The following is a 57,671-nucleotide window of genomic DNA, read 5'->3' as shown; positions in this document are numbered from 1 at the left end:
TCGACTCACCCATTACTGACCTTGAAAAATCGACATCAAAAGGAACGCGCCATGTCTATTCGTGAACTGCTCAACCCAACCAACTCCGCCCTGATCCTGATCGACCACCAGCCACAAATGGCTTTTGGCGTGCAGTCAATCGACCGTCAAACGCTGAAGAACAACACGGTAGGCCTGGCCAAGGCCGCCAAGATTTTCAACGTGCCGACCATCTACACCTCGGTTGAAACTGAAAGCTTCAGCGGTTACATCTGGCCCGAGTTGCTGGCGGTTCACCCGGAGCAAAAGCCGATCGAGCGCACCTCGATGAACTCGTGGGAAGACAAGGCACTGGTTGACGCAGTGAAAGCCACCGGCCGCAAGAAGCTGATCATTGCCGCGCTGTGGACCGAGGTCTGCCTGACCTTCCCGGCACTCGAAGCATTGGCGGAAGGCTACGAGGTGTACATCGTCACTGACGCCTCTGGCGGTACCAGCAAAGAAGCGCACGACATGTCGGTGCAGCGGATGATTCAGGCCGGTGCCGTACCGGTAACCTGGCAACAGGTCCTGCTTGAGTATCAGCGTGATTGGGCACACAAGGACACTTATGAAGCGGTAATGGAATTGGTACTGGAACACAGCGGCGCGTATGGCATGGGCGTGGATTACGCTTACACCATGGTGCACAAGGCACCTCAGCGTCAGATCAAGTAACCCGCCAACCTCGCAAAACAATGCAAGTCCATGTAGGAGCGGGCTTGCTCGCGAAGGCGAAGTGTCAGTCGACATCTGCTTTGACTGACACACCGCTTTCGCGAGCAAGCCCGCTCCCACATTGGGTTCTGCGGGGGTTACATGATGTGTTTTTCAGGCTCGGGAATGTGGCTTGCGCCCAACATGGCCGGCAGTAACCCCGCTCGCAAATCCCCACCACTCGGTTGCTGATACAGGCTCAAGCCAAACTCCGGCAGCACCGCCAGCAGGTAATCGAAAATATCCCCCTGAATCCGCTCGTAATCGGCCCACGCCGTGGTGCGGGTGAAGCAGTAGATTTCCAGCGGGATGCCTTGGGCGGTGGTCTGCATCTGGCGGACCATGCACGTCATGTTCGGCTGGACCTCCGGGTGACTCTTCAAATACGCCAGCGCATAGGCGCGGAAGGTGCCGATGTTGGTCATTCGCCGACGGTTGGCGGACATCGCCGCCACATTGCCCTGAGCCTCGTTCCAGGCCTTGAGTTCGGCCTGTTTGCGGCTGATGTAGTCGGTCAGCAGATGAACCTGAGACAACTTCAACTCTTCGTCATCGCGGATGAAGCGCACGCCACTGGCGTCGATGAACAGGCTGCGCTTGATCCGTCGGCCGCCGGACTGTTGCATGCCGCGCCAGTTCTTGAACGACTCGGACATCAGGCGCCAGGTCGGAATGGAGACGATGGTCTTGTCAAAGTTTTGCACTTTCACCGTGTGCAGCGTGATGTCCACCACGTCACCGTCGGCACCGACTTGCGGCATCTCGATCCAGTCGCCGACCCGCAGCATGTCGTTGCTGGTCAGTTGCACGCTGGCAACGAACGACAGCAGGGTGTCCTTGTAGACCAACAGAATCACCGCCGACATGGCACCCAGGCCAGACAGCAGCAACAGCGGCGAACGGTCGATCAGCGTGGCGACGATGATGATCGCGCCAAACACATACAGCACCATTTTCGTCAGTTGCACGTAGCCTTTGATCGAGCGGGTGCGGGCATGCTCGGTGCGCGCGTAGATGTCCAGAAGGGCGCTGAGCAGGGCACTGACCGCCAGCAACAGGAACAGAATGGTGAACGACAGCGCGACATTGCCGAGGAAAATCAGGCTGGTCTTGCTCAATTCCGGCACCAGATGCAGGCCGAACTGGATCACCAGCGAGGGCGTCATCTGCGCCAGCCGATGAAACACTTTGTTGTGACGAAAGTCGTTGATCCAGTGCAACGCTGGCTGGCGACCGAGAATTTTGGTCGCATGCAGAATGAGGTAGCGCGCCACTCGTCCGAGGACCAGCGCAATCATCAGCAGCAGGATCAGCGCCAGGCTGGAATGCAGGAGCGGGTGCTGATCGAGGGCACCCCAAAGGTCTTGGGCGTTGAGCCAGAGCTGTTTGATATCCATGGGCGAAAACGGTTCTTCTATGGGACGCGATGGGGCGATTAGAGCATTTAAGACGCAATGCACGACGTTTGGAGACAAATCAGGCAACAAAAAAGCCACTGTTTACCGTCGTTTGTATAAAGACACTCGGCCTTCGCGCTCGAAACCGTTACCCTATGCAGCTGTTTTTTTGTATTTCTTCGAGGTAGCACCCGTGTTTTCCCAATTCGCCCTGCACGAACGCCTGCTCAAAGCCGTGGCCGAGCTTAAATTTGTCGAGCCAACGCCAGTGCAAGCAGCGGCTATTCCGCTGGCGCTCCAAGGGCGTGACCTGCGGGTGACAGCGCAAACCGGTAGCGGCAAGACCGCTGCATTCGTTTTGCCAATCCTCAACCGTCTGATCGGCCCGGCGAAAGTCCGCGTCAGCATCAAGACCCTGATCCTGCTGCCGACCCGCGAACTGGCGCAGCAGACCATCAAGGAAGTCGAGCGCTTTGCGCAGTTCACTTTCATCAAATCCGGCCTGATCACCGGCGGTGAAGACTTCAAGGTCCAGGCCGCTATGCTGCGCAAGGTGCCGGACATCCTGATCGGTACGCCGGGCCGGATGATCGAGCAACTGAACGCCGGCAACCTCGACCTCAAGGAAGTCGAAGTGCTGGTCCTCGACGAAGCCGACCGCATGCTCGACATGGGCTTTGCCGAAGACGTCCAGCGCCTGGTGGAAGAGTGCACCAACCGCCAGCAGACCATGCTCTTCTCCGCTACCACCGGCGGTTCGGGTCTGCGCGAGATGGTCGCCAAGGTCCTGAACAATCCAGAACACTTGCAGCTGAACAACGTCAGCGATCTGAACGCGACTACTCGTCAGCAGATCATTACCGCTGACCACAACCAGCACAAAGAACAGATCGTCAACTGGCTGCTGGCCAACGAGACCTATCAGAAGGCCATCGTGTTCACCAACACCCGGGCCATGGCCGACCGTATCTACGGCCGCCTGGTGGCGCAGGACTACAAAGCGTTCGTCCTGCACGGTGACAAGGACCAGAAGGACCGCAAGCTGGCCATCGACCGCCTGAAGCAAGGCGGCGTGAAGATCCTCGTCGCCACAGACGTCGCCGCTCGCGGCCTTGACGTGGAAGGCCTGGACCTGGTGATCAACTTCGACATGCCCCGCAGCGGCGACGAATACGTTCACCGCATCGGTCGAACCGGTCGCGCCGGCAACGATGGCCTGGCCATCTCGCTGATCTGCCACGGCGACTGGAACCTGATGTCGAGCGTCGAGCGCTACCTCAAGCAGAGCTTCGAGCGCCGCACCATCAAGGAAGTCAAAGGCACCTACGGCGGACCGAAAAAGGTCAAGGCCTCGGGCAAAGCCGTTGGCGTGAAGAAGAAAAAGGTCGACGCCAAGGGCGACAAGAAGAAAACCGGCGCCAAGGCACCGACCAAGCGCAAGATCGCTAACCGCCCGAAGACCGACGCACTGTCGCTGGTCAGCAAGGACGGCATGGCGCCGCTCAAGCGCCGCAAGCCGGAAGCGCCAGCAGCTGAATAAGCCGTTGTAGCGATCCACAAAAAACCGGACTGATGTCCGGTTTTTTTATGCCCAGGATTTAACGGCTGATCAGCTTTCGACTTTTTTGTCTGCCGTTTGCAACTCCTTCAACCGTTGATCAATCAACTGGCACTTGTCCGGCAAATCCTTGCTGGCCGTGCCCAGATCCATCTTCTGCAACTCGGCGTTGATCTCTTTGGCCTTGGTCGGATTCTGCTCGGTGAGCCTGGACACTTCCTTGGCCAGCTGTTCGCGCTTGGCGGTGGCTTCCTCTGGCGTGCAGGCCCAAGAGGGGAGGGCACAGGCAAGCGTGGCGGCGAGGGTGAGCGTTATCAGGGTTTTCATGGCAGGCCTCGAATTCCGTGTTGGGCGGTTAAACGGTTGAGGTTGCAGGTAGCTGAAAGTTCATCTGGCTGTAGGACGCATGTCCTGCAGCCCTTCGGGAAGCATCTGATTTAACCACGACCGTTCGTCAGCTGATCTACTCGAATGGATCCATTATTTGACGTCAGAATGATGGCTCTCTAATATCGCGCCACTATTTTGATATCAGTTTCCATTTCGAGGGATCGAACATGTACCCACCCGCCCTCGTGGCGAGGTTGTGCCTGGCTTTGCTGTGCCTTTCTCCGCTGAGCCCTGCTTATGCCGCCCCCACCCCCGGTGAAACCGATCTGATCCGCGAACGCCAGGATCGCTTGCTCGAGGAGCAGCGTCGGCGTCTCGAAGAGCTCAAGGAATTACCCGGCAAGGAAGCCAAGCCCGCCGCACCCACGGCACCTGCCGACACGCGTTGCTTCCCGATCAAGGACATCGAACTCAAAGGTGCCTACAGCCTTTCCGATCGCGAAAAAACACGTCTGCTCAAGCCGTACATCGGCCAATGCCTGGGCGTCACCCAGCTCAACGAATTGCTGAAAGTCATCACCGATCACTACATCGAAAAAGGCCTGGTCACCAGCCGCGCCTACTTGCCACAGCAGGATTTGTCCGGCGGGCATTTGAAGGTGCTGGTGGTCGAAGGCAAGCTCGAAGGGTTGAAGGGCGCGCAAGACAGCCAGCTGTCCGACCGCGAACTGGCCATGGCTTTTCCGGGCAAGACCGGCGAGCTGGTCAACCTGCGTGAAATCGAGCAACTGGTCGACCAACTCAATCGCTTGCCATCCAACCAGGCACAAATGGAATTGGCGCCGGGCAAGAACGTCGGCGGCAGCGAAGTGCTGGTCAAGAACACTCCACAGAAGCCGTGGCGTGCCGGTTTGTCGCGCAGCAACGACGGCCAGCGCAGCACCGGCGAGCAGCAGTGGGGCACGACGTTCGATTGGGACAGCCCGCTGGGGCTGGCGGACCAGTTGAATCTACGCGGCGGTCACGATGCGGTGAGCGATCACCAGCACACCTCCAGCAACGCGATGCTCAATTACAACCTGCCGTGGGGTTGGTGGAACTTCAATTACACCTACAGCCAGAGTGACTATCGCTCATTGGCCCAAGCCAACGGCTTCAACTTCAAACAGACCGGCGACAGCGAAAACCATCAGCTACACGCCGAGCGTGTGATCCATCGCGACGCTGTGAGCAAGACGTCCCTCAGCACCGGCCTGTCTTACCTGCGCACCAACAACTTCATTGAAGACAGCAAGCTCAAGCTGAGCAGTAACCGCATCAGCGAAGCGCAGTTCGGCATCAACCACGGTCGGCGGATCGGCAGTGCCTTCGTCAACCTCGACCTCGGCATGCAGCAAGGCATCGGCGCGTTCGATGCGCAGGGCAACGGTCATCCGGGGCCCGGCGAACCCGACGCGCGCTATCGCAAATACACCGGCACCTTGAGCTACCTGCAACCGTTCAAGGTGTGGGGCGAGTCGTTCAGTTTCAGCAGCCTGATGACAGGCCAGCACAGTGAAGACGTGCTGTTCAGCCCGCAGCGCACCAGCCTCGGCGGGCTGTCTTCGATCCGCGGTTACAAGGATCAGTCCTTGTCCGGCGACAGCGGCGGCTACTGGCGCAACGACCTGCGCTGGAGCCGTCCGGTCACGCTGGAATGGCTACGCCCGGTGTTCGCCGAATATGGCACCAGCCTCGGCTACGACCAAGGCGTGATCACCCATGACCGCTACAACGGCGATCAGCACGGGCGCATGTCCAGCAACTCGGTCGAGTTGTTCGCGCGTGGTCAGCACCTGGCCGCCAGCGTGACCTTTGCCCATTCACTGGAACGTCCGGACACCCTGGCCGAGCGCGAAGCGCCGATCTATTTCCGCCTGGATCTCTTCCTCTAATTTCGCAGCATCGGGACCTTTCACATGGACGTTCGCCACTACGTTTTTCTCGCTCGCCAACCTTCTGCCGCCGTGAAAACCCGCGAGCACTTCCTGGGCATGCCCAAGCGCGGACTGGCGTTCCTGTTGGCCAACGTGATGTTTTGGCAACCGATGTGGGCTCAGGCCGATGGCATCGTCGTGGCTACGCCGGGCACCAGCCTCGGTCAGGCGGGCAATGGCGTACCCATCGTCAATATCGCCACCCCCAACGGCACCGGCCTGTCGCATAACCAGTTTCAGGATTACAACGTCGGCACCCAAGGCGTCATCCTCAACAACGTCGCCGCGCAGACCGGCGCGACGCAACTGGGCGGCATCATCGTCGGCAACCCGAACCTGACCAACCGGGCCGCGGCGCAAACCATCCTCAACGAAGTCGTCGGTGGCAGCCCAAGCCAGTTGCGCGGCTACACCGAAGTGGCGGGGCAATCGGCGCGGGTCATCGTCGCCAACCCGTACGGCATCAGCTGCAACGGTTGCGGTTTCATCAACACGCCACGCGTGACGTTGACCACCGGCAAACCGGTGCTCGACAGCGGACGTCTCGATCGCTTTCAGGTCGATCAGGGCAGCGTCACTATCGATGGCGCCGGGCTTAACGCCAACAACGTCGACAGCTTCGAAATCATCACCCGCAGCGCGAAGATCAACGCCGAGATTCAGGCGAAGAACCTGACGATTGTGGCCGGTCGCAACGACGTCAATGCCGACAACCTCAACGCCACGGCCCGCGCCGATGACGGCAGCGCCAAGCCGCAACTGGCCATCGACTCATCGGCCTTGGGCGGGATGTACGCCGGGGCGATCAAACTGGTCGGCACCGAGGCCGGGGTCGGGGTGAAACTCGATGGCAACCTGGCGGCCAGTGGTGGCGATATTCAGATCGATGCCAATGGCCATCTGAGTCTGGCGCAAACTTCTGCCGCTGGCGCGGTGAATGTCAAAGCCGCCAGCCTTGATGCCCAGGGCCCGGTTTATGCCGGCACCTCCGTCAACGTACAAACCCAAGGCAACCTGACCAACCAGCAAACCCTTGCGGCGCGGGACAGCATTGTTCTGAGTGCCGGTGGTGTGCTGACCAACAACGGCATCATCGAAGCCGGGGTCAATGCTGACACCAGCCGTAACGCCACGGGTGATGTGAGCCTGAGCGCGCAGAATCTCAACAACAGCGGCAAAAGCGTGGTTGCCAGTCGCAATCTGACCGTGAATACCGCGCAGACCCTGACTAACCAGGGCGGTACGCTGAGCGCCGGGCAAACCGCCAACATCACCGCCGGGACCCTGGATAACCAGAACTCGGGTCGGGTGCTGGGCAGCGGTGCTGTGTATTTGAGCGCGACTGATGTCCTCAACGCCCAAGGCGTGATCACCAGCAACGGCAACCTCACGGCCACCCTTGGGCAGTTGAACAACCGCAATGGCGAAGTTTCCAGCGCGGGCAATACCAGCGTTACCGCCACCACGCTGGACAACAGTGATGGCCAGGTAACGGGTGACATTGCGCTGAACATCGGCCTGATCGGGGCCCTGAACAACCAGAACGGGGTGCTGGGTTCTGGTCAGAGCGTGAGCATCAACGCCGCCAGCCTGGACAACAGCCATGACGGCAGCCTGGTCAGCGATGGCAGCCTAACTGCGCGGATCAATGGCCTGTTCGACAACCAGAACGGCGACCTGAGCGCAAAAGGTGTGGTCGATCTTCAGGCCGCCAGCCTCAACAACCGCACCGGCAAAATACGCGCCGGCAAAGACCTGCAACTGACCGTCGGGCAACTCGATAACCGCCAGCAAGGTCTGCTCAACAGCCAGGCGGCCCTCAACTTTAACGGCACTCATCTGGATAACCGCGGCGGTTTGCTCAGCGCAGTTGGTCCGGTGCGCCTGGAGGCTGCCAGCGTCGACAACAGCAGCGGCCGTATCTCCAGCAAAACCGATCTGACGGCCAAGGTTGCGCAATTCACCAACCAGAGCGGCGAACTGGTCGCCCAAGGGATGTTGACCCTCAATGGCAAGGGGCTCGATAACCGCAACGGTGGCCTGGTAGGCGCGACAAAAGCGCTGAAACTCAACGTCGATGAGATGGACAATCGCGGCGGCGAAATCTCCAGCGCCGTTGATGTGGCCATCGAAGGCCAAAGCCTGAACAACAGTGACAACGGCAAGATCCTGGCCGGCACCGAGCTGGGCCTGAAAGTGGCGCAGATCATCAACCAGACCCAGGGGCTGTTGTTCGGCAAGGGCGCCACGACGGTTACAGGGCAGAGCCTGGACAACAGTGGTGGCAGCCTTGTCACTCAGCTCGGGTTGGATATTCGTCTCGATAATGCCTTGAGCAACATTGAAGGCCTGATCAGCAGTGAAGGGATGCTGACGGTCAACGCGGCCAGCCTCGATAGCACCCGCGGCAGCTTGTCGAGTGCTGGCGTGCTGGCGGTGACGACGACGGGAGTGCTGAACAATCAGGGCGGTTCGATTACCACCGATAGCGGCCTGACCCTCAAAAGCGCAAGCCTGAACAACAGCCAGAACGGCCTGATCAGTGGCAAGAACGCGACCACCGTTACGACCGGTACGTTCGACAACACTCAGGGCGGGCAGTTGATCAGCGGCAATACGCTCGACCTGACCGCGACCCAAGTCAGCAACGGTGTTGCCAGTCGAATCGCCAGCGATAAGGCCCTGACCGCCAGTGTCACCGGTTTCGATCAGCAGGGCGGACAGCTGTTCAGCAAAACGTCCCTGAGCCTGGACTTGAACCAGGGCCAACTGAACAACCAGAACGGGCTGATCAACGCACCGTTGCTGATGTTGAAAAACCTCAAGGACGTCAACAACCAGAACGGTGAAATCTCTAGCGCCCAGGCCTTCACACTGGCCGCGCAGAACCTGGATAACAGCAACGGCAAGTTGATCAGCAATCAGGGTTTGACCCTGCACATCGATCAACTGCTCGCCAGCATCAAGGGCCTGATTGCCGCACAGACACTGGAGGTGCACAGCGCTCGTCTGGATAACACCGGCGGCTTGATCAGCAGTCGTGGCACCCTCAGGGTGACGGTGGACAGTCAGATCGTCAATCAGGACGGCACGTTCATCGCTGACGGTGACGTGCACCTCAGCGCCGACAACCTGGACAACACCCGCGGCCAGATCGCCGGTAGAACCGATGTCACGGCCAGCGTCGGGACCTTGAACAACCAGGGCGGTCAGTTGATCGCAACCGGTGGGCTCACCCTGACGGGCATCAGCCTCGATAACCAGTTTGGCGGCCTGGTCGGTGCGACCAACGCCCTGCAACTGAACGTCGAATCGGTCGACAACCGCGGTGGCGAATTGTCGAGCAAGTCAGATGTGACCCTGGTGGGCAATCGTCTGGACAACAGCGATGGCGGCCAGGTATTCGCCGAAGGCGCACTGGCGCTGACGGTTGATCAGGTGCTCAACCGCGCCAAAGGCCTGCTCTCGGGCACGGCCAACCTGACATTGACGGGGGGCGATCTCGACAACAGTGGCGGCTCGCTGTTGAGTCAGAAAAACCTGACGCTCGATCTCACGGGGGACCTGAACAACAGCCAGGGCCTGCTCAGCGCCGAAGGTGCACTCGGGGTCACGGCTGCCAGCCTGACCAACACCCTGGGCAGCGTTTCCGCGGCAGGGCCGCTGACGTTGACCACCACCGGCGCCGTGCTCAATCAGGGCGGCGAGATCGTCACGGATGCTGGCATCACACTCAACAGTGCCAGCCTCGACAACCGCAATAACGGCAGCATCAGCGGCAAAGGCGCGGTGATCATCAACACCGGCGCGCTGGATAACAGCCACACAGGTCGCTTGAACAGCGGCGCCAGTCTGGACCTGACCACCACTCAACTGACCAACCAGGACGGCGGCCGTATCGCCAGTGTCGGTGCCCTGACTGCCAGCGTCACCGGCCTGGATCAGCAAGGCGGGCAACTGTTCAGCAACACCTCCCTGACGCTGGATCTGAACCAGGGCCAGTTGAACAATCAGAATGGCCTGATCAGCGCGCCGTTGCTGATGCTCAAAAACCTCACCGACGTTAATAACAACGGCGGCGAAATCTCCAGCGCCGAGGCTTTCACCATCGCTGCTCGCAGCCTGGACAACAGCAACGGCAAACTGCTGAGCAATCAGAGCCTGACCCTGCGTATCGATCAGGCGCTGACCAACCTTAAAGGCCTGATCGCCGCCGCGGCACTCGACGTCAAAGCCGCCAGCCTGGACAACAGCGGCGGCACGCTGACCAGCCGCGCCAACCTCGACCTCAACCTCGATGGGCTGCTGACGAACCAGAACCAGGGGCTGATCAACGCCACCACGGGGTTGACGATCAACAGCAGCGGCCTGAATAACCAGAACGGTTCTTTGCTGGGCAGCGCCATTGCCATTGATTTCGGAGCGGCCACCGGGGACCTGAACAACAGCGCCGGCCTGATCACCACCGCCGGCTTGCTGAGCCTCCAGCACCTGCGCGACCTGAACAACCGGAACGGCGAAATCTCCAGCAGCCAAAGCCTCGGCCTGAGTGCTCATGCCCTGGATAACAGCGACGGCAAACTGATCAGCAACAACCTGCTGACGGTAAACGCTGACACGGTACTCAACCAGGGTGGTCTGTTCTCCGGCTGGCAAGGCCTGAGCCTCACCAGCAACAGCCTGGACAACCGCAACAAAGGCACATTGTCGAGTCACGACAGCGATGTAGCCGTCACCGTCAGCGGTGCCATTCTCAACAGCGGTGAAGGTGCGCTGGTCAGCCAGAAAACCCTGAGCGTCAACGCGTCGAGCCTGGACAACAGCAACGGCGGCATTCTCTCCAGCAGCGGCAACCAGACCCTGACCCTCAGTGGTCTGCTGAACAACGCCCAGGGCGGCTTGATCGACAGTGGCGCGACCCTGACTATGCAGGCGATGACCCTGGGTAATGCCGGCGGCACCGTCAACGCAAACCAGGACCTCAGTTTCACCGGTACCACACTGGATAACACCGGCGGCAATCTGATCGGCAGCGGTGCCGTGACCCTCGACCTGCTCGGCGCCCTGACCAACACCAACGGCAAACTGGCCAGCGCCGGCCCACTGCTGGTGCAACGCGCCACGCAAATCAATAACCAGGGTGGTCAACTCGCCAGCCAAGGTTTGATGACACTGCTCACCGGAGGCCTGGACAACCGCAATCGCGGTACTGTCGCGGCCAATGATCTGCTGACCATCACCACACCTGGCGCCGTGCAGAACAGCGCCGATGGCCTGATCTACAGCCAGAACGGAGACCTGCAAGTCCAGGCCGCGAGCCTCGCCAACGCCAAGGGCACTCTGCAAAGTCTGGGCGCGCTGACCCTCACCACGGGCGGTGATATCGATAACCAAAGCGGCCGGATCATCGCCCAGACCGGCGACCTAACTGTCACCGCTGACAACGTCGACAACCGCGGCGGCGTGCTCGCCAGCCTGCAAGCGGCGTTCACGGCGCAATTGACCGGCGTGCTGAAAAACGGCTACGACCTGAACAACAACCGCCAGGGCGGCATCACCCAGGCCCAGCGCCTGACCTTAAGCGCTCTGGGTGGTATCGACAACTACGGCGGGCGCATTTCGGCGCAAAGCGGCGATGCGATCATCAACACCGGCAACTTTGACAACCGCAACGGCGGCCTGTACGCCAAAGGCAAGATCAACGTCACCGGCAACAACTTTGACAACAGCGGCGACAATGACGGCCAGATCGCCGGCCAACAGATCGACCTCAACCTCAGCGGCGCCCTGAACAACCAACTGGGCATCATCGAGAGCGACAGTACCCTGGCCATCAAGGCTGCCAGCCTCGACAACCAGACCGGTCAACTGCGCGCCCTTGGCGACAAAGGCAAAACCAGCTTCCAGATCGGTGGCCTGTTCGACAACCGCAACGGCACGCTGGAAAGCGCCAACACTGACCTGACTCTGGGCGCTGGCAGCTTCCTCAACAGCGGCGGCAGCCTGCTGCACGTGGGCAACGGCACCTTCGACATTTCCACTGCCAACGTCATCAACGCCGGTGGCACGATCGTCACCCGTGGTGGCCTGACCATCAGTACCGACACCTGGACCAACAGCAACGTCATCCAGGCCGGGCGCCTGACCGTCAACGTCAACAACTTCACCCAAACCGCCAGTGGCCAACTGTTGGCTTCCGACAGTTTCATCGGTAGTGGCGGCAACTGGTTCAACGAAGGCTTGATCGCCAGTGACGGCAGCCTGAACGTCGGCTTGAGCGCGGCTTACTGGGGCGCCGGTCGTCTCAGCAGTCAGGGCAACCTGGGCCTGAGCGCCGCGCAAGTAAGCCTTAACAGTGTCAACTCCAGCATTGCCGGCGGTGGCGGCACCACGCTCAATGTCAGCGGCCAACTGGACAATACCGGTCGGCTCACTTCCGGGGCCAGGATGACGATCACGGCGGGCGGGGTGAGAAACTTCGGGACATTGGGGGCCGGGGACGACCTGACGCTCACAACCGGGACCTTGATCAACAGCGGTGGTTTGATTTTCAGCGGCGGCAACATGTCGTTGCGCGTTGCTGACTTCAACAACAGCTACGCCAATGTTTACAGCCTCGCCAATCTGAGTATCGATCGAGACGGTCACGGCGGGTTCGCCAACAGCATCATCAACAGCTCATCGTCGATTCAAAGCGACGGCAGCATGAGCCTGGCGGCGAGCACGATCCAGAACATCCGCGCGGTGCTGACCACCAACAATCAGGGCATCTACACCGCCAAAATTGACGAAATCGAGTGTATCGAAGGGGTCAATGCCGGTGATTGCAGCGGCAAGCAAAACCATGTCTGGGAGATCGTGCAGCGCGACAAATTCGAGGTCACCGAGGCCAGTGCCGCCTCCAGCATCACCGCCGGCGGGGACCTGAGCCTGACCGGTGGTGACCTGCTGAACCAGAGCAGCACCATCGCCACCGGCGGCAATCTGAACGCCTCGCTGGTCAACCTGACCAACAGCGGTATCGAGACCGGCGAAACCGAGACCACCCGGGTATTTCGCTCCGAACGAACCCGCAACGCAGGCGGGTTGTACAACGCGGCCAGCGACTTCACCGACAAGTACTGGTTCGAAAGCGCGGGCTATACCCCCAACGACTTGGGCGGTCTTGAGGCCGGGATGGCCAACTTTATTGGCATGACCGAAGCTGAACTGCCTCAGTTCGGTACGACCACAAAAATCTCATCCAGCGACCAAAGTTACGCCGCCGTGATCCAGGCTGCTGGCGCGGTCAACATCAACGCCCAGAACAATATCGATAACAGTGTCGTGCGCCCTGGCTACACCTACGTGGGCAGCGGTCCGCGCACGGGCACCGGTGCTGCGGGCAGCCAGTTCTCCACGCGCATCACCCTCAATCAGCAATTGCCACCCAACCTGGCCCAGCAGCAAGTCAACCCGCTGGCCTTGCCCGGCTTCACTCTGCCCACCGGGCAAAACGGCCTGTTCCGCCTGAGCGGCCAAGACAGCAGCACTCCAGTGGCCAGCGGTCCGCAAAGCTGGACCATGGGCGGCGGCAGCGTCAGCACGACCCAGCGTCAGCAACCGCTGCAAAGCGTCCAGCCACGGAACATTCTACCGGTCAGCAACACTCAGGCCTCCGCCGGCAGCGTTGACCTGAAGCCTGCTGATTATGTGGCGTCGAACGTGGGTGTCGGTGCCAGCGCGATCGACGTCAGCGCACCGGCTGCCAATTCAACCGGCTCGGCACTGCCTGGTCGTTCCACGGCCTTTACCATCAATCGTGTCCAAGGATTGCCGGCCAGCAGCGGCCAGTCCAAACCCCAGAAATACCTGATCGAAACCAACCCGGTACTCACCGACCTCAAGCAATTCATGAGCTCGGACTACCTGTTGTCGAACCTGGGCTACGACCCCGACCAAAGTGCCAAGCGCCTGGGCGATGGCCTCTATGAACAACGCCTGATCCAGCAAGCGGTGGTGGCTCGTACCGGTCAGCGCTTTATCGATGGCCAGACCAGCGATGAAGGCTTGTTCAAGTACCTGATGAACAACGCCGTCGCCAGCAAAACGGAGCTCAACCTGTCGCTGGGCGTCAGCCTGACTTCCGAACAAGTCGCGGCCCTGACCCACGACATTGTCTGGATGGAAAACGCCGAGGTGAACGGCGAGCAAGTGCTGGTGCCGGTACTGTACCTGGCTAACGCCAACAACCGCCTGGCCGCCAATGGTGCCCTGATCCAGGGCAGCGACGTGACCCTGATCGCCGGTAAGGACCTGAGCAACGCCGGCACCTTGAAGGCCAGCAACAACCTGTCGGCCACCGCCAGCAACGACCTGGTCAACAGCGGCCTGGTGGAGGCGGGTAATCGCCTCGACCTGTTGGCCGGCAATGATCTGACCAACAAGGCGGGCGGCATCATCGCCGGCCGCGACGTCTCGCTGACTGCCACCCACGGCGATGTAGTCAACGAACGCACCGTCACCACCCACGAAAGCAGCAGCGGCTATCGCGACGAGCGGACCGACTTCGTTGACAGTGCCGCCCGTATCGAAGCCGCCAACAGCCTGACCATCAAGGCCGGGCAAGACTTCAACAACACCGGCGGCGTACTGAAAAGCGGCGCGGACACCACGATCAATGCCGGACGTGACGTCAATCTCACCTCCGTAGAGCAGGTCGATAGCAACGAACGTGGTTCGAACCACCGCAATCAAACCATCACCCAATACGGCTCCAGTATTGATGCGGGTCGCGATCTGACCCTTAACGCCGGCCGGGACCTCACCGCCATCGCCAGCCAGATCGACGCCAAACGCGACATCGCCATGGCAGCCAAAGACGACTTGACCTTGGCATCAGCCGCGGATGAGCAGCACTCGTACAGCAAGACCAAGAAAATCACGAGCCAGGAAGACCATGTCAGTCAGGTGTCCACGACGGTCACTGCGGGTGGCAGCGTTGCGCTGAGTGCGGGTCAGGATTTGACGCTGATCTCCAGCAAGGTCAACGCTGGAGATGAAGCTTATCTGGTGGCGGGTGACAAGCTTGAGCTGCTGGCGGCGCAAGACAGCGACTATTCGCTGTACGACATGAAGAAAAAAGGCAGTTGGGGGAGCAAGAAAACCCAGCGTGATGAAGTGACGCAGGTCACTAACGTGGGAAGTGAAGTCAAGGCTGGTGGGGATATCGGCCTGATCAGCAGCGGCGATCAACGCTATCAGGTTGCCAATCTGGAGAGCGGCAAAGACCTGACGTTGCAAAGTGGTGGTGCCATCACCTTTGAAGGGGTGAAGGATCTGCATCAAGAGAGCCACGAGAAGAGCAGCAATAGCCTGGCCTGGACTTCCATGAAGGGCGAAGGCACGACCGACGAAACCCTGCGCCAGAGCACTATGGCCGCCCAAGGAAAATTGACCATCAATGCGGTCAATGGCCTGCACATTGACGTCAAACAGATCAACGAGAAAACCGTTAGCCAGACCATCGACACCATGGTCCAGGCTGATCCTCAACTGGCTTGGTTGAAGGACGCCGAGCAACGCGGCGACGTGGACTGGCGGCAAGTCAAAGAACTGCACGATTCCTTCAAGTACAGCCATTCCGGGTTGGGCGAAGGGGCAATGCTGGCGATCATCATCGTCGTGACGGTTCTGACTGCAGGGGCAGCGAGTGCGGCAGTGGGGACGGCGGCAGGTGCAACGGCGGGCTCCGGCACTGCAATGGCGGCCGCAACTACATCAGAGGCCCTTGCGGCGGGAGCGGAGTTCACGGCGGCAGGTTGGGGGAACGTCATGGCTTCGGCGGCGTTGACCTCGATGGCCAGCACCGGTGCCGTGAGCGTCATCAACAACAAGGGCAACCTGGCCCTGGCACTCAAGGACACCTTCAGCAGCGACAGTTTGAAAAACGCCGCCATCGGGAGTTTGACCGCTGGTGCGATGAGCTATGCGGACAGCAACTGGTTCCAGAGCCCAAGTGGCGCCACTAACGGTGGATCGCAAGTCACGGGTTCGGGCCCTATCCAGAATCCGGGCTATTCCAGCGATATGCTCAGCTGGAGTAATGCTGAGCAAACCGTATTGCGCAGCGGTACACATGCGTTGATCAACAGTGGCATCTCAACAGCCATCAATGGTGGCAGCTTTGGTCAAAATCTGGGTGGGGCGCTGTTGGGTGAGGGGCTGGATCTCGCCGCCGCGGCCGGTAACAAGGGCATTGGTGATCTTGCTCAGAATCTGGGCGTTGACCCTGGAAGCGCGCAGACCATCTTCCTTCACGCCGTGTTGGGCGGGTTGATATCAGCCGCCAAGGGTGAGGGTTTTGCCAGTGGCGCTATTGCAGGCGGCGCTGCTGAAGGGCTGACACCCAAGGCCAACGAGTTTTTAGCACAGTACGTTAGTGAGAACTTCAACGCCGATAACTTGAGCGTGCAAGGCAGTCAGAGCAAGATCGCGACCGCTCAAATGATCGGGCTGCTCTCGGCCGCACTGGCGGGCGGCAATCCCAATACTGGCAGTTTGATTGGTGGGGCTGGGGAGAAGTACAACGACGAACTGCACCATAACCAGGTTGAGGAAGCAGACTATGAGCTGAGGAAAATGATGGGTGAGCCCATCCCTCAGCAGGAGCAAGATGACCTTGGTAAGGTCGAACCTATTGACATCATGCAAGGACCGCATGGTGGTGCGAGCCCTCTGGGTGGTGGGGTTGCAAAAGCTGCGGCAAATGGCAGTGGGCCAGCTAAGGGCTTCTTAGAAGTCAGTGATGCATATTCATCCTCCAAAGCTGTACAAGGGTTGAGTAATTCAAAACCTATTGACTTTATTTACGATCCGGCTAGTCAACGATTCATCATGGGGCAGAATCAATTTGGGCATGATGGGATATTGGATGCTGGAAAAATCCCTTCATCTGACGCTATCGTCGGCGGCGGGATCTGGAAGGAAAATGGAGTTCTTCGAACCTATGAATGGAGCGGACATTACGGGATGAACTGGACTCCCGAGCTTCGTGAGCAGTTCAAGTCCTTTATGAGCAGCCATGGCGTGGATGTTACCCATACTCCCGGGATATCTAGATGATAGATGAACTGAAAAAAAAGCTATTGATGGAGCTCGGTAAGCTAGATGCTCCATGGATAAAAAAAATTGAGTACAACTCTGAAGGGGCTAATTTGAGTTGGCTTCCTGTAGCAAAATTGTGTGGGGGGCGTTTTCTTTTGGGGCTTACTTCCAAGGGGCTTTGGGCTAGATCGACAGAGTCTGTTGTTCAGACAGTCAGCGACGAAACTGCGTGTGTATTTTTTCTGCCAGTATTAGAGGATCTTCCAGAAGTGGTTCGTTGCAAGATGATCGATGGGCTTAAAGGTTATGGGCTTTCCGAGGGGTTCATAGACTTATTTCCATTTGAGCAAATTGTTATGGCAGGTCTTAGAAGTCAGAGTGAGTACTGGTCTGGCTTGGCATTGAAGTGGGCTTTATTCGTCCCGAGATCTAATAGTTTAGAAACAGAGTTGGAGGCGTTGAGTAAAGCTGGAGAGACTCAACAAATACGTCACTCGGCCAGAAAAATAGCTAAGCAGCTAAAAGTTTTGTGACATAGGTGCAAAAGAGCCAAGCCGGTGTTACACCGTCACCAAGCGAGGCCCAGATTGACCACATCGTGCCGAGGAACCCCGCTGACCCTAATGTTGCATCAGGAACGAACAGCTATAACGAAAGCGGGGACAGACCACATTTATCGAGGGGGTGGATAATGCTCCTTCAATTTAATCGTGGTCTGTCCCCGTTTTCCCCTCAGATTTTAACTAATCAGCAGGTTAGGGATGAGTTGCAATTGAAGCTTGATCAAGCGCAGGAGAGATATACTGCTAATTCAAGCGATAAGAATTTACGTAGCTTGGAAGGTGCGAAAAAAGATTTGAGAAATGCTGTAAGGGATGGTGAATGTTTGATTAAGGGTTGTGTTCCAGCTAAATATATTAATCCTTCTGAATAATAGGTGGTAGGAATGGAGTCGCGAATTTATGATTTGCTCTACAGCGTGCCGGACAATGCTGATTATGCTGTTGATGCAGCAGATTTGGATGCGGAGGATATTCCGCAAAACAGAATTGATGGTTTAATGGGCTTGTTGTTGAATGGCGATGACTGTATGGAGTGTTTTTTGGCTGCTAAATTGCTTGCTAGTTGGGGGGTTCGAGAAGGTTTAGTTGCTTTAGATAAATATATTGATAATCTGGGGGCTGTGAGTGGGCTTATGACTCATAGGTTGCATGGGTATGATGATACCTATAGGTGTATACTGCTTGCTTTGACTAGTTATTTTGCAAATATGTCTGATAAGGGTGAGTCGGTAAAAGCAAGAGAAGAAATTTATAATCCAATATCGAAAATTATCGAGCTTTCAAATACTGCCCCTTTTGAAATTTCGGATTTTTTTTGGTTGGTGGAAGCTAAAGGTTTTTTCGAGTATATTCCTTTGCTTAGAGAACATTTAGTGATGATTTTTGATCGGCCGGACGTTCATTACTGGAAAATAAATGATGTTGTTAAATTGTTGTTAAAGGTTGACTTGGATTTTGTCAGCGCTTTTCTGAAGGGTAAAGGGAGAGCGATTGAAGATTTTAAATGAGGGTGTATGTGAAGATGGTGCTGGAGGGCTGTTTTATATATTGATGAAGAACTGAGTTTTCGAAATAAACCGTCCCTGAGAGGGGGGCTAAAAACTCGGCATCTTTTGGCGTATATTCTGACGCTGCGCGTACTACGGTCTCTAACCGATGAGGCTCTATAAACAGGGGTAAAATATATCAGCTCCCAATATAGAGGCATGTTTTTTAGTAAAGTATTTATAGTTCATGGTCCGTCCACAATTCACTGAAAAGTACGGTGCGATGCGTTTTTATTATTCCTGGTTTATCTTGAGCTTGACGGTGCTGCTGTCAGGCTGCAACACGACTCCCTACGACAAGGCGACGATTTACTACGATCGAGCGCAGTTCCCCGCGCAGATCATCAGGGACCATCCGACGTTAACTGATCCTATTCTTCAACATGGACGGTGCTCCCTGATTATCGCAACTCCCGGTTCAAACACTGGTACTTATTATTTTTGCACTTATGCGCTGACGACGAATGGGCTTTTTGTTCAAGGTTGGGACGCTAAAACACTGAAGTATGTGGAGATTGTGCACGTTGAACTTTCGATGCTTAAAACGATTTCCATTTGTTCATTCTTGCGTACGAACCAACTCCAATTGACAGAGGAGCGGCGTCAGATGGCACTGAGTGCCTCCATTGATGAGGGCGGGTATGTCGATACTGCGGCCACTGAGCGTTTGTTCGAAGCGATCAAGAGTAAGGGGGTATTTGTGGTGAAAAGCGAAGGCATGATGCGCCCGCCCGCACCTCCTGCGCAGATGTTCATTCCAATCATTATTTCGAAGTAAGTGGGACAACTTAAAAACGGGCGACCTAAAGTCGCCCGTTTTCATTCACTCCGCAGCCTGCGCCCGCAACCGCCGACCAATCACATCCATCAAATCACAACCGTCGCGCAACGGAATGGCCAGCAGTTTGGAAAAGTCTGAAAGCACTACCGTGTCGCAACCAATCTCGGCACGAAAGGCGATGTTCTCCAGCACCTGAGTGACCGTGCGAATACGGTAATCCGCCATTGCTTGCAGGACATCCAATGGCGCTTGGGTGTCGATGAGGAGTGATGCCGGGATCAGGTCGATTCCGGTGAGGGGCATGTATCGATTCATTTGAAAATCTCTATTTTGATGAGCCAATGCCGTCACTCGGTCGTCGCCAAACGATTAGGTGGCAGCTGTGCGCAGGTTGGCGAACCGGCATAGAGAAAACCGGCAGATCCGAAGATCTCCCGCGCACAGCCGCCATAAATAGCGGCTTTGCGGGTGCGTCGGAACCTGCAATTAAGCCGATAGCCTTCGCATTCTCTATGATCAGGTCGCCAAACCTGAATCGCCATTGGGACGACGGGCGGACTATAAGCTTCATCGTTCCAGCGGTGCAAGGTGCCTGATTCCGAGGTTGGTGTAGGACCTTTACGATCAACCGCGTCCAGGGTCTGCCAAGCAACGCCGGCAAATCCCAACCGCACAAATACCTGATCGAAACCAACCCTGTACTCACCGACCTCAAGCAATTCATGAGCTCGGACTACCTGCTCCAAGGCTTGGGTTACAACCCTGATCAAAGCGCCAAGCGCCTTGGCGACGGCCTCTTCGAACAGAAACTGATCCAGCAAGCCGTGGTCGCCCGCACCGGCCAGCGCTTCATCGACGGTCAGACCTCGGACGAGGCGGTTTTCAAGTACCTGATGAACAACGCCATCGCCAGCAAGGACACGTTGAACCTCAGCCTCGGCGTCACCCTCACCGCACAGCAAGTCGCGGCCCTGACCCACGACATCGTCTGGCTCGAAGAGCACGAAGTGAATGGCGAAAAAGTCCTGGTGCCGGTGCTGTACCTGGCCAACGCCAACAACCGCCTCGCCGCCAACGGCGCATTGATCCAGGGCAGCGACGTGACCCTGATCGCGGGTAAAGACCTGAACAACGCCGGAACCCTGCGCGCCAGCCAGAACCTGGAGGCAACGGCCAAAAAAGACCTGGTCAGCAGCGGGTTGGTGGAGGCCGGGGAACGGTTGGACTTGCTCGCCACCAATAACCTGACCAACAAGGCGGGGGGCATCATTGCCGGGCGCGACGTAACCCTCAGCGCCACGAACGGCGACGTGGTCAACGAGCGCACGGTGACCTCCCACGACAGCAGCGTCGGCGACTACAGCCACGCGCGCGACTTCGTGGACAGCGCCGCCCGCATCGAGGCCGCCAACAAACTGGTGATCAACGCCGGGCGCGACGTTCTTAACACCGGCGGTGTGTTGAAAAGCGGTGGCGACATGGCCATCGATGCCAAGCGCGACGTCAGCATCACCGCCGTGGAAGAGCGCCACTCCGACAGCCGTACCGACTTCCTCGACTCAACCCTCACCCAGCACGGCGCCAGCGTCAGTGCGGGCGGGGACCTGACCGTCAATTCCGGCCGCGACGTGAGCGTGGTGGCGAGCAAGCTCGACGCCAAAGGCGACGTGACGATAGACGCCAAGGGCGACCTGCTGTTCGCCACCGCCGCCGACGAACAACACAGCTACTTCAAGGACAAAAAGGAAACCCGCCAGGAAGACCACGTCAGCCAGATCGGCACCTCACTGGATGCCGGCGGCAAACTGACCCTCAAGTCCGGCAAGGACATGACCCTGGTTGCCAGCGACATCAGCGCCGGCAAAGAAGCCTACCTGCATGCCGACGGCGACCTGCAACTGCTGGCCGCACAGGACCGCGACTACTCGCTGTATGACATGAAAAAAAGCGGTGGTTGGGGCAGTGAAAAGACCCAGCACGATGAGGTGACGCAGGTCACCCACATCGGTACGCAGATCAAGTCCGGTGGCGACCTGACGTTGTCCAGTGGCGGGGATCAGCGCTATCAGGTGGCGAAGCTGGAGAGTGGCAAGGACATCACGCTGGACAGTGGCGGGGCGATCATCTTTGAAGGGGTGAAAGACCTGCATGACGAGAGCCATACCAAGAGTGATGGCGACGCCTTCTGGACCTCATCGAAAGGCAAGGGCAACACCGACGAGACACTGCGCCAGACCCAGATGATTGCCAAAGGCAACATCGTGATCAAGGCTGTGGATGGCCTGAAAATCGACATCAAACAGGTCGATCAGCAAAGCGTCAGTCAGACCATCGATGCGATGGTCCAGGCTGATCCGCAACTGGCCTGGCTGAAGCAAGCCGAAGCTCGGGGCGATGTGGACTGGAGGCAGGTCAAGGAGATTCATGAGTCGTTCAAGTACAGCAACTCGGGACTCGGGCCGGCATCGCAGTTGATCATTGCGATTGCGTTGGCTGCCGTCATGGGGCCGATGATGGCCGGCATGAACACGATGTTGCAGGCGGTCGCGGTGAGTGCCGCGACCAAGGCCACTGTCAGCACCATCGACAACCGGGGCAATCTTGGCAAGGTCATCAAGGACGTTACCTCAAAGGACAGTATCAAAGGTTATGTGACGGCCGCCGCAACAGCGGGCGTTATGCAAGGACTCAATTACGATCCGGGCGCACTGGGGCTAGATGCCAATAGCGTGAAGATTGTGGCGATCAAGGTAACCGCCGACGCAGTGGTCAAGACGGCTGTCTACGGAGGAAGCTTCAAAGACAATCTGGCCAGTTCGGCTGCCAGCGTAGCCGCAAGTATTGGCGGCGCAGTCGGGGCCGGGAAAATTGGCGATCTGCCCCTGCCAGAGGGCGGTTTGGAAAAAATTCTGCTGCATGCGGGTTTGGGTGGCTTGCTAGCTGAAGCGATGGGCGGAGATTTCCGAACCGGAGCGCTGGCAGGTGGCGCCAACGAAATACTGGTCGGATTGCTGGGCGACAAACTTTTACCTTCGAACCTCGTTCCTGGTTCCACGGACTACAACCAGGCCCAGGCCAACATTCTCGCGCTTTCGCAAATTGTGGGGGTGCTAGGCGCAGCGGCTTCGGGTGGGGATGTCGGGGTTGGTGCTGCGGTGGCGGCGAATGCTACGCAGTACAACTTCTTGGGCGATCACGCTGAAGCCAAACGTGATCAAGCGCGTGAAGAGTTCAAGGAAACAAATGGTATTGGTGCCGCCAGACAACTGGTGGAGCTGGAAGGCGCTGATCAACGAAGCGATAACCTTCTTGCGAAATATCGACTGGGCAACGGCTCGCTCTCGGCTGCGGAACTCGCGGAGCTAAATGCGTATGTGCAGGTTTACACATACGATATGGCGCTCAAATACGGTGAAGATGTAGCGCGTACCCTTACGAATGCTTTGATCCAGAACGGTCCTGATTCCGTTGGCATTTATCCCTATGCCGGGACCACCGAGGCAAAAAACGCCTTCGCCGACGCGTTGCGTACACAACTGGGAGGCTGGGTCGATCAGTTGGCGTGGAACAGGCCAAAAAGTGAAAACGAGCTGGTTTATAAAGACGCCCAAGGCTATTTGCAGATTAACAACGAGCAACAGGGGCTTTCGAACCTCGGTAATCCGGCGTTGTACGGTCTCACTGGCCCATTGGGGACTGGTATACGAATCGCGGCAGCGGCCAACGGTGTGCTCCAGGCGGGTTATGGTGTGGATCAGGCGTTTAATGGTGATCTCTGGAACGCTGCTGGGAACATAGTGGTGGGGGCTCTGGGAGTCGCTAGTGTTAGGGTTCCGAATACGCGTTTGCCGAATGCTTCGGGCATAGGCGAGCTTCCTGTGACGAATCCGAATCCAGGTAGTACGCTTGTAAAAGAGGCGGCAGACGTATTTGATAGGACTACGGTAGGTGCAAAAGGCTCGACTAGCATCAATTCTGTGCCTCGCAACGCAAGTGATCTTGTCGGAGGTCCGCTTGAAAACGCCACTCAGATTAGCGGCCGTTTTAAGCTAGATGGTGGCCCCGCGAATGGAGCTGTGTATCGAGCCGATAATCAAGGAAATATCACCAGCTATGCTGTCTATGATTCAGCTGGGATGATTGTCAAGCGTGTTGACGTGACAGGTGCAGCTCATGCTGATGTGTCAACACCACATGTAATAGAATATGGTAGAAATACGTTGCCGGACGGGACAGTCAGGGTTCAGTCGCCTTCTACGAAATTGGCTCCACGGCCTACCACTCCGGATGAGATTCCGTAATGAAGATTCAGACAATTAGACAGTTTAGCGGTTTGAGCAGATTCGAGTCATGGGCATCAAGCTGGGCTAAAAAAGATGATGTCGATATATTTTCTTATATAAGCGCCATGTGTAATCCTGAAGATTGCCTAGTATTTTGCAGGCTTTTGTTTCCTGATTTTTTTGTTAGTCAAGGTGCGGTTCTTTTAAACGCCAAATACGATCATGATGTTTTTGTTGTATGGTTAACCAAATTTGATGGTGATGCGCGCGCGGTTGAAAAAATAATGAATCACACCCATTTGTACGATGTTTTTTCAGGCTGCACGGATGAGGTTGATGACGTTATTTTTGAACAGCTAGCTGAAATTATTGCTTTATCATGGCGGCTAGCCTTAAAAGACAAATTTCCAGATAGTAAGTTTTCTGTGGATGTTTCTAATTCGGATCAGGATTACGGGCCTACTGTTACTTTTTATCAAGTGTTTGAGTAGGTGCAAAAGGCGCAGGTACCCTTGCTAATGCAGAGAGATGGACGTTAACAGAAGCAAATTTGAAAAACGGGGACAGACCACGTTTATCCTGAGAATGGCAAAGAATGGGGGCAGACTACGTTTTTCTGTGTCGCACTTTAGCGATCTGAAATAGTGTGAAATAGATAGGGAGATTGTTTTTCATAGAATTGACTAAGCTATTGGCATCATTAATTGTGAACGGATTCACCATATGCCACGCAGAGCACGTCTCTTGATGCCAGGTGTCCCCTTGCATCTGATTCAACGAGGAAATAATAGATCAGTTTGCTTTTTTTCAGAGGATGATTACCTTTTTTATTTAGAGCTGCTTGCTGAACAGGCCAACAAAAATTCGTGTGAAATTCACGCATGGTGTCTTATGACTAATCATGTCCATTTGTTGATTAGCCCTCATGAGCACAGCAGTACCAGTTTGCTTATGAAAGGAATAGGGCAACGATATGTGCAATACATAAATCGTACATATGGACGTAGTGGGACTTTATGGGAAGGACGCTTCCGTTCGTGCCTTGTTCAAAGTGATAGTTATGTATTGGCCTGTTATTGCTACATTGAGATGAATCCTGTCAGAGCCAAAATGGTGACGCATCCTGCGGAATATCGTTGGTCGAGTTATCGTGCTAACGCACAATCAGAGTTTTCGCATCTCATTACCCCGCATGCTCAGTACCTATCGCTTGGGGACACAGATGTATCGACTGCTGAAGTCTATCGCGAGCTTTTTAGAAGCGAGTTGGAGATAGGATTGGTTGACCAGATTCGGGCTGCCACAAATGGCAACTATGTACTTGGTGGTTCGCGATTTGCAGCCGAAATTGAAGCTATGATTGGGCGACGAACTCGGCGGGGATGCCCGGGCAGACCGAAAAAGCACTAGATTTTTTAGATGGAAAACGTGGTCTGTCCCCGTTTATATAATTCTGGTGCAGGGTGGACAGCGCAAATAAAAATTGGAAATAAATTACTTGGGCAGGATGGCAAGCTATACAGAAAGCCCTTTAATTTAACTCACATTCCTGTGGATTTTAAAGAATGAAAGATTTTTCGTATTATTGTTCCTTGCCAGACTCCATGGCCGAGGATGAATTATATGTTGAATTTGTCGAGCTTATCGAGAACTGTGCGCTTGCTGAGTGTGGGAACTCTGAGATTGTAAGGAGTTTTCTTGAACTCAGCGATCGTCAATGGCAAACGTATACAGTTTTGGGTAACTATTTAAAAGGCGAAATAGAACGGGTCTTAATCTCGCGCTGGGATGCCGATAACTTGGAGCTTGTTGAGTGTCTTGTTGCTGTTGCTGCAAGGCTAGGCCTTGTTGGGTTATTCGAATTTATATCGAGTCAGAATGTTAATGGACTGCCGTCCAATGTGGCGGCTGAAATAGAAAGTGCGATAAGTGAACTTGGTGATAATATTGCTGATCCATATAGTGGTATGTAATAGAGGACAAAAAGGGACACCCATTAGCCGGTCTCGAGTCAAGGCTAAAAGCCAACTTGCCCTGCAGCTCTTGCTGCAGGGTTTCTCCTATAACTAAACCCGACTGGTTGAACCCGTCGTATCCGTTTCCTCATCGTTGGCTACGACCGAGTCGTGCCTGACACCCATGTGGATCAAACGGTAGCGATACAACCAGCACCGCCCTGGCAGTCAACTGCCCCAGAGAAACGTTGGTGCAGAAAAGGGGACAGAACTATTTGTTTGTCATGTTCCATAAAGATTAGAAGGTGTAAACCTTATTCAGGACGGGACAAGGCCAGAAAATAGATCTGCCCCTTTTTGTTTTTTTTGCCAGTCCCTTTTTTGCCGTGCTAGCTGACGACGTCCAGTCGAATTTTCAGCCCATGCGCCGTTTGAAGGCCTGGAATTCGGAGAACGAAGACCAAGAGGACGTTATATATCTAACAATCATGTGCCTTATACGGAATAGGATGTAGATATGTCTGTAATTCGAGAGGGTGTTGTAGTTGGTGGCCAGTATTCTGGCTGGAAAGTGTTTGTCGATGACGAACGTTGCGGCGATACCGGCGGGTATTATCTGTACTTAAAAAGAAGTGATAGTGAAGGATTCGATTATTGGTTTGAAAGTGAGGCAATTCTTCAAGCCCAACTAGTCGATTGTGACGTTGACTGGATGGATTAATCAATCAGCATTACTGAAGAGATAAGAAACTTAGGTATCCATTTTTTAAGTTTCACTTTGTAGCTCGCGCTCGTAGAAGCCTGATTCACTTCTATCTTGGTTGACTGGGCAGGCCTCTTCGCGAGCAAGCTCACTCCCACAGTTGACTTGTGGTCTATGGACATTGCGTATTCAACACAGATCCAAGTGGGAGCTGGCTTACCTGCGACGGACGCGACTCGGTGCCTACTGCCTATCCCCCATGGCAGCAACTCTGCGATCCCTTTTCTTCGTATTTATCGTGATGCCTCACCCACTCCATGATTTCCTCTTCATTACGGCCCTTGGGCGTCAGATCGAGGTAGTTATAGGCGCCAACCAACAGGTCAAGCCCCCGCGCATAAGTGGAATACGTGTGAAAAATCTCTCCCGCTTCATTGCGATAAAACACGCTGAGACCAGGCAGTTCTTCCTCGGCGCCGTCAGACTTTTCGTAGTTGTACGTAGCTCTACCGGCGACAACATCTTCGGCTCGGGCTGATACGCCGAAGTCGTAGTTGAAATCACTGCCATCTGACGACACCCAATCAAATTTCCAGCCCATACGCCGTTTGAATGCCTGGAATTCGGCGAACGGTGCGTGGGAAACCGCCACCACGGCGACGTCATGATGGGCCAGGTGCTGGTTAGCGCCGTCAATGTGATCGGACAGGAACGAGCAACCGGGGCAGCCTTCGTCCCATCCTGCGGCGAACATGAAGTGGTAGATGACCAGTTGGCTGCGGCCACCGAACAGGTCGGCGAGTTTCAGTTCGCCGTTCGGGCCCTGAAAGCGGTAGTCCTTGTCGATTTTCACCCAAGGCAGGGCGCGACGTTCGGCGCTGAGTTTGTCTCGTTCCTTGGTGAAGGCTTTTTCGTGGGCCAGGTGTTGTTTGCGGGCGACGAGCCATTCTTCGCGGGACACGACGGGATGATTCTGAATGTTCATTGGCTTTCTCCTGCGATGTGCTGGGAGGTGACTGACAAAGCCTAGTCGTTTGACCTACGCCAAATTCGACACGCCGCCGGGCGGTGCTGTTCGAAACCTCAGCTGAACGGCTGCACACCCAGTGGGTCACAACTTAAGAAGGCCATTTCACTCACAGGCTTCGGAGGTTGAATCAGGATGACAACTTACAACTGGGATTTGATTGAACGCTTGCTGCACGAAGTGCAGAACGGTGCTGCCAGCTACACCCCACGGGCTTATGCCGAAGATTACGCAGCCGAGAAAGCTACGGAAGGTGAGCAGACGGAAAACCTGGATCACCTGAAAGCGGTGGCCGGCGAGTACGAAAAGTTGCTACTGCAGCGCGGCTACATTGAGTCTCGGCCTGAAGAGCAGGGCGGTACGGGCTCCAATTACATTTTGACGCCACGGGGCTCGAGTTTGTTGAGCCTGATCGACAGCAGCATTCCGGGTAATGACCATCCGCGTCAGGTATTGGATGAGCAGGAAGATGCGCTGGATGAGGTGACGTTTGATGAGGTGGCGTCGAAGGCGCAGATTGCCTGAAGACGCCGATAATCACTGTGGGAGTGAGCAGGCTCACTCCCACATTTGTTTCGTATTGCGCTTAGCCTTGTTTAGCGGCTTTCAGGCACTTCAGATCGTTGAAGTCCTTCCTCACCCCTTCGATCTTTTTCAACAGCCGCTGGCGTTGCGCCGGCGTGCTCTCGGCCATCAGATCCACAATCAATCCCCGTGCCTGAGCCTCAGTATTGGCGTAGGCCTGACGGTAAGCCGGTGTCCATAAACTCTCGCGATTGACCAGAAGTGTCTCGATTCGCTGTGGGAATTCTGGACTGTGCCGTTGCTCGACCGCTGAACTGAACTGTTTCTGCCAATGGGCGCGGTTGGCGATCCATTGGGTGTTCTGGTCGCCCAAGGCTTTCGACCAGGTCACCACGCGTTGTTGCTGGGTCGGGCTGAGTGGGCCGAGCCAGTCATTCAGGCGTTTTTCCATGCGCTCGCTACGTTCCTTGATCTGCTGATCGAGCGTCGGTTTCAGGTATTCCTCCTGGCGCTTGCGCTGATCCTTGGCGAAGGCGTCGTTCATCTCTGCGACTTGTTTGTCGTCCAGCCCTTGTAACAATTCGATGGCCGACGGGGTGATTTCCCTGGCGGTCTGGGCGATGGCGGCTTTGGCTTCCTCCGTGCGGGTTTGCAGCGCGGCGTCGGTGACCTGATTGGTCTCGACCATGGTCTGCAAGCGATCAAGCCAGTCGAGGTAACCCGGCAGTTGCGTGCTGCAGTGCCAGCTCAAGTGCTCTTTGAGGCGCTCGTTGAACCAGCCTTTCTGCTCGCCGTTCATGTCCAGGTAATCGCTGAGCGTCCATGGAATGATCACATCGAGATTGCGGTAGGCCAGGCCCACGCGGCTGCACGCACCGAGTGCGAGGCTGAGGGTGATGATGACGGCGAGACACTTTAACCAGCGCGGCATGGGCGAATCCTTGCGAAGTTCTGGCTTCTTGAGTGGATTCTTATAAGAGCGCTGCATGAGCGCGGCAGTTCAGCCCATTAATAGAATGCGCGTTCGGCCTTGAGGGTGACCAGTCCGTCGCATTGGCTGTTGTGCCCGGAATAGGCCGAGCAATCGCCGCCGCTGAGGCTGGATCCACTGTAGATCAAGTCCAGGTCGACGCCCATGAAGGGCCGGGAAAGTTGCACCGACCAATCGGTGAAACTGCCGACATACCCGCCGTCGACGGACACCGGGGTGTTGAGCTGGTGGGTGGTGTATTTCATGCTGATCCCGATGCCGAACGGCTGATTGCCGCCCAGGTCGGCGAAGACGGTGCTGTTCTGTTTGTCGGGGTCGTTGCTGAATGCTGCGCCGAAACGGCTGCCCAGAAAAGTCAGGCCACCGAACAGCTCCTGGCTGTCGAGGGTGTCCACTTTCGGATAGCTGTAATGGATCATGCCGACTTCATAGCCGAGGGTATGATCGAAAGACTGTTTGAAGCCCATGTAGGAGTCGACTTCAAGGTTGGCCCCAGGCGTCAAGCCCATGCTGGGTGCCCATTGGCCCACATAGAAACCGCTGTTGTGGCTGAGGTCGAGTCCACCGTGGAACGAGCCAGTGGTGGAAGGCTTGACCAGCCCCTGCGCCATGCTGCGGCTGGCGGTGGTGCCAAGTTGGAGATCGAAATCGCCCAATTCGCGCTGGAACACTTGCGCGTTGGCGAGCGAACAGGTCAACAGGGTGCCGAGTAATAAACAGGAGGGTTTGAGCATGCGTCACTCCATGACCGCGGAGCAGGAACTAAAACCTACTGAAACGCTTGATCTAGACGTGTGCAAGCATACCGGCGAATGCTCGGCATCGAAGGCCGTTCGTCGATTTTTGAAAATTAGATGGGTTTTTCGGGGTGTTGCGGGGAGGGTTCCAGTCCAAGCGCTTCGAAGCTCAAAGCGCTTATGGACCAGTTAACGCGGGGTGTTACTTCTTGCCCAGCGTAATCTGCTTGGACGGGCCGAACGTCTGGCCGCTGACGCCTTTGGCAATTTGCTGGATCTCGCCGCCGGACTTGAGGAACGCAGCGATCTGGTTGTTGATTGATTCGCTGGTTTCAACGGCTGGAGCTGGCTTTGCTTTGCTGTTGGATGCTTTTACACGCATGGCGGCCATTAACCTGTAGAAAATTAACTTGGCCAGGCATCGTACATGAAATACTTGACAATTGCTTGGTAAATATCCCCTCAAAATACACATCGTAGGGCTTACTTATTCGCCGATTATTATTCGAAATAAGCCCCTAAGCCGCTGTTTTAAATAAGAACAAGGGGGTTGAAATTCAGCCGTTTGATCGGTCGAGGAGGGTAGAAATCGTCCGTGCAGTCTGACGAGCGGCCAGGCACAGGCGGCAGAACCCACGGAAATCAAGGCGTTCGGAAGAAAATCCGCTGTCACCGGGCTGGCCACGGAAACGCCGCCCGCAAAACCGGGTAGAATGTCGCCCACGCAATGAGGGTATTGGAAATGGCTTTAGTCGGGCGTTACAACAGTTTGCAAGTGGTTAAACACACTAACTTTGGTTTATATCTGGACGGTGGCGCGGAAGGCGAGATCCTTCTGCCTAATCGTTATATTCCCAAAGATATTCCCAGCGAAGATGAAGATTGGCTCAACGTTTTTATTTATCTGGACAGCGATGACAAACTCATCGCAACTACCGAAAAGCCGAAAGTTCAGGTCGGTGAATTCGCCAGTTTGAAAGTCGTTGAAGTCAACAGCATCGGTGTTTTCCTGGATTGGGGTCTGCCGAAGGATCTGTTGCTGCCGTACTCCGAAGAAAAGCGCCAGATGACGGCCGGCGAGTATGTCGTGGTGCACGTCTACCTCGACAAACACACCCGCCGCATCACCGCGACGGCGCGTCTGGATCGTTATCTGGACAAGACCCCGGCCAATTACACCCCCGGTCAGGAAGTTGATTTGCTGGTGGCTGAAGCGACCGACATGGGCTTCAAGGCGATCATCAACAACAAGCACTGGGGCCTGATTCACAAGAACGAAATCTTCAAGTTCATGCGCGCCGGCAAAGAAGAGAAGGGCTTTATCAAAGAAGTCCGTGCCGACGGCAAGATCAGCCTGAGCCTGCAACCGGTCGGCGAAGAAGCGGCCACCAGCCTCAATTCGAAGATCCTTGCCAAGTTGCGTGAAAACAACGGCACCCTGCCGGTCAGCGACAAGAGCGACCCGACAGTGATCACCAATCTGTTCGGCGTCAGCAAAGGCAACTTCAAGAAGGCCATCGGCGCGCTGTACAAGAATGGCCAGATCGTCATTCATGCCGATCGCATTGAACTAAGCTGACCTCGCATCGGCCCCATGCAGGTCGATGGCATGGGGTTGAGCGGCTATGAAGAAATCATTGTGGGCGTACGCCGGCACCTTGCTGGCGTTTCTCGTGCTCGACGGCCTCTGGCTTGGCGTGTTGATGGCGCCCACTTATCGGGCGCTGCTCGGTTCGCTGATGCTCGATTCACCGCTGCTGGCCCCGGCAGCGGTGTTCTATCTGCTCTATGTATTCGGTTGTGTGGTGTTCGTTGTGTTGCCGGCGAAAACCTGGCGACGTGCCTCGGCGTTGGGCGCGTTGCTGGGGCTGGTGGCTTACGGCACGTATGACTTGAGTAATTGGGCGACGTTGCACGGGTGGTCGGCGCAGTTGGCGTTGATGGATATGGCCTGGGGTGCTTTTGCGACGTGTGTCGCCTGTTCTATTGGATTCTGGGCTGCGCGCAAGGCCTAGCATCTCGGCGGTTTGCAGTGACGCCATCGCGAGCAGGCTCGCTCCCACATTGATCTTCAGTGATTACAAATATTTGGTACGACAACCATCAAATGTGGGAGTGAGCCTGCTCGCGATTAGCTGCGCAGCAGCCACTTACTCGGTTGTATACATAAAATCCTGCACCGTTTGCTGGCGGGGTTGCCCTGTTCATGGGCATTGTCGTGAGCTTCACCCCCTGATTGCTCGGCGCTATCTGGCGCTGAAAGACCGGTTTGTCACAGGTTCTAGTCGTATGGCACGCATTCTGCGTAGCAACTCGTATACAAACCATGCCGGCTCCCGTGTGCAGTGTGGTTGCTGCATCAATTCCGGGGGCTGTTTCGAGGAGCCCCGCGATGACCGAGCAATTGCCCAACGGCTACAGCCCCCGCCTGTATAACGAGGATCTGGGGCCGCTGCCGCAGAAATGGAATTGGTACAACATCTTCGCTTTCTGGATGAGCGATGTGCACAGCGTCGGTGGTTATGTGTTCGCCGCCAGCCTGTTCGCCCTGGGCCTGGCCAGTTGGCAGGTCTTGATCGCGTTGCTTGGCGGGATCTGCATCGTGCAACTGATCGCCAACCTGGTGGCCAAGCCGAGCCAACAAGCGGCGGTGCCATACCCGGTGATCTGCCGGCTGGCCTTCGGCGTGTTCGGGGCGAATATTCCTGCGGTTATCCGCGGACTGATCGCCGTGGCCTGGTACGGAATTCAGACGTACCTGGCGTCCAGCGCCTTGATCATCGTTGTATTGCGATTCTTTCCTTCAATGGCGGCCTACGCCGAACCGCATTTCGCCGGTTTGTCCTACCTCGGCTGGTTTGGCTTCCTTAGCTTGTGGTGTGTCCAGGCGTTTGTGTTCTGGGCCGGCATGGAGTCGATCCGACGTTTCATCGATTGGGCAGGGCCGGTGGTGTATGGCGTGATGTTCATGCTCGCTGGCTGGATCGTCTGGCAGGCCGGCTGGAGCAACATTAGTTTCACCCTCGCGGAAAAATCCTTGTCCGGCTGGGAAGCGTTCGGACAAGTGATTGTCGCCACGGCGCTGGTGGTGTCGTACTTTTCCGGCCCGACCCTGAATTTCGGTGACTTCAGTCGCTACTGCCGCAGCATGAAGGACGTGCGGCGTGGAAATTTCTGGGGCTTGCCGGTGAATTTTCTCGCCTTCTCCCTGGTTACGGTGGTCATTGTTTCCGGGACCTTGCCGGTGTTCGGTGAAATGCTGCACGACCCGATCGCCACTGTGGCGCGCATCGACAACAGCGTGGCCGTACTGCTCGGCGCCTTCGCCTTTGTCACCGCGACCATCGGCATCAACATCGTCGCCAACTTTGTGTCCCCGGCATTCGATTTCGCCAACGTCGCCCCGAGTAAAATCAGCTGGCGTGCCGGCGGGATGATTGCGGCCGTGGCCTCGATCTTCATCACCCCGTGGAACCTGTTCAACAACCCCGAAGTGATTCACTACACCCTCGACGTGTTGGCGGCATTCATCGGCCCGCTGTTCGGGATTCTGCTGGTGGATTACTACCTGATCAAAAAACAGCAGATTGACGTCGATGCGCTGTTCGATGATGGCCCCAGCGGTAAGTATTACTACAACGGCGGGGTCAATTGGACGGCGGTCAAAGCGCTGATTCCTGCAACCCTCACGGGCGTGGCCATTACCTTTACCCCTGTGCTGCAACCGATGGCGAACTTCGCCTGGTTCACTGGCTGTTTCCTCGGAGGCGCGCTGTATTTCGTTCTGGCTTGGCGCCAGCAAGCCCAGCAAATCACTGCCGTGGCCACCGCCGGATGACGCAATCGGGAATTTAAAGGTCCCGTTCAGGCGGCATTTTCTGGCCAACTGGTTAATAATCGACAGCATAATTTTTCGCCCCGGCGATGCTTTTTGAACAAGCACGCCGGGGCTTTGCTTTTTACTGTCGAGTCACTGCCATGGATTGTGTTGTCGAGGTGTTCCGGTGAGCGCCACCCGGCGTAGCGCCGATGGATTTGCCCTGCAAGTGATGATCGGGTTGTGCCTGATCTGGGGCGTGCAACAGGTCATGATCAAGTGGGCGGCGCCCGATATTGCACCCGTGATGCAAGCGGCGGGGCGGTCGGGTATTTCCGCGTTGCTTGTAGGACTGTTGATCTGCTGGAAGGGCGGCTGGGATCAGGTCGGTAGCACTTGGCGTGGCGGGTTGCTGGCGGGGGCATTGTTCGGACTGGAGTTTTTCTTCATCTCCGAAGGTTTGCAACTGACCACCGCCGCACACATGTCGGTGTTCCTTTACACCGCGCCCATCTTCACCGCGTTGGGCGTGCACTGGCTGCTGCCCAGTGAGCGTTTGAGGCCCGTGCAGTGGCTGGGGATATTCCTCGCGTTCGTCGGGATCGCTGTTGCCTTTGCCGGCGGCGTGTCCTGGGACAACCTCGATCACCGCATGTTGATGGGCGATGCGTTGGGCGTTCTGGCGGGTGCCTCGTGGGGCGCGACCACAGTGGTGGTGCGCGCCTCGCGACTGTCGGAAGCGCCCGTCACCCTGACCCTGTTTTATCAACTGATCGTCGGATTCGTCGGCCTGCTGCTGATCGCGGTGCTCAGTGGCCAGGTCACCCATGTCAGCCTGACCACCTTGGCGGTGGCGAGCGTGCTGTTTCAGGGATTGGTGGTGTCGTTCTTCAGCTACCTGACGTGGTTCTGGCTGTTGCGCCGTTACCTGGCGGCGAACCTGGCAGTGTTTTCGTTCATGACGCCGCTGTTCGGCGTCACGTTCGGCGTGGTGCTGCTGGGCGAAGAATTGAGCCTCAACTTCATCATCGGCGCCGTGCTGGTGTTGCTCGGCATCACCTTTGTCAGCGCTGAGCAGTGGGTGCGCCGTCGTTTGCGCAAAGCCCTTGGGCAGCACTGACCGGACGCAGTAACAGCCCGCCGGCGATGAGCAAGCCGCTGCCGGCGAATACCAGCGCTGGCGCTAATCCGCCGCTGAAGTGGCTGCTCAAGGCTGCCAGCAACGGCCCGCTGAGTTGGCCCACGGCAAAGCACGCTGTCAGCAGCCCGGCATTGCGCTGGGCGGCGTGGGGCGCCAGTTCCCGCGAACGTTGCATCACCAGTTGCATGCAGGCGAGGAACGGCGTGCCGCACAGGATCACCCCCAATGCCAGGCCCGGACCGCTGCCCAACAGGCAGGCGAACACCCCGGCCGCTTGAAGCCACAATGTGGTTATCAGCCAGTGACGCGTGCCATTCGCGGTTTGTCGACGCAGGCTGACGAGGACCACGCCGATGGCCGACGCCAGGCCGAAGCATGGCCAGAACAGGTCGGCCTGCCATTGGCCATGAAACTGTGCGCTGGCCATTTGCGAGAGAAATGTGGCCGGGATGATGTAGCCCAGACCGTACAAACCGTAGATCAAGCCCAAGCGGCCGATGCCTCGATTGGCCGAAGTGGTGGCGTGCTGCACGGTGGGCGCACTCGCGCCAGGCTGCGGCAGAAAAGGCAGGATCCCAAGCAGCATCGCCAGCCCGACGCCGGCGTAGACCAGCCACAGGGTCGCAGAGGTCTGCCCCAGCAGGTTCGAGCCCAAAGCCAACAACCCTGTCAGAAAAATCCCCAAACCCGGTCCGGCAAATACCAGGGCGCCCAGGCGTGGACGTCCGCCGGCTACGGCAAGCGGCTGGCTCAACGCCGTAATCATCACCAACACCCACGCACTGGCGACACCGGTGCCGAAGCGCAACACCAGGTGCGACCAGAAACCATTGGCCCAGAACGACGCCAGAGTCAGGAGAACGCACAGCCACAAGCCTCCCAGCAGACGTCGCCGGACCTGCTCGGGGCGACGGGAGAACATCGCATCCACGGCGCCGACGAAGTAGCCGAGGTAGTTGGCCGCGGCAATCAGACCGGCGGCGGTCAGGTCGATCTGGCCTTCGCTGAGCAAGTGCGGCATTTGCGGGGTGAGGGCGAAACGCCCGATGCCCATGGCCATCATCAAGGCGATAAAACTGGCGGACAAGCGAATCAGAGGGGACATGGTCTGAGTTCCAGCAAAGGATCAATGACCGTCAGGCTAGGACTGATTGACTTTCTTTAAAAATGAATAATAGTGAGAAACTTGTTCTGAATTGGAGAAGATCGTGGAGTTCAGCCAATTACGGATCTTTCAGGCTGTCGCGCAGGAAGGCTCGATCACCCGCGCAGCGGAGCGTTTGCATCGGGTGCCGTCAAACCTGTCGACCCGGCTCAAACAGCTTGAAGAGCAACTGGGCGTAGAACTTTTCGTCCGCGAGCGTCAGCGCTTGCAGTTATCGCCTGCGGGAAAAGTCCTTCTGGACTACACCGCCAAACTGTTCGCCCTGCATGATGAAGCCAGTGCGGCCGTGCAGGGCGGGCAACCGGCCGGGGATTTTGTGCTGGGCACCATGTACAGCACGGCTGCGATTCATCTGCCGGAGTTGTTGGCGCGTTATCACCGCACGTATCCGGCGGTGAACTTGCAGGTGCAGTCCGGGCCCAGCGGCGAATTGCTCGAAGGTTTGCTCACCGGTCGTCTCGATGCCGCGTTGGTGGATGGCCCGCTGGAATTGGCCGGCCTGGATGGCTTGCCATTGTGCGACGAACGGCTGGTGCTGATCAGCGAGGCCGACCATCCGCCGGTGCGTAGCGCGAGGGATGTTGAAGGCCGGTCAGTGTTCACCTTTCGGCAGGGCTGTTCGTACCGGATGCGTCTGGAGGCCTGGTTTGCTCATGACCACGCCGCCATGGGCCGGGCGATGGAGATCGAGTCCTACCCGGGGATGCTCGCCTGTGTGATCGCGGGTTCAGGGGTGGCGCTGATGTCGGAGTCGATGCTTGCCAGCCTGCCGGGTCGCGAACGCGTGGCGGTGCACCCGTTGGCCGAACCATTTGCCAGCGCAACCACCTGGCTGATGTGGCGCAAGGGCATGGTCGGGGCCAATCTGAATGCCTGGATCGAACAGCAGCAAGCGGTCTATCCATCGACAGCGTTTGAGGATCAGGCGATTGCTTGAACTAATGGTCAAGTATTTTGTTCAATTCAGTAACAGATCATTGCGGATTTGGACGAGCAATACGTAGGACTTCGGACTATTATCAGTGCGAAGCGGCTACAGAATTCCGGTCGCTCGGCACTACCCTGAAGGGGGCACCATGAAAGAGAAAATCCAAAACTGGCTGCACGATCTGGGTGTTGCACTCGGTTTGATTGAACCGCCTCTGCAACCTGTGCCTATTCGTACTGACGACGAACAACGCCGACGCCAGCAGCGCCGCCGGTAACGCGGCGCAAGTAGTGTTTGTAGCCGCTGCCGAGCCCGCGAGGCCGCGTTCGGCGGCGCAGATGCAAATGCAAAAGAGTGGGGCGGATTTTCAATGCCGCCCGATCTCGATCAAAAACCGGCTCAAGTCATTCGCCGTCCGGGCGGTCTTGAGCATCTGGTCTTCTTCCGCCGTAAATGCCGTCAAGCCCAGCTCATCTTCCAAATGGAAGATCAACTCTTCGATTTCCTCCTTATCCAATCCCAACTGCGCCAGGCTGGCGTTGTCGTCGAAGTCATCCTGACTTTCCAGCAGGCGGCTGATAAAGCGATGCACGGCGGCACGAACGGCGGCTCTTTTCATGGTTGTTCTTCGAGGGCGTTATTCTTGTTTTCCCTGACGTTGAGTACAGCAGGCTTCAGGCATGTGAGCGCTGCCACTCGTCAATCATCGTGCGCAGATGCTCCCCGGAAAAACTGCCGAAATGCCCGCCGTGAACCGTGCGGATCGGCAACTCGCGCAAGCGCTGCAGACTGCGGGCGTAGTCGTCGAGATTGGAGTGGTAGGCGTCTTCGATCAGCGGGCCGTCGTAGATGATGTCGCCGCTGAACAACGTTTCGCTCGCCGCTTCATACAGGCTTATGCCGCCCGGTGAATGCCCCGGTGTGTGCAGCACTTGCAGCACGCGATTACCGAGATCCAGCACGTCGCCTTCTTCAATCATGCCGGTGGCCGGTGCGGCTTTGACCCGGTATTCGGCGTAGCACAACGGACAGTCCGGGTGCGCCTCGAACATGTCGTCACCGACAAACGCCGTGCTCAGGGTGTTCTCGCCATCGGGGGCGGCAAGAATCTGCGCTTCGGCCGGATGCACCAGCCGTTCGGGGAATTCGTGATGCCCGGCAATGTGGTCGAAATGGCAGTGACTGGCCACCGCCACCAACGGCCGCTCGGTGATCCACGGCAGTTGCTCGCGCAGGCTCACCAACCCCGACCCGCTGTCCAGCAACAGGTCTTTGTCGCGGCCCTGAACGTGCCAGAGGTTGCAGCGGTAGAAGGGCCGGATGTAAGGCTCGTGAATCAGCCGAATGCCGTCACTGAGCTGTTTGACTTCGAACCACTGGTCGCGGCTGACGATCTTCATAAGCAGTTTCCTTCAGGCGAAAAAAAACGGGTGTGGCAACCGACGCCACACCCGTCGAAGAAAGCATCAAGTCGTTATATTCAGCTTAGGCTGGGCTGGCCACGGCTGCCGGGCGCGGGGACAGCAAGCTGACCAGCACGAAGCTCACCAGGCCGACGCCGAGGCTGTAGTAGATCGGGGTGTTGGCGTCCAGACCGTCTTTGAACATGAACACCAGCGCGGTAGCGAAGCCCATGCCCATGCTGGCGATAGCGCCGGCGGTGGTGGCGCGCTTCCAGAAGATCGCACCCATCAGCGGGATCAACATGCCACCGACCAACAGGTTGTAAGCCAGGGTCAGCGCGCTGATCACATCGTTGACCACCAACGCGATGCCGAGCACAACGATACCGGTCAGCAGGGTGAACAGGCGGTTGATGCCCAGGCTCGACTGTTTACCGCCACGCAGTTTCGGCAGCAGGTCTTCGGTCAGGGTGGTGGCAGCGGCGAGCAGGCCGGCGCTGGCGGTGGACATCATGGCCGCCAGTGCAGCCGCGATCACCAGGCCACGGATTCCGTCCGGCAGGGACAGTTTGACGATGGCGGCGAAGGCGTTGTTGACGTTGTCCAGGTCCGGGATCAGCACGTGAGCGGCCATGCCGATCAGGGCGCAGGCCAGTCCGTAAAGGATGCAGTAGAAACCGGCGAAGGTACCGGCGTACTGAGCGACTTTGGCCGACTTGACGGTGAACACCCGTTGCCAGATGTCCTGACCGATCAGGATGCCGAAGAAGTAGATCATGAAGTAGGTAATGATGGTGTCCCAACCGATGGTGGTGAAGCTGAAGGCGGTTGCCGGCAGTTTCAGCACCAACTCATCCCAGCCGCCGACGCGATACAGGCAGATCGGCAACAGGATGAACATCAGGCCTACGGTCTTGATCACGAACTGGACGATGTCGGTCAGGGTCAGGGACCACATGCCACCGATCGCCGAATAGATCACCACGACGCCGCCACCGAGCAATACCGAGACCCAGAACGGCAGGCCGAACAGCACTTGCAGAACCGTGCCGATCGCCAGGATCGACGTCACGCCGATCATCAGCGCATACGCCAGCATGATCGCCGCGCTCGCGGAGCGGGCCATCGGGTTGTAGCGTTTTTCCAGCACTTGGGTAACGGTGTAGATCTTCAGTTTCAACAGCGGTTTGGCGAGGAACAGGTTCAGTGCCACGATCCCGCAACCCAGTGCGGCGCAAAGCCAGAAACCGGAAATGCCGTGGACGTAGCCCAGACGTACGGTGCCGACGGTGGACGCGCCGCCCAGCACGGTGGCGGCCATGGTACCCATGTACAGGCTTGGGCCGAGGTTACGGCCGGCGACCAAAAAGTCTTCGTTGGTCTTGGCCTTACGCATCCCGTAGTAGCCAAGTATCAGCATTGCGGCTGCGTAGATGAGTACGACGAATAAATCCAGTGCCATGTTGGCGTGTCTCCGATTGTCTTTTTTATGGTGAAGCGAAAATCAATTCCTGCGGCAACATCAATCCCTGTGGGAGCGTGGCTTGCACGCGATGGGAGTACAGCGATCTGTCAGACAGACCGCGTCATCGTTCATCGCGGGTAATCCCGCTCCCACAGGTCATGCGTTGGCCGAAGGTAATGCGTTTGATCAGGCGGCCTGTCGAGCCGCCGATTTACCGAGCGAATTGGAACCCTTGCTGCGTGCATCCTGCGGGCCGAACACTTCCCGTGACTCCGGGAACAGGCTGAGCAACGTCAGGTACACCAGCGACGCCAGGCCGAGGGTGACCGGCAGGCTGATGTCGATGCCGCCCGCCAGATCACCCAGCACGCCGACGAACTGCCCTGGCAGGTTCACGAAGCACAGACCCACCAGTGCGCTCGGGATCCAGGCACCCAGGCCACGCCAGTTCCAGCCGTGCGTGAACCAGTAGCGACCACCTTTCTCGCCGCGAGTGAACACCTGCAGGTCATCCGGGCAATAGAAGCCACGACGCACGACCAGGCCGATGATCATGATCACCATCCATGGAGTGGTGCAGGTGATGATCAGCACGGCGAAGGTCGACACGCTCTGCACCAGGTTCGCCGCGAAGCGACCGATGAAGATGAACGCAATCGACATCACACCGATCAGCAACGTCGCCTTGACCCGCGACAGTACGCGAGGGAATACGCTGGACATGTCCAGCCCGGTGCCATACAGCGACGTGGTGCCGGTGGACATGCCGCCGATGACCGCAATCAGGCACACCGGCAGGAAGAACCAGCTCGGCGAAACTGCCAGCAGACCGCCGACATAGTTGTTGGCCGCGATGTAGTCCGGCGCCTTGATCGCCACGATGGTGGCGGTCGCCAGGCCGAACAGGAACGGGATGAAGGTCGCAACCTGCGAGATCACCACCGCCGCCATGATCCGGCCTTTGGGCGTCTCACGAGGGATGTAGCGCGACCAGTCACCGAGGAACGCACCGAAGGAAATCGGGTTGCTCATCGCCACCAGCGCAGCGCCGATAAACGCCGCCCAGAAGCCCGGCTGGCCCATGCTCACGGTGCCGGCGTAGTTCAAATCGAAAGGCCCGGCGAAGGCGAAGATGCCCAGCAGGAACAGCAAGCTGGCGCTCCACACGGCGATCTTGTTGACCCACAGCAGGAAGCGGAAGCCATAGATGCAGACAGTCAGCACCAGGATCGCGAACAGACCGTAGGCCAGGCCCAGGGTCAGGTCGGTTTCCGGCAGGCCGATCAAGCGTTTTGCACCACCGATCAGCGCATCACCCGAACTCCACACCGAGAGCGAGAAGAAGGCGATGGCGGTCAACAGCGACAGAAACGAACCGACGATCCGCCCGTGCACGCCGAAGTGCGCACCGGAAGACACGGCGTTGTTGGTGCCATTGATCGGGCCGAACAGGCCCATCGGCGCGAGGATCAGCGAACCCAGCAACACACCCAGCACAATCGCCCAGACACCGGCCTGAAATGACAGGCCGAACAGCACCGGGAAACTGCCGAGCACGGCGGTGGCAAAGGTATTCGAACCACCGAAGATCATCCGGAACAAGTCCGTCGGGCCTGCGGTGCGTTCGTTGTCCGGGATCTGTTCCACCCCATAGGTTTCAATTTGCGTAAGGCTTTGGTCTTTGTTGTTGTTATTCATGATCAGCTCCGATCATAAAGGCGCGCTCATCGTGTGTGAGCGTCACCTGTTTGGCTAAGTGGTTGGCAGCCCTTCCGGCATTGCGGACAAATGTTCGTGGCAGGCCAGCCATAGGCCTTGTTGTTCTTGGCCAGACGCTTGTTTCTTGAAAACAATCGTCTCGCGCTCCTGGCTGAAGTGTTGCTCCCCCTGCATGCGCAGCTCGGTGGCTACGTCATGGATAAAAATCGCTACATCACCCTGCAGGCTGACGAAGGCATTGCTCGAGGTGCATGAGAGCACCTCGAAGCCATCTTCCGAGCGCCAGGTGTCCCACAAAGCCTGATAGGCATCGCGTGACAGCAGAGGCTGTTCGAGGGTGTAAAAGACGAAGCTGGCATCGGCGCTGAAGGCGCCGAAGTAGGCTTCGCGATCGTTGCGGGCAAACGCCGACACCAGGTCGGCGGCGGCTTTCAGAACCTGATCACGTTCGTTCATCAACCATCCCTCAGCGGTGGGTCACGCCAGGCAGTACGCAGAGCATTTCGTACAGCAAGTTGGCGGCCAACAGCGAGGTGTTGCCGGTGGTGTCGTAAGCGGGCGAGACTTCTACCAGATCGCAGCCGATCAGGTCGAGGCCTTGGCAGCCACGAACGATTTCAATCGCCTGAATGGTGGTCAGACCACCGATTTCCGGGGTGCCGGTGCCGGGTGCCCACGCTGGATCGATGCCGTCGATGTCGAAACTCAGGTACACCGGACCGCCGCCGACTTTCTCGCGAACTTCAGCCATCAGTGGAGCCAGGGATTTGTGCCAGCACTCTTCGGCCTGAACCACGCGGAAGCCTTGTTTACGGCTCCAGTTGAAGTCTTCAGAGGTGTAGCCCTGAGCGCGCAGACCGATTTGCACCACACGATCGCAGTCGATCAGGCCTTCTTCGGCCGCGCGACGGAACGTGGTGCCGTGGGCGATTTTCTCGCCGAACATGTGGTCGTTCACATCGGCGTGAGCGTCGATGTGAACCAGGCCGACCTTGCCGTGCTTCTTGTGAATGGCACGCAGGATTGGCAGGGTGATGGTGTGGTCGCCGCCCAGGGTCAGGGGGATCACATTGTGTTCGAGGATGGCGTCGTAGGACTCTTCAATGATCCGTACGGCGTCCAGCAAGTTGAACGTGTTGATTGCCACGTCGCCGATGTCGGCCACCGACAGCGAGTCGAAGGGGGCAGCACCGGTCGCCATGTTGTACGGACGGATCATGACCGATTCAGCGCGGATTTCGCGAGGTCCGAAACGGGTGCCTGGACGCAGGGAGGTGCCGATGTCCAGCGGGACACCAACGAAGGCAGCATCCAGACCGGCAGCGGTTGGCAAATGGGGAAGGCGCATCATGGTGGCGATGCCGCCGAAGCGCGGCATTTCATTGCCGCCCAGTGGTTGGTGAAGAATCTTGTCCACAGGAAAGGCCTCATCGTCGTTGTTTTATTTATGTCGGTTGCGCAGGTCTGGACAGACACAGGCACCGTTGTGGGGCGATTTTGCGAAATGTAGTGCACGGGAAGAATCGCTACGGGCAAATACTTAGTTCAGATTTTTCTAAACTAATGGCAGCTGCGACGATAGACTTGCCGCTGATCGTTCCCATGCTCCGCGTGGGAATGCATCCACGGACGCTCCGCGTCCCGCTCTTTTGTGCATGTGACGCAGAGCGTCACGGGCTACATTCCCACGCAGAGCGTGGGAACGATCGACCGGTGGAGAACCCCATGGCCAACGCTTTACCCGATCTGAAACTATTGCGCATCTTCGTCAGCGTGGTTCGCCATCAGGGGTTTGCCAACGCCCAGCAAGAGCTCAACCTCTCGACCTCGGCCATCAGCACCTACATGAGCCAGCTCGAAGCCGCGCTTGGCCTGGTGCTCTGCCATCGCGGTCGCGGCGGGTTCAGCCTGACCAGCAAGGGCGAATTGTTCCATCAGGAAACCCTGCGCCTGCTCGGCGAGCTCGAAGGTTTCGAGCAATACGCGGCGGCGCTCAAAGGCGAACTGCGCGGCACCTTGAACCTCGGGGTGATCGACTCCACCGTCAGCGACAAGGCCTTGCCTTTCGCCGAAGCCATCGGCGCCTACAGCCAGGAGCACCCGGCCGTGCACTTGCACCTGTCGGTCATGAGCCCCTACGAATTGCAGCTCGGCGTGCAGGACAACCGCCTCGACCTGGCCATCGGAGCGTTTTCCACGCGCATGAGTGGTCTGGTCTACATGCCGCTTTACCGCGAGCAGCACTGGTTGTATTGCAGCAGCCGGCATCCGCTGTTCACCGAGCGACGCATCCCTGAACAAGTCATCACCCAGCAACGCATGGTCGGCCGGGGCTATTGGAGCCAGGCTGAACTGGCCCGCCACGGGTTCAAGCACAGCGCCGCGACCGTGGAAAGTATGGAAGCGCAGCTGATCCTGGTGCTGTCTGGCGCCTACATCGGTTACCTGCCGGAGCATTACGCCCAGGCGTGGGCCGACAAGGGCGATTTGCGCGTGTTGCTGCCGGCGACCTTTGGTTATCAGGCGCCGTTCTCGATGATCGTGCGCCGTGGCCGCAGCCGCGAACCGTTGATCCAGACCTTCCGCGACCTGCTTAAAGCACAACTGAATCAGGCTTGAGAACATGTCCAGAGCCCAATGTCCGCGCTGTCTGCGCCCACAAACCCATTGCCTGTGCCCACTGATCCCCAGTCTGGACAGCCGCACGCGGGTGCTGTTGTTGCAGCATCCGAGCGAGGTGAACCATGCGCTGAACACAGCACGATTGGCGGCGTTGGGCTTGAAGAATGCCGAGTTGGTGGTGGGCGAGGTGTTCGAGGATTTGCTGGCGTTGTTGAATCAGCCGGGTTATCAGGCGCGTTTGTTGTTTCCGGCTGACGATGCGCAACCGTTGCTGGCGTACACCGCGAACGAAGAGCCGTTGTTGCTGGTGGTCCCGGACGGCACCTGGCGCAAGGCGCGCAAGCTGCTGCACCTCAACCCTTTGCTGGCGGCGTTGCCGAGGGTGACGCTGGCGGAGGGCGGTGTGTCGCGATATCGACTGCGCAAGGCGCCGGGGCCCGGGGCGTTGTCGACGGTGGAGGCGATTGTTCAAGCGTTGCAGACGCTGGAGGCACCGACGACGTTCGAGCCCCTGTTAAAACCGTTCGAGGCGTTGATCGAGGGGCAGATTGCCGCGATGGGGGAGGAGACCTTCCAGCGTAACCATGGGCCGAAATGATCGTTGGTTTTGATCGTTCCCACGCTCTGCGTGGGAATGCCGCCCGGGACGCTCCGCGTCCCTTCCCGGATATGACGCAGAGCGTCACTGGATGCATTCCCACGCGGAGCGTGGGAACGATCACTGTCTAACGCTCCCGCATCGCTTCGGTCCGCGCTTTCAACACCGGTTTAAGCAGGTAATCCAGCACGCTCTTCTCGCCGGTAATGATATCGACCGTCGCCACCATCCCCGGAATGATCAACAACGGCTTCACATCCCCGCCCAAGTGATTCTTGTCCGTGCGCACTTGAATCAGATAAAAGCTGTTGCCCTTGTCATCGGTAATCGTGTCCGCCCCGATCAACTCAAGCTTGGCACTCAACCCACCGTAAATCGTGTAGTCGTAGGCACTGAACTTGACCATCGCTTTCTGCCCCGGATGCAGGAACGCCACGTCCTGCGGCCGCACCTTGGCTTCGATCAGCAGGTTGTCTTCCAGTGGCACGATTTCCACCATGTCGCTGCCGGGCTGGACCACCCCGCCGATGGTGTTGACCTTCAGCACCTTGATAATCCCGTGCACCGGCGACACCACCGTGGTGCGACTCACGCGGTCGTCGATGGCGATGCTCGACGCGGTGATTTTCGACAGATCGGTGCGTTTTTCATTCAGCTCTTTCGCCGCGTCCGAGCGGAAGGATTGTTCCGATTCGTCGATCTTGCTCTTGATTTCGTTGATCGCCGATTCGGCCCGGGGAATCGCCAGCGTCGTCGCATTCAACGAGCCGCGAATTTCCACCGCGCTGCGTTTGAGGCGCAGGATTTCCACCGGGGACACCGCCCCGGTGCCCACGAGTGGCGCAGACATGTTCATCTCTTGTTGCAGCAGCGCCAGGCTTGAACTGAACTGCCCTTGTTTTGAGCGAAATTCCGCCAGCTCCTGGGTTTTCTGCCGCAGTTGTTCACTCAAAGTGCGCTGTTCACTGGCGAGTCGGCGCTGGCGTTGCTCATACAGCGAGCGCTCGTCTTCTGCCACTTGCGGCGCCTTGGCGATCACTTCGGGCGAGAGTTTGAATGGCCGGCCTTCCGCTTCCGCCGAAAGACGTTCGACTTGCGCCGTCAGCGCGTAACGATCCGCTTCACTCTCGCCCTTGTTCGACAGAAACCGCGTGTCATCCAGGCGCAGTAAGGTGTCGCCCTTGTTCACCATTTGCCCTTCGCGGACAAAAATCTCGGTGACGATGCCGCCCTCCAGGTTCTGAATCACCTGAACCTTGCTGGAGGGAATCGCCTTGCCTTCGCCCATGGTGACTTCTTCCAGCACCGCAAACTTGGCCCAGACCAGCGCCGCAATAATCAGCCCGGCGGCCAGCCAGACGGTGATCCGCGAACCACGGGGAGAGTCCTGCAACGAAGCGCCAGCGGTTTCCGGCATGAACTCGCTCTCGGCGGTTTTGCCGAAGCTGCCGAAATAGCCGCGCGACTTCGACTTCGATTCAGGGAGCGACGCGTCGGAAGATGAACGGGCCATGGTGAGCTCCTAGACAGCCGCAGAGCCGACACGGCCCTTGCGCAGTGCATCGATGACCGCTTCTTTCGGACCGTCGGCGACGATCCGCCCGTTGTCCAGTACCACCAGCCGATCCACCAGGCTGAGCATCGAGGTGCGGTGGGTCACCAGCAACAAGGTTTTGCCCTGGACCCAGCCGTGAAGCTTCTGCCGCAAAACGTCTTCGCTGCTGTTGTCCATCGCGCTGGTCGGTTCGTCGAGCAGCATGATCGGCGGATCGAGCAACAATGCCCGGGCCAGCAACACGGCTTGACGCTGGCCGCCCGAGAGCAATTGGCCGCGTTCGCCCACCGGCCGGTCGAAGCCTTGTGGATGCTGGCGAGCCAGCTCGGTGACGCCGGTCAATTCAGCCACCTCGAGCATCCGCGAGTCGCTGATGTAACGCGCGCCAAGGGTCAGGTTGTCGCGCAGGCTGCCGGCGAGCAGCGGCAGGTCATGGGCGACGTAGCCGACTTGCTGGCGCAGGTCGGCGACATCGAGTTGGCGCAGGTCCAGGCCATCGAGCAGCAGTTGGCCTTCCTCCGGGGCATAGAACCCCATCACTAGCCGCGCCAGAGTGCTTTTGCCCGAGCCGCTGCGACCGATGATGCCGATCCGCTCACCCGGTTTGACGCTGAAGCTGACGTTGGCCAGTGCCGGCGCATTCTGGCCGTTGTAGTGGAAGGTCACGCCGCTGACGTCCAGTGCGCCTTGCAGTTGCGTGCGCTCCAGCGGTCTTTGTTTGGCGTCGCGCTCTTGCGGCAAGGACATCAGCGCATCGGTGCTTTTCATCGTCAGTTGCGCTTGCTGGTAGCGAGTGATCAGACCGGCGATCTGCCCCAGTGGCGCGAGAACGCGGCTGCCGAGCATGTAGGTCGCCACGAGCGCACCGACACTGAGGTTACCGGCGATGATGCTGTAGACCCCGGCGACGATGGTCGCCATGCCGGAGAATTGCTGGATGAACAGCGTGCCGTTGGTGGCCAGCGCCGAGAGGTTGCGCGCATGGCTGTCGAGGCGGGTGAGGGCGCCGTGGGTGCTTTCCCATTTGTGCTGGCGTTCGCTTTCGGCGCTGCAGGCCTTGAGGGTTTCGAGGCCGCCGAGGGTTTCGATCAGCAACGCTTGGCGTTCCGCGCCCAGGCTCAGGCTTTTCTGCACGGTGTCGCGCAAGCGCACCTGGATCACCATGGCGAAAATGATCGTGATCGGAAATGCCAGCAGCGGAATCACCACCAGCCAGCCGCCGAGCAAGCCGATCACCACCAGCATCAGCACGGCGAAGGGCAGGTCGATCAGGCTGGTCAGCGTGACCGCGGTGAGAAACTCACGCAGGCCCTGGAAGTCATGAATGCTCTGGGCGAAACCACCGATGGTCGCCGGCCGCGCTTTCATCGCCATGCCGGTGATGCGTTCGAACAATGTCGCCGACAGAATTACATCGGTTTTCTTCCCGGCAGTGTCCAGCAAGTGCGCGCGAACCACCCGCAACACCAGCTCGAAACCGGTGCCGATCAACAGACCGATCGATAGAACCCACAAGGTCGACGTGGCCTGGTTCGGCACCACCCGATCGTAGGTCTGCATCACGAACAGCGGCACCATCAACCCCAGCAGGTTGATCAGGAAACTCGCGAGAATCGCATCGCTGTACAGCCATTTCGACAGCTTCAACGTGTCGCGAAACCACGCTTCCACACGCGGCACCAGTGGCGAGCGCAAGTCTTCGAGTTCGTGGCGTGGCCGGGCGAACAGGGCCTGGCCGCTGTAATTTTCGGCCAGTTCCTCACGACTGACCCATTGTTCACCGCCGTCGGCTTCGCTGGGCAGGATCAACAGCCGGCCGTCATCGCCAAAACGTCGCAGGATGGCGGTGCGCCCGTTATTGAAAATCAGCATCACCGGCAGGTTAAGCGCGGAAATATCCGCCAGTTCACGGCGCAGCAAACGCGCCTGCAAGCTGGCCCGAGCCGCTGCGCGTGGCAACAGGTCCAGGCTCAGACGCTGTTTGTTCAAGGGCAGCCCGGCGCTCAGGCTGGCGCGACTGACCGTCGCGCCGTGGAGTTTGCAGAGGATCAACAGACCGTCCAGAAGCGGGTCATCGAAGCTCAGGCGCGGATCAACACCGATGTTGCCGGGTTCCATGCTGGTCACATTGATCGCTCCGGTTGAGCTATTTCAGTTCAGGCAAGCGCGCTTCGTTTTTCACTTCAGAAGAGGCGATCGCATCTGCGGGCAGCACCACGCGTTGTTTGCTCAGCAACTGGCCCATGTTCGCCAGCACGCGGTACATCGAGAATTCCTCGATGTACCGCACTTCGGTGTAGCGGCGATTGGCGTTGTAGAGCTCGTTTTCACTGTCGAGCAAATCGAGCAGGGTGCGTTGGCCGAGGCCGAACTGATCCTGATACGCCACGCGAACGCGCCGGCTGGTCTCAGCGTATTCGCGCGCGGTCGGGGTTTGTTTCTTGGCGTTGACCATGGCGTTCCAGGCCAGGTGGATGTTTTCGTTGAGTTGGCGCAGGGCATTGTTACGAATGTCCATTGCCTGGTTGATCTGGTGCGCGTCGGAGGCCAGGCGCGCCTTGTCGCTGCCACCGCGAAACAGGTTGTAGTTCATCACCACACCCGCGCGCCACTCGTTGTCGTGACCAATATCGCCTTGCACGTTGTTGTTGGCACCCACTGCCGCTTCGGCGTCGAAACGCGGGTAGAACGGCGACTTGGCGACTTCGTACTGGCTCTCGGCCGATTGCACGTCGGCCTGTGCGGATTTCAGGTACGGGTTGTTTTCCACCATGCTCTGCTGGGCTTCCCGCAGATTGTCGGGCACCTCGCCGCGGATCGACGACGGTGTTTCGAGTTCATCGGGCATGCGCCCCACGACAGAGTAGAAATTCGACTCGGCGTCCGCCAGATCGACTTCGGCGGTTTCGAGGTTGTTTTGCGCCAGAGCCTTACGGGCTACCGATTGGTCGGAGTCGGCGTTGCTGCCGACGCCACGCTGGGTGCGCAGGCCTATCTGGTCGTTGACCCGCAAGTGCGCCTGCAGGTTGTTCGTGGCCAGGGTCACCAGTTCACGACGCTTGAGCACTTCGAGGTAGACCTCGATGGTGCGCAATGCCAGATCCTGGGCGGTGCCTTGGGCGTAATAGGCCCGGGAATTGACCACGCCCTTGGTGCGCTCAACCTCGTTGGCGGTGTTGAAACCGTCGAAGAGCATTTGCCGCAGACGCAGCTCTGACTGGGTGTAGTTGAGGGTTTCGGTGTGGTGATTGCCCAACGCCCGGGTATTGGTGTTATCGCTGTACCCGCGCCCGTAGGCGGCATTCAGATCAACTGTTGGATAAAAGCCCCCTTTGGCAACTTTCACTTGCTCATCGGCCGAGAGACGGCTGTCAACGCGTGACGCCAGCTCCGGGTGGGTCGCAATGGTGCTCTGGATCGCCTCGGTCAATGACATGGCTTGAGCCTGGGATGTACAGGCCAGGGCCAGCAGAATTGCGCTGCATAGGGGGGTTAAAACGCGCATGGGTACATCTCCCTGAGTCCTGATGGTGCTTTATCAATCGCCAATTATTTGACGACTTTTATAGGTGAAACCGTTTCACTCTTGTAACAACAGAGCTAAGAACATTCTAGAGAGTAGCTAAGAAATTTTTTTCATAAGACTTATGCCGAAAAAAACTTATGCGCTCTGCCAAATCCAGCACATTGTTGACTCTGAAAGCCCTTGATTTCGAGGCTCTAGGGAGCTTCTTGAGACTTTGAAAAAGTTCCATCCACTCATCGACATAGGGCGGAGAAGTGCTGAAGGGGAGGGGAGCGAACGGTTTTGGGGTGACGGTTTTTTGTCACTCTGTTGCTTCAAAATCGTTACGCATCGCTCACGGAGCAGGTTGACCCGGAACAGACCTTCAATGTCATTGATTGCATTGAGGTTTACAAAAAATCCGGACACCTCGCCCGTGAGCGACACGCTTGGCGAGACGATCGCCAGGGCGGCGGCTTACTCAGGTAAACGCGCCCGGCAGGCGATCCGCCAGGCCACCTGCTTGAACCATGAGCACATTCTTCGCAAACAACAGGATGCCGACAGCGGTTGGCAGCGGAGGAAATGCACATGGCAACGCTCATCGGTATCGTCAGTAAGGTCATTGGTGAAGTGTTCGCGGTCGCGGGCGACGGCACCCGGCGCGCGTTGATCGAGGGCGACCGATTGTTCGCTGGGGATCAACTGGTCACCGGTGCCGAAGGCGCGGTGGCGGTGCATCTGCAAAATGGCCAGGAACTGACCCTTGGGCGTGGCAGCAGCCTGGACATGACGCCGCAGTTGCTCGCGCATCAGGCTCCCCATGTGGACACCGCTGAAGCGGTGACGCCGACGCAAGCGCAACTGACCGATGTCGAGCAGCTGCAAAAAGCTATCGCGGCCGGTGATGACCCTACCCAGAACGCTGAGGCCACGGCGGCCGGTCCGGCACCGACTGGCGCACCCGGTGGTGCCGCGGGTGGCGGCCACAGTTTTGTCATGCTCGAAGAAGTGGGCGGCCGGGTCGATCCAACCATTGGTTTTCCAACCGCAGGCTTCAACGGCATTCCCGAGTTTCCGCTGGAGCGTCTGGCCGCTGATCCGAACAACGGCGACAACGGTGCAGGCGGCGCCGGCGGCACAGGCGTTGTGCCCCCCGTTCCAGATGTCCCGAACAACCCGGTCACCCTCACGGGCCTGTCGGTGGCGGGTGGCGAGCTGACCCTCAACGAAGCCAACCTCGCCGACGGTTCTGCCAGCAACCCGGGCGCGCTGATCCAGAACGGCACTTTCACCGTATCCGCGCCTGACGGCTTGACCAGCCTGAGCATCGGCGGGATCAACGTGATCACGGGCGGAGTGGCTATCGGCTTTCCGCAGTCGATCACCACGCAACTGGGCAACACCCTGACCGTCACCGGTTACAACCCGGCCACGGGCGTGTTGAGTTACAGCTACACCCTGGTTGGCAACGAAACCCATTCCGCTGGTGACGGCGCCAATAACCTCAGCGAACAGTTCACCGTGGTGGCCGGTGATTCCAACGGCGATACCGCCACCGGCACGCTGGACGTCAACATCACCGATGACGTGCCCAAAGCGGTCAATGACAGCAACGCCAGTAACGCCTCGGAAACCCTGCTGACCCTCACCGGTAACGTCCTGACCAACGATGTACAAGGCGCCGACCGCATTCCCGTCGGACCCCACAGCGGGCCGATCATTGGCGGCACCTTCACCGGGACCTACGGCACGTTGGTGCTCAATCCCAACGGCACGTACACCTACACCCTCAACACCAACGATGCAGACTTCAAAGCCCTGCACGGCGGTGGCAACGGCACCGAAACCTTCACCTACACCCTCACCGATGCCGACGGCGACACCAGCACCGCCAACCTGGTGCTGCAAATCCACAACAACGACGACCCGGTGACCCTCGGCGGCCTTAACGCCGAAGGCGGCGAACTCACCGTGTACGAGAAAAACCTCAGCGACGGCACCAGTCCCAATGCGCCAGCCCTGACCCAGAGCGGCACCTTCACGGTGGCTGCCCTTGATGGTCTGCAAACCCTCGATGTCGGCGGTATTCATGTGGTGGTCGGCGGCGTTGCTGCAGGCTTCCCGCAATCGGTCGTTACGCCGCTCGGCAGTACGCTGACCGTCACCGGCTACAACGCGGCCACGGGCGTCGTCAGCTACACCTACACCTTGGTGGATACCGAAGCGCATCCAACCGCCAACGGCGCCAACAGCATCACCGAAAATTTCAACGTGGTGGCGACGGACTCCGATGGCAGTACCGCGTCGGGTCAGATCAACGTCAACATCGTCGACGACCTGCCCAAAGCGGTCGATGACAGCCACGCCGGCACCGCCTCGGAAACCCTGCTGACCCTCAACGGCAATGTGCTGACCAACGACGTGCAAGGCGCCGACCGCGTGACCGTCGGCGAAAATGCCGGGCCGATCACCCCCGGCACCTTCACCGGGGTTTACGGCACGCTGGTGTTGAACGCCAACGGCACGTACACCTACACCCTCAACACCAGCGATGCGGATTTCAAAGCCCTGCACGGTGGCGGCAACGGCACGGAAACGTTCACCTACACCCTCACCGATGCCGACGGCGACACCAGCACCGCCAACCTGGTGCTGCAAATCCACAACAACGACGATCCTGTGACCCTCGGCGGCCTCAACGTTCAAGGTGGCGAACTCACCGTTTACGAGAAAAACCTCAGTGACGGCACCAGCCCCAATGCGCCAGCCCTGACCCAGAGCGGCACCTTCACCGTGGCTGCCCTCGATGGTCTGCAAACCCTCGATGTCGGCGGCATTCATGTGGTGGTCGGCGGCGTGGCGGCAGGCTTCCCGCAATCGGTCGTTACGCCGCTCGGCAGTACGCTGACCGTCACCGGCTACAACGCTGCCACAGGCGTGGTCAGCTACACCTACACCTTGGTGGAAAACGAAGCGCATCCGACCGCCAACGGCGCCAACAGCATCACCGAAAATTTCAACGTGGTGGCGACGGACACCGACGGCAGCACCGCGTCGGGTCAGATCAACGTCAATATCGTCGATGACCTGCCCACCGCCAACCCGGACCACACCTCGGTGGCCGAGGGCGCAACGGTTTCGGGCAACGTGCTGGACAACGACATCGGCGGCGCCGACGGTCCGGCGCTCAGTGGTGCGGTGGTCGGCGTGCGCGCAGGTGGCGACACCTCGACATCCGCCATCGGCGGCCTGGGTTCGAACATCAACGGCACCTACGGTTATCTGACCCTGGATGCCAACGGCAACGCGACTTACCACAGCAATCCCAACGCGGTGAACGGCCCGGGCGCGACCGACACTTTCACCTACACCGTGCGCGATGCCGATGGCGATGAAAGCACTACCACCATCACCATCGACGTGTCGAACAGCGGCATCAAAGCGGTCAGCGACACCGACGTAACCGTTTACGAAAAAGCCTTGGACCTGAGCAAGGATGGCCAGGACCTCGCCGCCGGAACGGTCACCGGCAGCGATCCGACCAGCACCGGCGAAACTGCCACTGGCACCCTGGTCGGCTCCGTCACCGGCGCCACTGGCGCGATCACTTACACCCTGGTCGGCAGCGCCACCGGAACGTACGGACAAATCCTGCTCAACCCCAACGGCACCTACACCTACACCCTGACATCGCCGGCGACCACCACACCGCATGCCAACGACGGCGCCAATACGCTGACCGAAAGCTTCACCTACCAGGCCACCGATTCGCTGGGCAACACCACCACCAGCACCATCGTGGTCAACATCGTCGATGACGTGCCCAAAGCCTTCAACGACAGCAACGCCGGCACCGCAGCGGAAAACGTTCTGACCCTCAACGGCAACGTGCTGACCAACGATATCCAAGGCGCGGACCACGTCGCCACCGGGCCGAACGCGGGGCCTATCACCCCGGGCACATTCACCGGCACCTACGGCACCCTGGTACTCAATGCCAACGGCACCTACACCTACACGCTGAACACCAACGATGCAGATTTCAAAAACCTGCACGGCGGCGGCAACGGCACCGAAACCTTTACCTACACCCTCACCGATGCCGACGGCGACACCAGCACTGCCAACCTGGTGCTGAACGTCCACAACAACGATGATCCGGTCACCCTCAACGGCCTGAACGTCAGCGGCGGTGAACTGACCGTCTACGAGAAAAACCTCAGCGACGGCACCAGCCCCAATGCGCCGGCCCTGACCCAGAGCGGCACCTTCACCGTAACGGCCCTCGATGGTCTGCAAACCCTCGATGTCGGCGGCATTCATGTGGTGGTCGGTGGCGTCGCGGCAGGCTTCCCGCAATCGATCGTCACTCCGTTGGGCAGCACGCTGACCATCACCGGCTTCAATCCGGCCACCGGCGTACTCAGCTACAGCTACACCCTGGTGGATAACGAAACCCATCCAACCGGCAATGGCGCCAACAGCCTCACCGAGAACATCAACGTGGTCGCCACGGACACCGATGGCAGTACCGCGTCGGGGCAGATCAACGTCAACATCATCGATGATTTGCCGACCGCCAAGGCGGATACGGCAAGCGTGGTCGAAGGCGGCACAGTCAGCGGCAATGTGCTGGACAACGACATCGGCGGCGCCGACGGTCCGGCGCTCAGTGGTGCGGTGGTCGGCGTGCGCGCGGGCGGCGACACCTCGACCTCGGCCATCGGCGGCCTCGGTTCGAACATCAACGGCACCTACGGCTACCTGACCCTGGATGCCCACGGCAACGCGGTCTATCACAGCAATCCGGACGCCGTGAGCGGGGCGGGTGCCACCGACACTTTCACCTACACCGTGCGTGATGCCGATGGCGATGAAAGCACCACCACCATCACTATCGACGTCTACAACAGCTGCATCAAAGCGGTCAGCGACAATGACGTGACCGTCTACGAAAAAGCCCTGGACCTGAGCAAGGACGGGCAGGACCTGGCGGCCGGCACCGTCACCGGCAGCGATCCCGGCCATACCGGCGAAACCGCCTCGGGCACGCTGGTCGGCTCCGTCACCGGTGCGAGTGGCGCGATCACGTACACCCTGGTCGGCAGCGCTACCGGAACGTACGGACAAATCCTGCTCAACCCCAACGGCACCTACACCTACACCCTGACCTCGGCACCGAAAACCTCGCCGGACGCCAACGACGGCCCGAACACCCTGAGCGAAAGCTTCACCTACAAGGCCACCGATGCGCTGGGCAACAGCACCACCAGCACCATCGTGGTCAACATCGTCGATGACGTGCCAAAAGCGGTTGGCGCCGAACGTTCGGTCGCGGCGGTGGAGATCGATTCCAACCTGCTGCTGGTGATCGACGTCTCCGGCAGCATGGTCGACCCCTCCGGTGTGCCGGGGCTGTCGCGCCTCGAACTGGCCAAGCAGGCGATCAGTGCCTTGCTCGACAAATACGACGACCTGGGCGATGTGAAGGTGCAGATCGTCACGTTCGCCAGCAATGCCACCGACAAGACCTCGATCTGGGTCGATGTGGCGACGGCCAAATCGATTATCTCCGGCCTGACTGCCGGCGGTGGCACCAACTACGATGCGGCGGTTGCGACGATGCAGACCGCGTTCGACACCGCGGGCAAACTGACCGGGGCGCAGAACGTCGGCTACTTCTTCTCCGACGGCAAACCCAACGAAGGCGACATCGGCAGCGCGGATGAGGCCGCGCTCAAAGCCTTCCTCGACGCCAACGGCATCAAGAACTATGCGATCGGCCTGGGCAGTGGCGTGAGCAACGCCTACCTCGATCCGCTGGCCTATGACGGCAGCACCCACATCAACACCAATGCAGTAGTGGTGACCGATCTCAACCAACTCAACTCGGTGCTCTCGGGCACAGTGATGGGGGCGCCAGTCACGGGCACCTTGTTGGAGGGCGGAACATTCGGCGCCGATGGCGGCTTCATCAAAACCCTCGTGGTCGACGGCACGACGTACACCTACGATCCTAAAGGCAACAGCAACCAGGGCGCGCTGAACTTCAGTGGCGGCGCCAACCACGGCACGTTCAACACCGTGAACAACACCCTCAGCATCGCCACCAACAATGGTGGCACCCTGGTCGTGAATCTCGACACCGGCGAGTACAACTACACCTCGCAAAAAACCACGACGGTGGTGATCACCGAAAACATCGGCTTCACGCTCAGCGACAACGATGGCGACCTGGCCAGCTCGACGCTGACGGTCAAAGTCATTCCGAATACGGCGCCGGTGGCGGTCGATGACCACATCATCACCAACGTACTGTCGGGCAACATCGTGGTGCCAGGCGAATTGCTGTTGGCCAACGACACTGATGCGGACAAGGATCCTATGACCGCATCGCCGACCACCTTCAACACCGGTTGGGTGGCGAAGGGCGCAGACTTCATCGGCACCAATCAGAACTTCAACTTCACCGGCAGCAACGCCCAGGCGGTGACCATCGCCCGCAGCGCCTTCGTCGCCAACACCGCAGCCATGACGGCCGTGTTGGTGGTCAGCGGTGCGCTAGGCTCGGTCAGCAACAACAGTACCAACGATGAGGACCGCATCACCGTCAGTCTCAAACAGGGCGAAACGCTCAACCTGGACCACAACCTGGCGGCCGGACACGTCACGATGGAGTACTCGCTCAACGGTGGCGCATGGACCCCCATCGCCGACGGCCAGACCATCACAGCTGCGGCGGACGGCACCTATCAGATCCACATCACCAATATCCCCAACGGCCCGGGCAACAGCGGGTCGGGGGCGGAAAACTATCAGCTGACGATGACCGTCAACTACGCTGGCGCCCACGACATCACCCCGGATGCCCACGGCACCTACACCGCCAACGACAACCACGGCGGCAGCGACAGTGCAGGCGTGAGCATCAGCTATCAGGACGGCCACACCCTCACTGGCACCGCGGGCGACGACGTGTTGGTGGCAGGCGCTGGCAACAACGTGATCAATGCCGGCGACGGCAACGATGTGCTGACCGCCGGTTCCGGCAACAACGAGCTGCACGGCGGCGCCGGCAATGACTTGCTGTTCAGCGGCCCTGGTAACGACCTGCTCGACGGCGGCCCCGGCATCGACACCGTGAGCTACGCACATGCTACGGCGGGCGTCACCGTCGACCTGAGTCTGGCGACCGCGCAAAACACCGGAGGCGCTGGCACCGATACCCTGACCGGAATCGAAAACCTCGTCGGCTCAAACTTCAACGACACCCTCACGGGCGATAGCCATAACAACGTCATCAACGGCGGTTTGGGTGACGACATCCTCAACGGTGGCGGTGGCGACGACATCCTGATTGGCGGTCTCGGCAACAACACCCTTACCGGCGGGCCAGGGGCCGACACCTTCCAATGGCTCAAAGGCAACAGCGGCCACGACGTCGTCACCGACTTCACCCCGGGCACCGACAAACTCGACTTGTCACAACTGCTGCAAGGTGAAAACGGCACGGCGGCATCGCTGGATGACTACCTGCACTTCAAAGTTGTCGGCAGCGGCGCTTCGGTCGTCACCAGCATCGACGTCAGCGCCATGGCCGGCGCGGCCCCGAACCAGACCATCGACCTGGCCGGCGTCAACCTGGCCAGCCACTACGGCGTCACGCCGGGGGCGGGCGGCGTGATTGCAGGAGGACATGACACCGCGACCATCATCAACGGCATGTTGAACGACCATTCGCTGAAGGTGGATACCGTGTGACCTGAAGTCGGAACGACAAAACCCGCCATTCCTGTTGAAGGAATGGCGGGTTTTTTGTGGTCTTCGATCGTTCCCACGCTCTGCGTGGGAATGCCTCCCCGGATGCTCCGCGTCCGCTTTTGGGACGCAGAGCGTCCTTGGCTGCATTCCCACGCAGACGGTTCGACGCCTCGACGTGGGAACGATCAATCAACTCTTCAATGGCCGCAATTACTGCGGATCAATCCTGTCCAGCATCCGATTCACTGCCAGCTCACCCAGCATTACCACCTGCTGAATCCCCAGCAAGGTGTTGCG

Annotated in this window: 41 protein-coding genes (1 of these 41 cut by a window edge); 23 read left to right on the top strand and 18 right to left on the bottom strand. The window is 58.4% G+C overall.

Annotated elements, in window-relative coordinates; all coding sequences use genetic code 11:
* Positions 1-51: 51 nt before the first annotated feature.
* The gene (locus tag HNR03_RS05065; protein ID WP_222590236.1) at positions 52-696 is read left to right on the top strand and encodes a hydrolase; all 645 of its coding nucleotides are present in this window, start codon (positions 52-54) and stop codon (positions 694-696) included.
* Between the two features lie 137 nt (positions 697-833).
* On the opposite strand, the gene HNR03_RS05060 is transcribed toward HNR03_RS05065, so the two are convergent.
* Positions 834-2,132 carry a mechanosensitive ion channel family protein gene (locus HNR03_RS05060; RefSeq protein ID WP_222590237.1) on the bottom strand — a complete coding sequence of 433 codons (1,299 nt, stop codon included), beginning with the start codon at positions 2,130-2,132 and terminating at the stop codon, positions 834-836.
* A 193-nt stretch (positions 2,133-2,325) separates the two neighbouring features.
* Between HNR03_RS05060 and HNR03_RS05055 the strand changes: the two genes are divergently transcribed.
* Positions 2,326-3,672 (top strand): DEAD/DEAH box helicase, encoded by a 1,347-nt coding sequence (locus tag HNR03_RS05055; protein WP_090181378.1) that lies wholly within the window; start codon positions 2,326-2,328, stop codon positions 3,670-3,672.
* 69 nt (positions 3,673-3,741) lie between these two features.
* Here the strand turns inward: HNR03_RS05055 and HNR03_RS05050 are convergent, their stop codons facing one another.
* Positions 3,742-4,017, bottom strand: coding sequence for a hypothetical protein (locus tag HNR03_RS05050; protein ID WP_259151313.1), 276 nt, complete (start codon positions 4,015-4,017; stop codon positions 3,742-3,744).
* Between the two features lie 230 nt (positions 4,018-4,247).
* Here HNR03_RS05050 and HNR03_RS05045 point away from each other — a divergent pair, with 230 nt between their 5' ends.
* The 6 genes from HNR03_RS05045 to HNR03_RS05020 all read left to right on the top strand — a co-directional run bounded on the left by HNR03_RS05045 (position 4,248) and on the right by HNR03_RS05020 (position 19,468).
* Entirely contained in the window at positions 4,248-5,954 is a 1,707-nt protein-coding gene (locus tag HNR03_RS05045; protein WP_259151312.1) for a ShlB/FhaC/HecB family hemolysin secretion/activation protein, read from the top strand.
* 24 nt (positions 5,955-5,978) lie between these two features.
* Positions 5,979-17,099, top strand: coding sequence for a polymorphic toxin type 43 domain-containing protein (locus HNR03_RS05040; protein ID WP_259151311.1), 11,121 nt, complete (start codon positions 5,979-5,981; stop codon positions 17,097-17,099).
* Positions 17,096-17,614, top strand: a complete 519-nt coding sequence (locus tag HNR03_RS05035; RefSeq protein ID WP_259151310.1) for a hypothetical protein — start codon at positions 17,096-17,098, stop codon at positions 17,612-17,614. Before HNR03_RS05040 ends, HNR03_RS05035 begins: the two co-directional genes overlap by 4 nt.
* A gap of 158 nt (positions 17,615-17,772) precedes the next feature.
* Entirely contained in the window at positions 17,773-18,015 is a 243-nt protein-coding gene (locus tag HNR03_RS05030; protein WP_259151308.1) for a hypothetical protein, read from the top strand.
* Between the two features lie 12 nt (positions 18,016-18,027).
* Positions 18,028-18,651 (top strand): hypothetical protein, encoded by a 624-nt coding sequence (locus HNR03_RS05025; protein WP_259151306.1) that lies wholly within the window; start codon positions 18,028-18,030, stop codon positions 18,649-18,651.
* 226 nt (positions 18,652-18,877) lie between these two features.
* Complete coding sequence (locus tag HNR03_RS05020; protein WP_259151303.1) at positions 18,878-19,468, top strand: hypothetical protein; 591 nt, start codon at positions 18,878-18,880, stop codon at positions 19,466-19,468.
* A gap of 45 nt (positions 19,469-19,513) precedes the next feature.
* On the opposite strand, the gene HNR03_RS05015 is transcribed toward HNR03_RS05020, so the two are convergent.
* The gene (locus HNR03_RS05015) at positions 19,514-19,786 is read right to left on the bottom strand and encodes a hypothetical protein (RefSeq protein ID WP_129442062.1); all 273 of its coding nucleotides are present in this window, start codon (positions 19,784-19,786) and stop codon (positions 19,514-19,516) included.
* Between the two features lie 407 nt (positions 19,787-20,193).
* Here HNR03_RS05015 and HNR03_RS05010 point away from each other — a divergent pair, with 407 nt between their 5' ends.
* From HNR03_RS05010 to HNR03_RS04990, 5 genes are all read left to right on the top strand, one after another.
* Entirely contained in the window at positions 20,194-23,772 is a 3,579-nt protein-coding gene (locus HNR03_RS05010) for a DUF637 domain-containing protein (protein ID WP_259151293.1), read from the top strand.
* Positions 23,772-24,245 (top strand): hypothetical protein, encoded by a 474-nt coding sequence (locus HNR03_RS05005; protein ID WP_259151290.1) that lies wholly within the window; start codon positions 23,772-23,774, stop codon positions 24,243-24,245. Before HNR03_RS05010 ends, HNR03_RS05005 begins: the two co-directional genes overlap by 1 nt.
* 232 nt (positions 24,246-24,477) lie before the next feature.
* On the top strand, positions 24,478-25,164 hold the full coding sequence (locus tag HNR03_RS05000) for a transposase (protein WP_310504345.1): 687 nt from the start codon (positions 24,478-24,480) through the stop codon (positions 25,162-25,164).
* Between the two features lie 155 nt (positions 25,165-25,319).
* On the top strand, positions 25,320-25,727 hold the full coding sequence (locus tag HNR03_RS04995) for a hypothetical protein (RefSeq protein ID WP_259151289.1): 408 nt from the start codon (positions 25,320-25,322) through the stop codon (positions 25,725-25,727).
* A 499-nt stretch (positions 25,728-26,226) separates the two neighbouring features.
* The gene (locus HNR03_RS04990; protein ID WP_259151288.1) at positions 26,227-26,430 is read left to right on the top strand and encodes a hypothetical protein; all 204 of its coding nucleotides are present in this window, start codon (positions 26,227-26,229) and stop codon (positions 26,428-26,430) included.
* 232 nt (positions 26,431-26,662) lie between these two features.
* Here the strand turns inward: HNR03_RS04990 and HNR03_RS04985 are convergent, their stop codons facing one another.
* Entirely contained in the window at positions 26,663-27,397 is a 735-nt protein-coding gene (locus tag HNR03_RS04985; RefSeq protein ID WP_259151287.1) for a thioredoxin family protein, read from the bottom strand.
* Between the two features lie 177 nt (positions 27,398-27,574).
* On the opposite strand from HNR03_RS04985, the gene HNR03_RS04980 reads away from it, so the two are divergent.
* Positions 27,575-27,964: a transcriptional regulator gene (locus tag HNR03_RS04980; protein ID WP_259151284.1), complete on the top strand. Its 390-nt coding sequence runs from the start codon at positions 27,575-27,577 to the stop codon at positions 27,962-27,964.
* 61 nt (positions 27,965-28,025) lie between these two features.
* On the opposite strand, the gene HNR03_RS04975 is transcribed toward HNR03_RS04980, so the two are convergent.
* From HNR03_RS04975 to HNR03_RS04965, 3 genes are all read right to left on the bottom strand, one after another.
* On the bottom strand, positions 28,026-28,895 hold the full coding sequence (locus HNR03_RS04975; protein WP_259151282.1) for a DUF6279 family lipoprotein: 870 nt from the start codon (positions 28,893-28,895) through the stop codon (positions 28,026-28,028).
* A 77-nt stretch (positions 28,896-28,972) separates the two neighbouring features.
* Positions 28,973-29,689: a TorF family putative porin gene (locus tag HNR03_RS04970; protein ID WP_259151281.1), complete on the bottom strand. Its 717-nt coding sequence runs from the start codon at positions 29,687-29,689 to the stop codon at positions 28,973-28,975.
* Between the two features lie 205 nt (positions 29,690-29,894).
* The gene (locus HNR03_RS04965; protein WP_017337097.1) at positions 29,895-30,083 is read right to left on the bottom strand and encodes a hypothetical protein; all 189 of its coding nucleotides are present in this window, start codon (positions 30,081-30,083) and stop codon (positions 29,895-29,897) included.
* Between the two features lie 351 nt (positions 30,084-30,434).
* Between HNR03_RS04965 and HNR03_RS04960 the strand changes: the two genes are divergently transcribed.
* The 4 genes from HNR03_RS04960 (at position 30,435) to HNR03_RS04945 (ending at position 34,629) form a co-directional block, all read left to right on the top strand.
* Entirely contained in the window at positions 30,435-31,271 is an 837-nt protein-coding gene (locus tag HNR03_RS04960; protein ID WP_090181387.1) for a S1 RNA-binding domain-containing protein, read from the top strand.
* 46 nt (positions 31,272-31,317) lie between these two features.
* Positions 31,318-31,707: a DUF2177 family protein gene (locus HNR03_RS04955; RefSeq protein WP_259151265.1), complete on the top strand. Its 390-nt coding sequence runs from the start codon at positions 31,318-31,320 to the stop codon at positions 31,705-31,707.
* A 377-nt stretch (positions 31,708-32,084) separates the two neighbouring features.
* Positions 32,085-33,530 (top strand): NCS1 family nucleobase:cation symporter-1, encoded by a 1,446-nt coding sequence (locus HNR03_RS04950; RefSeq protein ID WP_259151263.1) that lies wholly within the window; start codon positions 32,085-32,087, stop codon positions 33,528-33,530.
* A 166-nt stretch (positions 33,531-33,696) separates the two neighbouring features.
* Complete coding sequence (locus HNR03_RS04945; RefSeq protein ID WP_090181393.1) at positions 33,697-34,629, top strand: DMT family transporter; 933 nt, start codon at positions 33,697-33,699, stop codon at positions 34,627-34,629.
* On the opposite strand, the gene HNR03_RS04940 is transcribed toward HNR03_RS04945, so the two are convergent.
* Entirely contained in the window at positions 34,574-35,755 is a 1,182-nt protein-coding gene (locus HNR03_RS04940) for an MFS transporter (protein ID WP_259151259.1), read from the bottom strand. The two genes, HNR03_RS04945 and HNR03_RS04940, sit on opposite strands and share 56 nt — an antisense overlap.
* A gap of 103 nt (positions 35,756-35,858) precedes the next feature.
* On the opposite strand from HNR03_RS04940, the gene HNR03_RS04935 reads away from it, so the two are divergent.
* Positions 35,859-36,752 (top strand): putrescine utilization regulator PtrR, encoded by an 894-nt coding sequence (locus HNR03_RS04935; RefSeq protein ID WP_222585167.1) that lies wholly within the window; start codon positions 35,859-35,861, stop codon positions 36,750-36,752.
* Positions 36,753-36,891: 139 nt separating this feature from the next.
* Positions 36,892-37,020: a PA1414 family protein gene (locus HNR03_RS04930; protein WP_007914492.1), complete on the top strand. Its 129-nt coding sequence runs from the start codon at positions 36,892-36,894 to the stop codon at positions 37,018-37,020.
* Between the two features lie 90 nt (positions 37,021-37,110).
* Here the strand turns inward: HNR03_RS04930 and HNR03_RS04925 are convergent, their stop codons facing one another.
* The 6 genes from HNR03_RS04925 to speB all read right to left on the bottom strand — a co-directional run bounded on the left by HNR03_RS04925 (position 37,111) and on the right by speB (position 42,747).
* A complete protein-coding gene (locus tag HNR03_RS04925) occupies positions 37,111-37,362 on the bottom strand; it encodes a phosphopantetheine-containing protein (RefSeq protein WP_090181396.1) in 252 nt (83 codons plus the stop codon).
* A 55-nt stretch (positions 37,363-37,417) separates the two neighbouring features.
* Positions 37,418-38,143 (bottom strand): MBL fold metallo-hydrolase, encoded by a 726-nt coding sequence (locus HNR03_RS04920; protein WP_259151252.1) that lies wholly within the window; start codon positions 38,141-38,143, stop codon positions 37,418-37,420.
* An 85-nt stretch (positions 38,144-38,228) separates the two neighbouring features.
* Positions 38,229-39,608 (bottom strand): sodium:solute symporter, encoded by a 1,380-nt coding sequence (locus HNR03_RS04915; RefSeq protein ID WP_222585170.1) that lies wholly within the window; start codon positions 39,606-39,608, stop codon positions 38,229-38,231.
* 189 nt (positions 39,609-39,797) lie between these two features.
* Positions 39,798-41,309, bottom strand: a complete 1,512-nt coding sequence (locus HNR03_RS04910; RefSeq protein WP_259151251.1) for a cytosine permease — start codon at positions 41,307-41,309, stop codon at positions 39,798-39,800.
* Between the two features lie 54 nt (positions 41,310-41,363).
* On the bottom strand, positions 41,364-41,786 hold the full coding sequence (locus HNR03_RS04905) for a nuclear transport factor 2 family protein (protein WP_259151250.1): 423 nt from the start codon (positions 41,784-41,786) through the stop codon (positions 41,364-41,366).
* 10 nt (positions 41,787-41,796) lie between these two features.
* A complete protein-coding gene (gene speB, locus HNR03_RS04900; RefSeq protein ID WP_090181405.1) occupies positions 41,797-42,747 on the bottom strand; it encodes an agmatinase in 951 nt (316 codons plus the stop codon).
* A gap of 308 nt (positions 42,748-43,055) precedes the next feature.
* On the opposite strand from speB, the gene HNR03_RS04895 reads away from it, so the two are divergent.
* Both HNR03_RS04895 and HNR03_RS04890 read left to right on the top strand, forming a co-directional pair.
* On the top strand, positions 43,056-43,949 hold the full coding sequence (locus HNR03_RS04895; RefSeq protein ID WP_007945995.1) for a LysR family transcriptional regulator: 894 nt from the start codon (positions 43,056-43,058) through the stop codon (positions 43,947-43,949).
* Positions 43,950-43,953: 4 nt separating this feature from the next.
* Positions 43,954-44,550 (top strand): tRNA-uridine aminocarboxypropyltransferase, encoded by a 597-nt coding sequence (locus HNR03_RS04890; RefSeq protein WP_259151234.1) that lies wholly within the window; start codon positions 43,954-43,956, stop codon positions 44,548-44,550.
* Between the two features lie 127 nt (positions 44,551-44,677).
* Here HNR03_RS04890 and HNR03_RS04885 read toward each other — a convergent pair whose 3' ends face one another.
* From HNR03_RS04885 to HNR03_RS04875, 3 genes are read right to left on the bottom strand one after another with little or no spacing between them, the layout of a single operon-like run.
* Positions 44,678-46,063, bottom strand: coding sequence for an HlyD family type I secretion periplasmic adaptor subunit (locus HNR03_RS04885; protein ID WP_259151233.1), 1,386 nt, complete (start codon positions 46,061-46,063; stop codon positions 44,678-44,680).
* A 9-nt stretch (positions 46,064-46,072) separates the two neighbouring features.
* Complete coding sequence (locus HNR03_RS04880) at positions 46,073-48,232, bottom strand: type I secretion system permease/ATPase (RefSeq protein WP_222585174.1); 2,160 nt, start codon at positions 48,230-48,232, stop codon at positions 46,073-46,075.
* Positions 48,233-48,251: 19 nt separating this feature from the next.
* Entirely contained in the window at positions 48,252-49,610 is a 1,359-nt protein-coding gene (locus tag HNR03_RS04875; protein ID WP_259151232.1) for a TolC family outer membrane protein, read from the bottom strand.
* 591 nt (positions 49,611-50,201) lie between these two features.
* Here HNR03_RS04875 and HNR03_RS04870 point away from each other — a divergent pair.
* Entirely contained in the window at positions 50,202-57,374 is a 7,173-nt protein-coding gene (locus tag HNR03_RS04870) for a retention module-containing protein (protein WP_259151230.1), read from the top strand.
* A 210-nt stretch (positions 57,375-57,584) separates the two neighbouring features.
* Here the strand turns inward: HNR03_RS04870 and HNR03_RS04865 are convergent, their stop codons facing one another.
* Positions 57,585-57,671, bottom strand: partial view of a DUF6124 family protein gene (locus tag HNR03_RS04865; protein WP_259151228.1) — the 3' end only. It continues 270 nt past the right edge of the window; the window shows 87 of its 357 coding nt (coding positions 271-357); the start codon falls outside the window, past its right edge; the stop codon is at positions 57,585-57,587.

This window comes from Pseudomonas sp. JAI111 (assembly GCF_024809425.1).
Lineage (GTDB): Bacteria > Pseudomonadota > Gammaproteobacteria > Pseudomonadales > Pseudomonadaceae > Aquipseudomonas.
The sequence above is the reverse complement of the archived record's forward strand: the minus strand, read 5'-3'. Positions and strand labels throughout refer to the sequence as shown.

Bases quoted from the DNA above. Each gene is read 5' to 3' on its own strand.
- HNR03_RS05065 (WP_222590236.1), top strand. From the start codon at position 52: ATGTCTATTCGTGAACTGCTCAACCCAACCAACTCCGCCCTGATCCTG.
- HNR03_RS05060 (WP_222590237.1), bottom strand. From the start codon at position 2,132: ATGGATATCAAACAGCTCTGGCTCAACGCCCAAGACCTTTGGGGTGCC.
- HNR03_RS05050 (WP_259151313.1), bottom strand. From the start codon at position 4,017: ATGAAAACCCTGATAACGCTCACCCTCGCCGCCACGCTTGCCTGTGCC.
- HNR03_RS05045 (WP_259151312.1), top strand. From the start codon at position 4,248: ATGTACCCACCCGCCCTCGTGGCGAGGTTGTGCCTGGCTTTGCTGTGC.
- HNR03_RS05040 (WP_259151311.1), top strand. From the start codon at position 5,979: ATGGACGTTCGCCACTACGTTTTTCTCGCTCGCCAACCTTCTGCCGCC.
- HNR03_RS05035 (WP_259151310.1), top strand. From the start codon at position 17,096: ATGATAGATGAACTGAAAAAAAAGCTATTGATGGAGCTCGGTAAGCTA.
- HNR03_RS05030 (WP_259151308.1), top strand. From the start codon at position 17,773: ATGCTCCTTCAATTTAATCGTGGTCTGTCCCCGTTTTCCCCTCAGATT.
- HNR03_RS05025 (WP_259151306.1), top strand. From the start codon at position 18,028: ATGGAGTCGCGAATTTATGATTTGCTCTACAGCGTGCCGGACAATGCT.
- HNR03_RS05020 (WP_259151303.1), top strand. From the start codon at position 18,878: ATGGTCCGTCCACAATTCACTGAAAAGTACGGTGCGATGCGTTTTTAT.
- HNR03_RS05015 (WP_129442062.1), bottom strand. From the start codon at position 19,786: ATGAATCGATACATGCCCCTCACCGGAATCGACCTGATCCCGGCATCA.
- HNR03_RS05010 (WP_259151293.1), top strand. From the start codon at position 20,194: ATGAGCTCGGACTACCTGCTCCAAGGCTTGGGTTACAACCCTGATCAA.
- HNR03_RS05005 (WP_259151290.1), top strand. From the start codon at position 23,772: ATGAAGATTCAGACAATTAGACAGTTTAGCGGTTTGAGCAGATTCGAG.
- HNR03_RS05000 (WP_310504345.1), top strand. From the start codon at position 24,478: ATGCCACGCAGAGCACGTCTCTTGATGCCAGGTGTCCCCTTGCATCTG.
- HNR03_RS04995 (WP_259151289.1), top strand. From the start codon at position 25,320: ATGAAAGATTTTTCGTATTATTGTTCCTTGCCAGACTCCATGGCCGAG.
- HNR03_RS04990 (WP_259151288.1), top strand. From the start codon at position 26,227: ATGTCTGTAATTCGAGAGGGTGTTGTAGTTGGTGGCCAGTATTCTGGC.
- HNR03_RS04985 (WP_259151287.1), bottom strand. From the start codon at position 27,397: ATGAACATTCAGAATCATCCCGTCGTGTCCCGCGAAGAATGGCTCGTC.
- HNR03_RS04980 (WP_259151284.1), top strand. From the start codon at position 27,575: ATGACAACTTACAACTGGGATTTGATTGAACGCTTGCTGCACGAAGTG.
- HNR03_RS04975 (WP_259151282.1), bottom strand. From the start codon at position 28,895: ATGCCGCGCTGGTTAAAGTGTCTCGCCGTCATCATCACCCTCAGCCTC.
- HNR03_RS04970 (WP_259151281.1), bottom strand. From the start codon at position 29,689: ATGCTCAAACCCTCCTGTTTATTACTCGGCACCCTGTTGACCTGTTCG.
- HNR03_RS04965 (WP_017337097.1), bottom strand. From the start codon at position 30,083: ATGGCCGCCATGCGTGTAAAAGCATCCAACAGCAAAGCAAAGCCAGCT.
- HNR03_RS04960 (WP_090181387.1), top strand. From the start codon at position 30,435: ATGGCTTTAGTCGGGCGTTACAACAGTTTGCAAGTGGTTAAACACACT.
- HNR03_RS04955 (WP_259151265.1), top strand. From the start codon at position 31,318: ATGAAGAAATCATTGTGGGCGTACGCCGGCACCTTGCTGGCGTTTCTC.
- HNR03_RS04950 (WP_259151263.1), top strand. From the start codon at position 32,085: ATGACCGAGCAATTGCCCAACGGCTACAGCCCCCGCCTGTATAACGAG.
- HNR03_RS04940 (WP_259151259.1), bottom strand. From the start codon at position 35,755: ATGTCCCCTCTGATTCGCTTGTCCGCCAGTTTTATCGCCTTGATGATG.
- HNR03_RS04930 (WP_007914492.1), top strand. From the start codon at position 36,892: ATGAAAGAGAAAATCCAAAACTGGCTGCACGATCTGGGTGTTGCACTC.
- HNR03_RS04925 (WP_090181396.1), bottom strand. From the start codon at position 37,362: ATGAAAAGAGCCGCCGTTCGTGCCGCCGTGCATCGCTTTATCAGCCGC.
- HNR03_RS04920 (WP_259151252.1), bottom strand. From the start codon at position 38,143: ATGAAGATCGTCAGCCGCGACCAGTGGTTCGAAGTCAAACAGCTCAGT.
- HNR03_RS04915 (WP_222585170.1), bottom strand. From the start codon at position 39,608: ATGGCACTGGATTTATTCGTCGTACTCATCTACGCAGCCGCAATGCTG.
- HNR03_RS04910 (WP_259151251.1), bottom strand. From the start codon at position 41,309: ATGAATAACAACAACAAAGACCAAAGCCTTACGCAAATTGAAACCTAT.
- HNR03_RS04905 (WP_259151250.1), bottom strand. From the start codon at position 41,786: ATGAACGAACGTGATCAGGTTCTGAAAGCCGCCGCCGACCTGGTGTCG.
- HNR03_RS04895 (WP_007945995.1), top strand. From the start codon at position 43,056: ATGGCCAACGCTTTACCCGATCTGAAACTATTGCGCATCTTCGTCAGC.
- HNR03_RS04890 (WP_259151234.1), top strand. From the start codon at position 43,954: ATGTCCAGAGCCCAATGTCCGCGCTGTCTGCGCCCACAAACCCATTGC.
- HNR03_RS04885 (WP_259151233.1), bottom strand. From the start codon at position 46,063: ATGGCCCGTTCATCTTCCGACGCGTCGCTCCCTGAATCGAAGTCGAAG.
- HNR03_RS04875 (WP_259151232.1), bottom strand. From the start codon at position 49,610: ATGCGCGTTTTAACCCCCCTATGCAGCGCAATTCTGCTGGCCCTGGCC.
- HNR03_RS04870 (WP_259151230.1), top strand. From the start codon at position 50,202: ATGGCAACGCTCATCGGTATCGTCAGTAAGGTCATTGGTGAAGTGTTC.